Origin of the sequence: Chryseobacterium sp. AG363 (assembly GCF_003610675.1) — a bacterium.
Lineage (GTDB): Bacteria > Bacteroidota > Bacteroidia > Flavobacteriales > Weeksellaceae > Chryseobacterium > Chryseobacterium cucumeris.
This window is the reverse complement of the sequence record NZ_RAQF01000006.1, coordinates 173,015-225,692: the sequence shown is the minus strand read 5'-3', so window position 1 is coordinate 225,692 and position 52,678 is coordinate 173,015. Positions and strand designations below refer to the sequence as shown.

45 protein-coding genes, 2 tRNA genes and 1 riboswitch (1 of these 48 only partly in view) are annotated in these 52,678 nt (G+C 36.7%); of the genes, 32 read left to right on the top strand and 15 right to left on the bottom strand.

The features are described from left to right. Window positions 1–4 precede the first annotated feature (4 nt). Both DEU39_RS21345 and DEU39_RS21340 read right to left on the bottom strand, forming a co-directional pair. A tRNA-Asn gene (locus DEU39_RS21345) sits at window positions 5–78 on the bottom strand. 147 nt (window positions 79–225) lie between these two features. Then, window positions 226–1,068, bottom strand: a complete 843-nt coding sequence (locus tag DEU39_RS21340) for an AraC family transcriptional regulator (RefSeq protein WP_120233306.1) — start codon at window positions 1,066–1,068, stop codon at window positions 226–228. A gap of 183 nt (window positions 1,069–1,251) precedes the next feature. Between DEU39_RS21340 and DEU39_RS21335 the strand changes: the two genes are divergently transcribed. Both DEU39_RS21335 and DEU39_RS21330 read left to right on the top strand, forming a co-directional pair. Beyond that, window positions 1,252–2,658 (top strand): L-dopachrome tautomerase-related protein, encoded by a 1,407-nt coding sequence (locus tag DEU39_RS21335; protein WP_120233305.1) that lies wholly within the window; start codon window positions 1,252–1,254, stop codon window positions 2,656–2,658. 40 nt (window positions 2,659–2,698) lie between these two features. Then, the gene (locus tag DEU39_RS21330) at window positions 2,699–3,001 is read left to right on the top strand and encodes a putative quinol monooxygenase (protein ID WP_120233332.1); all 303 of its coding nucleotides are present in this window, start codon (window positions 2,699–2,701) and stop codon (window positions 2,999–3,001) included. 87 nt (window positions 3,002–3,088) lie between these two features. Here the strand turns inward: DEU39_RS21330 and DEU39_RS21325 are convergent, their stop codons facing one another. From DEU39_RS21325 to DEU39_RS21310, 4 genes are all read right to left on the bottom strand, one after another. Beyond that, window positions 3,089–6,259 (bottom strand): S41 family peptidase, encoded by a 3,171-nt coding sequence (locus DEU39_RS21325; RefSeq protein ID WP_120233304.1) that lies wholly within the window; start codon window positions 6,257–6,259, stop codon window positions 3,089–3,091. Window positions 6,260–6,775: 516 nt separating this feature from the next. Then, window positions 6,776–6,849 (bottom strand) — tRNA-Asn (locus tag DEU39_RS21320). A gap of 80 nt (window positions 6,850–6,929) precedes the next feature. Next, window positions 6,930–8,420, bottom strand: coding sequence for an RIP metalloprotease RseP (rseP, locus tag DEU39_RS21315; RefSeq protein ID WP_120233303.1), 1,491 nt, complete (start codon window positions 8,418–8,420; stop codon window positions 6,930–6,932). 115 nt (window positions 8,421–8,535) lie between these two features. Then, window positions 8,536–8,976, bottom strand: coding sequence for a DUF6646 family protein (locus tag DEU39_RS21310; protein ID WP_047428734.1), 441 nt, complete (start codon window positions 8,974–8,976; stop codon window positions 8,536–8,538). A gap of 217 nt (window positions 8,977–9,193) precedes the next feature. On the opposite strand from DEU39_RS21310, the gene DEU39_RS21305 reads away from it, so the two are divergent. Continuing rightward, the gene (locus DEU39_RS21305) at window positions 9,194–9,946 is read left to right on the top strand and encodes a nitrilase-related carbon-nitrogen hydrolase (protein WP_120233302.1); all 753 of its coding nucleotides are present in this window, start codon (window positions 9,194–9,196) and stop codon (window positions 9,944–9,946) included. A 60-nt stretch (window positions 9,947–10,006) separates the two neighbouring features. Here the strand turns inward: DEU39_RS21305 and DEU39_RS21300 are convergent, their stop codons facing one another. The 3 genes from DEU39_RS21300 to DEU39_RS21290 are packed head-to-tail and all read right to left on the bottom strand — an operon-like array spanning window position 10,007 to window position 12,110. Beyond that, on the bottom strand, window positions 10,007–10,306 hold the full coding sequence (locus DEU39_RS21300) for a thioredoxin family protein (protein WP_047424552.1): 300 nt from the start codon (window positions 10,304–10,306) through the stop codon (window positions 10,007–10,009). Between the two features lie 13 nt (window positions 10,307–10,319). Beyond that, window positions 10,320–10,697 (bottom strand): rhodanese-like domain-containing protein, encoded by a 378-nt coding sequence (locus DEU39_RS21295; RefSeq protein ID WP_120233301.1) that lies wholly within the window; start codon window positions 10,695–10,697, stop codon window positions 10,320–10,322. Window positions 10,698–10,700: 3 nt separating this feature from the next. Next, complete coding sequence (locus DEU39_RS21290; RefSeq protein WP_120233300.1) at window positions 10,701–12,110, bottom strand: MBL fold metallo-hydrolase; 1,410 nt, start codon at window positions 12,108–12,110, stop codon at window positions 10,701–10,703. Window positions 12,111–12,456: 346 nt separating this feature from the next. Between DEU39_RS21290 and DEU39_RS21285 the strand changes: the two genes are divergently transcribed. The 12 genes from DEU39_RS21285 (at window position 12,457) to DEU39_RS21230 (ending at window position 27,507) form a co-directional block, all read left to right on the top strand. Continuing rightward, window positions 12,457–13,983, top strand: a complete 1,527-nt coding sequence (locus DEU39_RS21285) for a helicase HerA-like domain-containing protein (protein ID WP_062676086.1) — start codon at window positions 12,457–12,459, stop codon at window positions 13,981–13,983. Window positions 13,984–14,132: 149 nt separating this feature from the next. Next, complete coding sequence (locus tag DEU39_RS21280) at window positions 14,133–15,356, top strand: PolC-type DNA polymerase III (protein WP_120233299.1); 1,224 nt, start codon at window positions 14,133–14,135, stop codon at window positions 15,354–15,356. A gap of 260 nt (window positions 15,357–15,616) precedes the next feature. Further along, entirely contained in the window at window positions 15,617–16,819 is a 1,203-nt protein-coding gene (gene lysA / locus DEU39_RS21275) for a diaminopimelate decarboxylase (RefSeq protein ID WP_174525211.1), read from the top strand. Window positions 16,820–17,062: 243 nt separating this feature from the next. Then, window positions 17,063–18,796: a thiamine pyrophosphate-dependent enzyme gene (locus DEU39_RS21270; protein ID WP_120233298.1), complete on the top strand. Its 1,734-nt coding sequence runs from the start codon at window positions 17,063–17,065 to the stop codon at window positions 18,794–18,796. Window positions 18,797–18,934: 138 nt separating this feature from the next. Beyond that, window positions 18,935–19,417 carry a hypothetical protein gene (locus DEU39_RS21265; RefSeq protein ID WP_228432148.1) on the top strand — a complete coding sequence of 161 codons (483 nt, stop codon included), beginning with the start codon at window positions 18,935–18,937 and terminating at the stop codon, window positions 19,415–19,417. 95 nt (window positions 19,418–19,512) lie between these two features. After that, window positions 19,513–20,292 carry a hypothetical protein gene (locus tag DEU39_RS21260; protein ID WP_147367632.1) on the top strand — a complete coding sequence of 260 codons (780 nt, stop codon included), beginning with the start codon at window positions 19,513–19,515 and terminating at the stop codon, window positions 20,290–20,292. An 85-nt stretch (window positions 20,293–20,377) separates the two neighbouring features. Further along, entirely contained in the window at window positions 20,378–21,814 is a 1,437-nt protein-coding gene (gene miaB / locus DEU39_RS21255; RefSeq protein ID WP_120233296.1) for a tRNA (N6-isopentenyl adenosine(37)-C2)-methylthiotransferase MiaB, read from the top strand. A gap of 203 nt (window positions 21,815–22,017) precedes the next feature. After that, entirely contained in the window at window positions 22,018–22,815 is a 798-nt protein-coding gene (locus DEU39_RS21250) for a tetratricopeptide repeat protein (protein ID WP_120233295.1), read from the top strand. Window positions 22,816–22,851: 36 nt separating this feature from the next. After that, a complete protein-coding gene (locus tag DEU39_RS21245; RefSeq protein ID WP_120233294.1) occupies window positions 22,852–24,141 on the top strand; it encodes a sigma-54 interaction domain-containing protein in 1,290 nt (429 codons plus the stop codon). A gap of 13 nt (window positions 24,142–24,154) precedes the next feature. Beyond that, on the top strand, window positions 24,155–24,859 hold the full coding sequence (locus tag DEU39_RS21240; RefSeq protein ID WP_120233293.1) for a hypothetical protein: 705 nt from the start codon (window positions 24,155–24,157) through the stop codon (window positions 24,857–24,859). Further along, entirely contained in the window at window positions 24,849–25,400 is a 552-nt protein-coding gene (locus DEU39_RS21235; RefSeq protein WP_120233331.1) for an LptE family protein, read from the top strand. Before DEU39_RS21240 ends, DEU39_RS21235 begins: the two co-directional genes overlap by 11 nt. 1 nt (window position 25,401) lies before the next feature. Further along, entirely contained in the window at window positions 25,402–27,507 is a 2,106-nt protein-coding gene (locus tag DEU39_RS21230) for a hypothetical protein (RefSeq protein WP_120233292.1), read from the top strand. Window positions 27,508–27,546: 39 nt separating this feature from the next. Here DEU39_RS21230 and DEU39_RS21225 read toward each other — a convergent pair whose 3' ends face one another. The 4 genes from DEU39_RS21225 to DEU39_RS21210 all read right to left on the bottom strand — a co-directional run bounded on the left by DEU39_RS21225 (window position 27,547) and on the right by DEU39_RS21210 (window position 30,157). After that, the gene (locus tag DEU39_RS21225; RefSeq protein ID WP_120233291.1) at window positions 27,547–28,155 is read right to left on the bottom strand and encodes a DUF4126 domain-containing protein; all 609 of its coding nucleotides are present in this window, start codon (window positions 28,153–28,155) and stop codon (window positions 27,547–27,549) included. A gap of 241 nt (window positions 28,156–28,396) precedes the next feature. Then, on the bottom strand, window positions 28,397–28,768 hold the full coding sequence (gene rnpA / locus DEU39_RS21220) for a ribonuclease P protein component (RefSeq protein ID WP_062676074.1): 372 nt from the start codon (window positions 28,766–28,768) through the stop codon (window positions 28,397–28,399). A gap of 101 nt (window positions 28,769–28,869) precedes the next feature. Continuing rightward, window positions 28,870–29,595 (bottom strand): ThiF family adenylyltransferase, encoded by a 726-nt coding sequence (locus DEU39_RS21215; protein ID WP_062676073.1) that lies wholly within the window; start codon window positions 29,593–29,595, stop codon window positions 28,870–28,872. Beyond that, window positions 29,588–30,157 (bottom strand): TatD family hydrolase, encoded by a 570-nt coding sequence (locus DEU39_RS21210; protein WP_228436868.1) that lies wholly within the window; start codon window positions 30,155–30,157, stop codon window positions 29,588–29,590. Before DEU39_RS21210 ends, DEU39_RS21215 begins: the two co-directional genes overlap by 8 nt. 153 nt (window positions 30,158–30,310) lie before the next feature. On the opposite strand from DEU39_RS21210, the gene DEU39_RS21205 reads away from it, so the two are divergent. The 12 genes from DEU39_RS21205 to DEU39_RS21150 all read left to right on the top strand — a co-directional run bounded on the left by DEU39_RS21205 (window position 30,311) and on the right by DEU39_RS21150 (window position 42,026). Then, window positions 30,311–30,940, top strand: a complete 630-nt coding sequence (locus tag DEU39_RS21205; protein WP_047428771.1) for a TetR/AcrR family transcriptional regulator — start codon at window positions 30,311–30,313, stop codon at window positions 30,938–30,940. Between the two features lie 103 nt (window positions 30,941–31,043). After that, window positions 31,044–32,039, top strand: coding sequence for an outer membrane protein assembly factor BamD (locus DEU39_RS21200; protein ID WP_062676071.1), 996 nt, complete (start codon window positions 31,044–31,046; stop codon window positions 32,037–32,039). A gap of 42 nt (window positions 32,040–32,081) precedes the next feature. Continuing rightward, complete coding sequence (locus DEU39_RS21195; protein WP_002983982.1) at window positions 32,082–32,405, top strand: DNA-directed RNA polymerase subunit omega; 324 nt, start codon at window positions 32,082–32,084, stop codon at window positions 32,403–32,405. Between the two features lie 123 nt (window positions 32,406–32,528). Continuing rightward, a complete protein-coding gene (coaBC, locus tag DEU39_RS21190) occupies window positions 32,529–33,734 on the top strand; it encodes a bifunctional phosphopantothenoylcysteine decarboxylase/phosphopantothenate--cysteine ligase CoaBC (RefSeq protein WP_120233289.1) in 1,206 nt (401 codons plus the stop codon). Window positions 33,735–33,770: 36 nt separating this feature from the next. Continuing rightward, window positions 33,771–34,676 carry a DUF4835 family protein gene (locus DEU39_RS21185; protein ID WP_120233288.1) on the top strand — a complete coding sequence of 302 codons (906 nt, stop codon included), beginning with the start codon at window positions 33,771–33,773 and terminating at the stop codon, window positions 34,674–34,676. Between the two features lie 129 nt (window positions 34,677–34,805). Continuing rightward, window positions 34,806–36,455 carry a DNA repair protein RecN gene (locus DEU39_RS21180; protein ID WP_120233287.1) on the top strand — a complete coding sequence of 550 codons (1,650 nt, stop codon included), beginning with the start codon at window positions 34,806–34,808 and terminating at the stop codon, window positions 36,453–36,455. Between the two features lie 76 nt (window positions 36,456–36,531). Continuing rightward, window positions 36,532–37,998: a DUF5687 family protein gene (locus DEU39_RS21175; RefSeq protein ID WP_120233286.1), complete on the top strand. Its 1,467-nt coding sequence runs from the start codon at window positions 36,532–36,534 to the stop codon at window positions 37,996–37,998. Between the two features lie 3 nt (window positions 37,999–38,001). Continuing rightward, entirely contained in the window at window positions 38,002–38,718 is a 717-nt protein-coding gene (locus tag DEU39_RS21170) for an ABC transporter ATP-binding protein (protein ID WP_062676066.1), read from the top strand. Window positions 38,719–38,736: 18 nt separating this feature from the next. Continuing rightward, complete coding sequence (locus tag DEU39_RS21165) at window positions 38,737–39,675, top strand: Dyp-type peroxidase (RefSeq protein ID WP_120233285.1); 939 nt, start codon at window positions 38,737–38,739, stop codon at window positions 39,673–39,675. A 124-nt stretch (window positions 39,676–39,799) separates the two neighbouring features. Beyond that, window positions 39,800–40,360, top strand: a complete 561-nt coding sequence (locus DEU39_RS21160; RefSeq protein WP_120233284.1) for an RNA polymerase sigma factor — start codon at window positions 39,800–39,802, stop codon at window positions 40,358–40,360. Continuing rightward, on the top strand, window positions 40,347–40,955 hold the full coding sequence (locus DEU39_RS21155) for a hypothetical protein (protein WP_120233283.1): 609 nt from the start codon (window positions 40,347–40,349) through the stop codon (window positions 40,953–40,955). The genes DEU39_RS21160 and DEU39_RS21155 overlap by 14 nt, the downstream gene beginning before the upstream one ends. Window positions 40,956–40,985: 30 nt before the next feature. After that, window positions 40,986–42,026, top strand: coding sequence for an outer membrane beta-barrel protein (locus tag DEU39_RS21150; RefSeq protein WP_120233282.1), 1,041 nt, complete (start codon window positions 40,986–40,988; stop codon window positions 42,024–42,026). 74 nt (window positions 42,027–42,100) lie between these two features. Here DEU39_RS21150 and fumC read toward each other — a convergent pair whose 3' ends face one another. Further along, window positions 42,101–43,495 (bottom strand): class II fumarate hydratase, encoded by a 1,395-nt coding sequence (fumC, locus tag DEU39_RS21145; protein WP_120233281.1) that lies wholly within the window; start codon window positions 43,493–43,495, stop codon window positions 42,101–42,103. A 225-nt stretch (window positions 43,496–43,720) separates the two neighbouring features. Between fumC and DEU39_RS21140 the strand changes: the two genes are divergently transcribed. Further along, entirely contained in the window at window positions 43,721–45,328 is a 1,608-nt protein-coding gene (locus DEU39_RS21140) for a fumarate hydratase (RefSeq protein ID WP_062676059.1), read from the top strand. A 93-nt stretch (window positions 45,329–45,421) separates the two neighbouring features. After that, on the top strand, window positions 45,422–45,706 hold the full coding sequence (locus DEU39_RS21135) for a hypothetical protein (RefSeq protein ID WP_183037454.1): 285 nt from the start codon (window positions 45,422–45,424) through the stop codon (window positions 45,704–45,706). Window positions 45,707–45,798: 92 nt separating this feature from the next. Here the strand turns inward: DEU39_RS21135 and DEU39_RS21130 are convergent, their stop codons facing one another. Continuing rightward, window positions 45,799–46,671, bottom strand: coding sequence for a helix-turn-helix transcriptional regulator (locus tag DEU39_RS21130; protein WP_183037453.1), 873 nt, complete (start codon window positions 46,669–46,671; stop codon window positions 45,799–45,801). A gap of 153 nt (window positions 46,672–46,824) precedes the next feature. On the opposite strand from DEU39_RS21130, the gene DEU39_RS21125 reads away from it, so the two are divergent. The 3 genes from DEU39_RS21125 to DEU39_RS21115 all read left to right on the top strand — a co-directional run. Further along, complete coding sequence (locus DEU39_RS21125; protein WP_120233279.1) at window positions 46,825–48,903, top strand: T9SS type A sorting domain-containing protein; 2,079 nt, start codon at window positions 46,825–46,827, stop codon at window positions 48,901–48,903. A 190-nt stretch (window positions 48,904–49,093) separates the two neighbouring features. Next, the gene (locus DEU39_RS21120; protein WP_120233278.1) at window positions 49,094–51,931 is read left to right on the top strand and encodes an alpha-amylase family glycosyl hydrolase; all 2,838 of its coding nucleotides are present in this window, start codon (window positions 49,094–49,096) and stop codon (window positions 51,929–51,931) included. 89 nt (window positions 51,932–52,020) lie between these two features. Continuing rightward, window positions 52,021–52,126, top strand: a riboswitch (SAM riboswitch). Window positions 52,127–52,219: 93 nt separating this feature from the next. Continuing rightward, window positions 52,220–52,678, top strand: the start of a protein-coding gene (locus DEU39_RS21115; protein ID WP_120233277.1) for a TonB-dependent receptor plug domain-containing protein. Its footprint extends 1,974 nt past the window's final position; only the first 459 of its 2,433 coding nucleotides appear in the window; it begins with the start codon at window positions 52,220–52,222; its stop codon lies beyond the right edge, outside the window.

The window sequence follows — 52,678 nt, the reverse complement described above, 5'->3', positions numbered from 1 at the left end:
TTTGCTCCTCCTGCTGGGCTCGAACCAGCGACCCTCTGATTAACAGTCAGATGCTCTAACCAACTGAGCTAAGGAGGAATGTCCTTTGTTTTAAGTGGTGCAAATATAATAGGAATATCCGTACCAAGCAAGTTTTTGTTCCTGAATATTGAATGAAAAAAGCTATTGGTTTATTTTTCAATAAATTAAATTTTAAATATTTTTCTGGGATGAGCAGGAGGTTATTCATGATTTTATAAATTCCAGCCGATAAGCTTTGGGACTTTTGCCCCGCTGCGTTTTAAAAAATTTATTAAGATGGCTCTCATCAGTGAATCCCAATTCGTCGGCAATCTCTGAAATTCTGTTGTTGCTGTGTTTTAAACGGTGCTCTATTAAGGTGGTTTTATAATTATTCAGATAAGACTGAAGGGTTTCACCGCTATGTTTTTTAAAGTATTTACCGAGATAATTTTCAGAAAACCCGAACTCTTTGCAGATGGTTTCAGTTCGTATTTTTTCAGGTTCATAGATATTTGCCTGTATATAATTCAGAATACTAATAATTCTTGATTCTGAGGTTTCATCGATCTTCTGAGGAAGATATTTGGCAATATTGCGGGCAACAATAACAATGAGTGTATTAATGAGTTGTGCGGTTATATCGCTGTGATACAGGTCTTTATTGACGGCTTCTCTTATCAAAGCTTCTACGATTGGTCTTACAAGTGTTTTATCTGTCTGATTTTTTAGGATACATCCGGGCTTGTGGTTGGCATTTTCAAGAATAAATTCCAAACGTTTGATATTCTCTTTCGAAATTTTATCATTTTTTAAATAAATATTACTGAACCTCAGAAAGAAAAAACGGGTTTTAGTATCAATCCAAAACTGGCTGCAATCCTGTGGGGTCAGGAGAAACATGTGATTATCCGAATAGGAAAAGCTGTGCTTATTAATGCAATGCTGCCCTGTGCCTGATAAAATAAAGACAAGTTCAAAGAAGTTTTTTCTGCTCTCTTTATCCGGGAATGTTTCTAATGTTTCAAAATGAATACTGTATGGCTCATATAATACGTCTCTGTTCATGAGGGTTGCTTTATATTGGCAAAATTATACAAAAATAGAGAAGTTTTGTACCGGTAATTTGCTAATTATCAGTATAATTTTGCCTTGTTCATATATTGGAATTGTCTACCAGCATAAAAAAGTTACCCGCTAAAAGATCAAATTTTATTATTAGAAATTATAACATACTAATCATATATACAGATGAAAACCAATAGATTTTTTTTGATTTCTTCAATTTCAGCACTATTTTTCTTCAACTCAGCTAAGGCTCAGCAGAAGGTCATTCAAACAGACTTTAGTAAAGGAATTTGGGAACAGGTGGGAAAAGGATTACAGCGTAAATGGATATCCGGCTCAGAAAGTACTTTTGCCTTTTGGAAAATGGATAAAGATGCTCATGTAGCTCCCCATAGTCATCCGAACGAGCAGGTGACTTATATCAATAAGGGAAGTGTAAAAGTACTCATGAATGGGAAAGAACATATTATAAAGGCTGGTGGCGTGCTGGTGATTCCTGCAGGTATTACGCATGAGTTCTTCTGCCTTGAAGATGGAACCGAAGATCTGGACTTTTTTAGTCCTGTGCGTAAAGACTGGATAGATGGATCTGCATCTTATCTTTCAGCACATGGGAAAAACCTTGAAGTCGTAGCGCAGTTTACTGATTCCAGACCAGGAAATGTAGCCGTGAGTCATAACGGAAGGGTATTTGCGACGATGCACCCTTTATCCGATCCCAAACAGCAATTGGTGGAAATCCGCAATGGGAAAGCAGTACCTTTTCCGTCTACGGATTTACAGAAAAACGGACAGCCGGCTGATAGTCATAAATTTGATACTCCGCTGGGAGTCACTATAGATAAAGGAAATCGGCTTTGGATGATTGATATGGGGCTTGAGCTTGGGAAAACCCGTCTTTGGTGCTTCGACCTGAAAAAAAATAAAGTCGCTGAAAAGATAGAATTACCAGCTGATATTGCACCGAAAGGCAGTTTTATTCAGGATGTTGCCATTGATGAAAAAAATGGCTGGGCTTACCTTGCTGATATTACCAATCCGGGAATTATTGCATTGAATCTCAAAACAAAAAAAGCAAGGAGGTTTGGTGGTCATCAGGCTTTACAGTCGGAAGATGTTGATATGATTATTGATGGAAGGGTCATTGATTTTGGAGGCAAACCGTCCCGTGTAGGCATTAATCCTATTACCCTGTCAGATGACAGGGAAACGTTATTCTTTGGTTCTATGAATGGAACATCATGGTATGAAGTTCCTGCCCAACTTTTTAGAGAAAATAAAGATGACCATGCAATAGGAAAATCCATTAAGAAACTGGGAGAAAAACCTGTGAGTGATGGTGTGGCTACAGATCAACAAGGGAATCATTACATTACTGATCTTGGAGGTCATGGTATCAGTAAGCTGGATAAAAATGGAAATCTTACGGAATTCATTAAAGATTCAAAATTACAGTGGCCTGATAATATTGCAGTTTCTGATGATGGCTACCTGTATATTTCAGTCAACCAACTTCATACAACAACAGCGTTTTCTGGTCAACCGGATGCCGGAAAACCTCCGTATTTTATATACAGGGTTAAATTATAAGCCAAAATTTTTAAATATAAATCACATAAAATATAAAACAATGAACAAAACGTTTAAATCTGTGGCGGTACTGAAGTCTAAACCGGAGAAAATAGATCATTTGAGAAATGCTTTACTACAACTGATAGAACCAAGCCGTAAGGAAATCGGCTGTATGTATTATATTCTTTTTGAGGATAAAAAATCTGCCGGAACTTTCTATATGTGGGAAGCGTTTGAAGACGAAAAGGCTTTTGAATTTCATACCCAAACTGAACATTTCAAGAACTTTGCAGGCCAGATGGATGAATTGATGAGTGAGCCTATACAGCTTGTTGAGCTGGAAAGAATTTCAGAGGAATAAAACTCTTGTTATCATAAAAGTTAAGATCATACCAACTAAAAAGACCTGCAAAAGTGCAGGTCTTTTTTATTTTATAGTTCCGGAGTTTTATTTTTTTAAATCTTTAAGGATTTCCTGAACAGCTCTTTCCAGTTGTGGGTCATTGTTCTGAAGACGGTCCATAAAGGTGTTTTTTACATAAATATCAGGTTTTACACCTGTTTTTTCCAGGTTCTGTCCGTCTAATGTGTAAGTTCCCCATGAAGGAAGTCTGTAAGAAGATCCGTCTACCAATCCTTTTGCTGAAGTGAAAATAATCCATCGATAAGTATCCTGACCGATAATTTTACCCAGCTTTAGAGCTTTGAACCCGGCTGCAGTCATTTCGGCATCACTTAATGAAGCTTCATTAATCAAAAGAACAATAGGCTTTCCGGAAGGAGCGAAGTTCGGTTGTGTTGTTATTTTTCCTTCACGGTATTTCCATTGCAGATACGGTCTTTGAGAAAGGAAATTCAATACTTTGTCATGAACATTTCCGCCAGTGTTGTAGCGTAAATCGAGAATAACCGCGTCCTTTCTGTTCTCCTGTTCTACCATATCCAGAAGGAATCGGTCCAGCTCATCCGTAGACATGTTTTTCATGCAAGAGTAGGCAATACGGTTGTTACTAAGCTTGTCTACACGCTGATGATTGTTATAGATCCAATCATCGTAAAGTAATCCTTTTAATTCCCCGTTAGAAATCGGATGTACTTTGGTGGTTACCGTTTTACCATCACGATTAAAGGTAAGATCAAGTTCATCCTGTTTTTTAGGGCTTGTGAAATACGTTTCGATATTTTCGTTTACATCAATCTTTTTTCCATTTACAGAAGTCAGTTGGTCTCCAGGTTTGATATCAACCCCTGAACGGTAAGCGGGAGATTTTCTCACAATGCTTTCTACCGTGTAAGGCTGATCTTTTTTGAAGATAATTCCGGTTTCGTTGGTGAAATAATTCAGGAATACGGTTTCCTCTTTTCCGGTAGAAGAAAATCCGGTGTGTGAAGAATTAAGCTCTCCCAGAAGATCATTCAGTAAAATTCGCAGATCATTTCTGTTATTTATATACGGCAGGTATTTTGCATATTGCTCCTTTTTGGCTTTCCAGTCGATACCATGGAATTTTTCGTCATAGAAGTTTTCTTCCACACCTGTCCAGGCTTCAGCATACATCTGCATAAATTCTGAGGCCAGATCTTTATCGAAACTATACTGGATATTGATTTTTTCAGGTTTTAATGCGGCAACAGTTGTTTTGTAAATATTACCTTCAATCAGAGCAAATAGGTTTTTCTCATTTTTGGTTAAATAATAAGCTGCTTTATCAAACACTTTTTCAGATTTGGCAGGCTCAAAATCGGTAAACACCTTTTTGTACAGTTGTCTTTTTCCGTTATCCTGATTAGAATTAAATAATAGAATTTCTTTTTTATCATCAGCGAAAACGGCCGGATCATCCTGATATCCATATCGGTCGGTTACCAGCTCAATTCTGTCAAGAGTGTCATCAGGATTAACCTTCAATTCCTTGATTACCGGCTCTTTTTCTTCCTTTTTATCCTTGTCTTCCTCTTTCTTATCCTTCTTGTCTTTTTCTTTATCTGAAGATTTTTCCTCCTTCTTTTCTTCAGTGAAGAGATTGTCGAATTTTTCAGACTTAAAAGGCTCGTCAAACCAATCTAAAGCCATACGGTAAATGTTGGATTTCTGCATGCCTAAAGGATAAGACGGATTGGTCCTGTCGCTGGCGAAATAAATATATTTTCCGTTCGGAGACCACACGGGATCTTCTTCAGAAACGCCTGTATTGGTAAGGTTTAAAGTCTGTCCTTTTTTGATGTGATAGATGAAAATATCGAGCTCGAAGTTTCTTTTTGCCGAGAATAATACATATTCGTTATTAGGTGAGAAAGAAGGCCTTGAGTTTTGGAATGCCCAAATCTCGTCTTTTACAATAGTTGTAGATGTAAAACTTTTTAAATCCAATAATCTTACTTCATCTCTCCCGCTTAAGTAAACGGCTTTTGAAAGGTCGTTATTAAGGGTGATACTTCTGTTATTGCGTAAATCTTCCGTTAATTGCTTTGGCTGTCCTTTTCCGTCTGCCTGAATCGTAAACCAGTTTTGATATCCGTTATAAGTCTGATTGTAAAGTAAAGTACGGTTGTCTTTCAGCCATTTTACTTCCATAGAACGTTCTTTACCATCAGAAACCTGCTGGGCAAATTTCCCTTCAATATCAGAAACGAATATAATACCCCGGCTTATGAACGCCATTTTTTTACCGTCCGGAGATACATCATAATAGGAAATATTATTTTCCACATTGAAATTCTGAGCTTTTTCCAGGGTTTTATTAGTATTCAGGCTAATGTTGAGGGGAGTTGTTTTTTTTGAAGCTACCTCATAAGTATAAAGCTGATACTCCTTTTCAAAAATAACTTTAGATCCGTCTGCTGAGACAAACGGTTTTTTTATAGAAGTATCAAATTGCGTTAAAGCAGTTTTTTTACCATTTTCGATTTTATAAAGATTATATTCTCCATTATTCTCATCAGAAATAAAATAGATAATACCTTTTTTATCTACACTTGGGTTGAAATCTTTTCCTTCATAGTTCGTGTACTGTTTGAAAGAATTGCTTTTTGGATTGTATCCAAGAATATCAGGATTATTTTCTCCCTTATAACGTTTTCTCTGTACCTGATGGGCACTTTCAGATGAGCTTGTGAAAAGATATTCTCCTGCAGGGGTTTCCACTAGTCCATTGGTGTAGTTAAAGTAATTATTGAAAAGTTTTTCCGGAGTTTTTCCTTCAATTGTAGTTTTAAAACTTCCGAAATTATTATTTCTGTTGGAAGTAAAATAAATCGTTTTGCTGTCCCACGCCCAGCTTTCCATTTCATCCCTTCCGGTATGGAAGGTTAACTGCTTGATGGTTCCTCCTCCTGCGGGCATTACATACACATCATAATTTCCATATTGATTAGAACTGAATGCAAGCCATTTTCCATCCGGAGAAAGGCGGGGATTGATCTCTTCTCCATCCAGGGCGGTAATTCTTGAAGCATTTCCTCCATTGGAATCTGCTTTCCAGATGTCACCGTCATAAGCGAAGTAAGCTGTTTTTCCATCAGGACTCAATGAAGGACTTGATAAAAAATAAGACTTTTCCTGCGCCGAAATCCCTATAATAGAAAATGCTGTTAATAACGAAATAATAGTTTTCTTCATGGTACAATTGGGTATTTATGCAATACTATCTGTTGGTTTTGTTAATTTTTTTGCCTTTTTATAGAAATGTTTATTTGTAAAAAATTTTCTCAATCCGGATTACTCTAAAAAAGAATAGTCGAATTATTGACGAAATAGTTACAGGTAAAATGCTTTAAAGGCTTATAAAATCCAATAAAACAGATGTTTCTGGGAAAGTGAAGGAAAATTGTAAATATTTGTTTTTTTATGTCGGACTCATTGGTTCTACAAAACGCAAAGAGGATATTCTCTTATTGTTGAGGGAGATAAGAAGGCAACGGAGTCGCTGATGAAGCTGAGTGGATATTCGAATGCTTAGAAAGAATCAACAAAGTTGACTCCCGCCTTTGCTTCCTGAAAAATGAAGTACCAGCTATTAATCCTTTGCGTTATATTTAAACTACAAGTGTGTTATTTCTCAGATTTGGTGTCCTTGCCATGAAATAGTTCATAGTAAGACACAAAAAAAGACTTACATTTCTGTAAGTCTTCTTGCTCCTCCTGCTGGGCTCGAACCAGCGACCCTCTGATTAACAGTCAGATGCTCTAACCAACTGAGCTAAGGAGGAATGTCCTTTGTTTTAAGTGGTGCAAATATAGGACGAATATTTATACCCTACAAATATTTTTAAGAAAAATTTTAAAAAAATTATAATTTACCCATAAATACTTTGAAGATGTCACTTCCAAAGATCAGTAACATCAATCCTAACAGGAAGATAACTCCAATCATCTGTGCGTTTTCCAAAACTTTCTGCGGAACAGGTTTTCCTACAATAATTTCATATAAAGTAAATAAAACGTGTCCACCATCAAGTCCCGGAATCGGAATAAGGTTCAGAAATGCCAGCCATACGGAGAACATTGCTGTAAAGCTCCAGAAAGCAACCCAGTTGATCTTAACGCTTCCGTCCGCATCTTTATCCACAGGCATGTTTTTTACGATCGCAATAGGACCTCCAACATTTTTATACCCCTGAACTTTAGAGTTGAACATAATTTTGAACTGCTTTACCTGTGTGGTTAATGCTTCAATAGTTCTTGTAAATCCTCTTGGAATAGCTTCTCCGAAAGAATATTTTTTATTCGTTACAATATCTTTTGCAATGCTTTTGGTATCAATTGCGATCCCCAGTTTTCCGTTTTTATCTACGGAAACTGCAGGTAATGTCTGTAAAGCACCGTTTCTTTCAACATCTACAGAAATTGTTTTACCTTTATTTTCACTTAAAAGAGCACTTACTTCATCAAAGAATGCTGCTTTCTTACCATTGATTCCTACAATTTTGTCGCCTTTTGCAAGACCTGATGCCTGGGAAGAAGGAGTAGCCAATGAGTCAACAACCATAGAAACTCTTGGTGTGATGTATAGTTTTGCTTCTCTCTGCTTAAGAACGTCTGCTACACCGTCTGCATTGACAGGGAAAGTAACTTCCTGTCCGTTTCTGTTTACGGTAACATGATCTCCCAAAAGGATATTGATGGAAGTATTTTCAAGTCTTTCTGCCGGTTTTCCGTCTACACTAATGATTTTGTCACCATTCTGGAAACCCATTTTCTTTCCTGCAGAAGTGGCTTCAATACCATTTTTAAATTTTGTAATATCTGTATAAGTTTCTCCGTTGAAGAATGATAAACAGCTGTAGATTAACCACGCAAGAAAAAAGTTAACGGTAACTCCCCCCAGCATAATGATAAGTCTCTGCCAGGCTGGTTTTGATCTGAATTCCCAAGGTTCTGCCGGTTTTTTCATCTGGGCAGTATCCATACTTTCGTCCACCATTCCTGCAATCTTCACGTATCCTCCAAAAGGAAGCCAGCCGATTCCGTATTTTGTTTGTTCAGGGTGTTTTCTCCAGTCGTTGTCCGGAAGTTTTGATATATCGATAGGAACTTCTTCCTTCTTTCCGTTCACTTCTATTACTTCAGAATCCGGTAAGTTTTTTGATAAAAATTTATACTGCCATTTTCCGTTGATTTTCTTCATGGAGAATATGGAGAAGTAAGGATCAAAAAACAGGAAAAACTTCTCTGCTCTGGTCTTGAACCATATTGCCGGTAAGAAATGCCCAAGCTCATGAAGAAGCACAAGTATAGAGATGCTCAGAATGAACTGAAAAAGTTTAATTGCTATTTCCATTAATAAATTTTAGATTTTAATTTGCAAAGGTAACAATTATCAAAACTATGCCAAATAAAAAAGCTCCCCGAAACAAGAAGCTTTGTCATATTTAAAGATTGATTTAATAATAGGATTATAAATTGAAAGAAACACCAAGGCTGCCATTATTACCAACCTCTGCAAAGACTCCAATTTTTTCTGTGAAGAAATAACGGGCACCGATGTGAGCTCCCACTCCAAAGTCTCTTCCAAGAACTCCAAGGTCTACTCCAGGATAGATGTCCCATTTAGAAGGCAAATTTAGAGCTTCCTGTAAATGAAAGTTCAGTCTTCCAAACACAAAAACACGATTATCTTTATCGTTGTTTTTATAATTATCAAAATAGCCATTGATCCCGGCTCCTACTGAAATCAGTTTGTTGAGGCCATAGTCATAAGTTCCTGTAATTCCGGTTCCATATCCCCAGGCACTCAGCCCCAGTTGTATTTTCTGATCCCCCTTTCCTGTCCACGCCTGAGCATTAGCCATAGCGCCAAAAAAGAAGATCGCCACCATAAAAAACAATTTCTTCATAAATTTTTAATTTTAAGGATAATAATAAAAAATATTTCTATCAAAAATGAAACCGAAAGAATGGCAATATTGTAAAAATGCTTGACTTTAATAAATTATTAAGAAATAAATTCTATTTTAAATACTAAAGCATTCTTCAACCATTTAATTCTACTTTCGTAAAGTTAAAAGATGTATTTTTATACTTCATATATGAAATAATTTAAAAGAATAAAAGATGAAAGTTGTAGGACTTAATTTAGATATCATATGGAAAAAAAAAACTGAGAATTTTGCGCGTATAGAAAGCGAATTGCTCAATGTGGAGGCAGATCTGTTTCTGCTTCCTGAAATGTTTTCAACAGGTTTCTGTATGGATGCTTCTGAAGTTTCGGACAGAAATAATGAATCACTGGAGTTTTTAAAAAAAATCTCAAAAGAGAAAAATGCTGCATTTTGCGGAAGTGCTTCGGTAGAACAGGACGGCAATTTTTACAATAGAATGTTCTTTGTAAAGCCGGATGGCGAAATCTCTTATTATAATAAGAGGCATTTGTTTTCTTTTTCCGGAGAAGATAAAGTATACACGCCAGGAAAGGAAAGAGTAATTGTTGAATATAAAGGAATACGTTTCCTGCTTCAGGTGTGTTACGATCTACGTTTTCCTGTCTTTGCAAGGAATAACGATGATTATGATGCCATATTATATGTTGCCAACTGGCCCGAGAAAAGGGTAGGAGCATGGGAACACCTGTTGAAAGCCAGAGCTATTGAAAACTTATCTTTTGTATTTGGTTTAAACAGAATCGGGACCGATGGAAATGATCTGTTGTATCAGGAAAGCTCTCACTGCTTCTTTGGAGATGGAAAAGAAATTTCTCAGAAACAGGGAAATCTTGTATCTGCAGAATTATATATGGAAGAATTGAACGATTTTAGAAAGCATTTCCAGTTTTTAAATGACCGGGATAGTTTCTCCATTCAACTATAAAAAATAATAAAGGCTGAAATTCATGTGAACTTCAGCCTTTATTATTTTTTTGTTTTTTATTTAAACATATTGTTGCAGAAGGTTCGTTAATGTGTTCACATCATGAACACCGCTTTCCTTCCATAGCATTTCTCCTTTTTTGAAAATGGCCAGTGTAGGGACTCCACGTACGCCATACTGAGCTGCAAGTGCAGGATATTGATCTACATCTACTTTTATAATTCTTGCTCCTTCACCAATATTTTCTTTTACTGTATTTAATACCGAAGACTGTACTTTACAAGGCTGACACCATGTTGCGAAAAAATCGATAAGTACGGGTCTTTCGGAATCTATGATTTCCTGAAATTTTTGTGACATAGTTTTGGTTTTATTAGTTTGCATTTTTGTTTGTTTCATCCTGGATCGCTTTTACATTTTTCCAGGTTGTACCATCATAAGCTTCCACACCATTTTTCTTAAGAATTTCCATCGCCTGATCAGCCTGGATTCCTTTATTGCAAAATACAACAACTTTTTTACCTTTTAGAGTTTCTATATTGTTTTGAATCTCTGCCAAAGGAATGTTGATGGCATTCTTTGCTGTTCCTGCGGCATATTGCTCCGGAATTCTGACATCCACCAATGTTACATCAGAGCTGGTAACCACTTCTTTGATGTTGGCTGTAGAAACGGTTGCTGTAGAGTTTGTCTTGCAAGCATTTAGCGTAAATGTTAATGCTAAAAATAATCCGAAAAACTGAATTTTCATGTCTTACAGGGTCTTAGATTGGCATACAAAATCTGTGGTTGGAAGTTTTTCCGTTTTTTTGATTCCGTTAAAACCACCTTCAATTTCGGTAAAGTTTCTGATTCCGTGTGAGTTAAGGATGCTTGCGGCAATCATGCTTCTGTACCCACCTGCGCAGTGCAGGAAGAAATGTTCAGAATCATCAATGGTACGAGCCCAGTCACTGATAGTGTCTAGTGGCTTGTTATAAGCATTGTCAATGTGTTCTGCGGAATACTCCGTAAGTTTTCTTACATCAATTACTGTAGCGTCTGCTGTAAATTGTTCTGCAAATTCAGCCGGAGTAATTCTTTTGATCTCATCCGTTTCCTTACCTGCATTTTTCCATGCTTCAAAACTGCCTTTCAGGTAACCAATTACATTGTCAAAACCTACTCGGCTCAGTCTTGTGATTACTTCCTCTTCAGTTCCTTCATCAGTAATTAATAGTAAAGGGTGTTTTACATCTACAATAAGCGTTCCTACCCATGGGGCAAAATCACCTTTCAGTCCTATATTGATAGAGTTGGGAACAAATCCTTTATGGAAATCCGCAGCTCCTCTTGTATCTAAAATTAATGCTCCTGTTTCTTCTGCCAGAGCTTCGAAATCTTCAGGTGTTACAGGCTGCAATCCTTTGTTCATCACAACGTCCAGACTTTCATAGCCACCTTTATTTAAAGCGACATTCATCCCGAAATATTTTGGAGGAGCTGTTAAGCCATCCAGAACTTCTCTGATGAAAGACTCTTTGTCCGGTTGATTAAGAGCGTAATTGGTTTTCTTTTGGTTTCCTAAGATATCAACTGTCTCTTTCTGCATATTCTTTCCACAAGCAGATCCGGCTCCGTGAGCTGGATATACAGTGATGCTGTCATCCAATGGCATGATTTTGCTTTGAAGACTGTCGTAAAGAATTCCTGCAAGATCCTCCTGAGTAAGATTAGTTGCCTTCTGGGCAAGATCTGGTCTTCCAACATCTCCTAAAAACAGCGTATCACCAGTAAAGATTGCAGTTTCAACACCATTTTCATCGATTAAAAGGTAAGTACTGCTTTCCATCGTATGCCCAGGAGTGTGCATGACCTTTATTTTCACTTTTCCGATCTCAAAAATCTGATTGTCTTCAGCAATAATAGCGTCAAATTCCGGAGCAGCAGTAGGTCCATATACAATAGGAGCACCTGTTTTGTTGCTTAAATCCAAATGTCCTGATACAAAATCTGCATGGAAGTGAGTTTCAAAAATATATTTTAAAGTGACATTGTCTTTTTCCAGACGATCCAGATAAGGTTTTACTTCTCTTAGCGGATCAATAATGGCAGCTTCATTCTCTGATACAATATAATAGGCACCCTGAGCCAGACAGCCCGTATATATTTGTTCAATTTTCATTGGGGTCTTTTTTTAATGAGTTAAAGATACGAAGTATTAGATCAATTCTAAATGAAATGTTAAATCCCATTGATAGTTTCTTTCAATACTTTGTTAAACGTACGTTTAGTATATGTTGTTTTTTTCAGCAAAAAGAATGCCTTACATAAAGATAATGGTAAATGCTGTTTTATATCATGTTTAGTCCCTATATCCTTCCTGGCAGAAAAAAAATAATGATCGTGGTTTAAAATTTGATTATTGAAGGACAAATTTATTTTCGAAAGAAGCGGAGAGAAGTTCTTCAGAAAATATCTTTACATATTTTACAAAAAATTTTATATTTATAAGTTAAAAAAGCGATCAAATGGCAGACAAAACACAATTTATTGAAGAACTTAACGCTAGATATACTCCAAAAGGAGAGCATATAATATTAGGAAAAGGAATGTTGGATGGCGAAGTGGTGACAGAAGTCAATGTAACCATTCCTCTGAAAACCATAAATCGTCACGGTCTTATTGCCGGTGCTACCGGAACCGGTAAGACAAAAACGTTACAGGTGTTTGCAGAACAGCTTTCTCACGCAGGAATTCCGTCTTTGGTTCTGGATATTAAGGGAGACTTTTCCGGGATTGCAGAAGCAGGTCAGATGAATCCTATCATTGAAGAAAGGTATGGCAAAACACAGCTTCCTTATAATCCACAAGGTTTTCCGGTAGAACTCATGAGTATTTCCGGAGGAAAAGGTGTAAAATTGAGAGCTACGGTTACAGAATTTGGGCCTGTTTTATTAAGCAAAATTCTTGAATTGAATGATACCCAGCAAAGTATCATGTCTATAGTTTTCAAATACTGTGATGATAAAGGACTTCCATTGATTGATCTTAACGATTTGAAGAAAGTACTGCAGTACGTGACGGATAATGCACAGGGAAAAGCTGAACTTGCAGCCAATTATGGATCTATTGCATCAGCATCTTTGGGAGCTATTTTAAGATCTATTGTAGCTCTGGAACAACAAGGAGCGGCAGGATTCTTTGGTGAGCTAAGCTTTGATGTTCATGACTTGCTGGAAACAAGAGACGGAAAAGGAGTGGTTAATATCTTAAGAGTAGCAGATATCCAGAACAAACCACAGCTTTTCTCCACTTTTATGCTTTCTCTTTTTGCAGAAATTTATATGACATTTCCGGAAGAAGGAGATAGCGGGAAACCAAAATTGGTATTATTCATTGATGAAGCCCACCTGATTTTTGATGAAGCTTCCAAGGCCCTTCTTTCACAAATTGAAACGATGGTAAAACTGATCCGTTCCAAAGGAGTGGGGATCTATTTTATTACCCAGATTCCTGGTGATGTCCCTGAAAATGTACTTTCCCAACTAGGATTAAAAATACAACATGCTCTAAGAGGTTTTACGGCAAAGGATAAAAAAGAAATTACCAAAGCCGTTGAAAACTATCCTACCACAGAATATTACAATGCTTCCAGCCTGATCCAGAATTTGGGAATCGGAGAAGCATTTGTTACAGCACTTGATGAAAAAGGAATTCCTACCCCATTAGTACATACTTATCTGATCTCTCCGGAATCAAGGATGGATGTTTTGAATGACGCGGAAATCTCTGATCTGACTTCAAGATCAGCACTTGTAGCAAAATATGAGCAGGCAATTGACAGAGAATCTGCTTATGAAATGCTTACCAATAGGATGGAACAGGCTGCACAAAACCCGTCACCTAACCAAAAGGCAAAGCCGGTAAAAGAAGAACCTGGAATGTTTGAACAGGTATTGCAAAGTAAAGCTGGCCGTACTTTTACCTCTACATTAATGAGAGAAGGAGCAAAAGCTATTCTCGGAATGTTCGGTCTGGGAGGCAGAAGAAGATAATTTTGAAAGACAATCTGCTGTATTTTGATATATTTTTTGTTATTTTAGCAGGTTATCTTTACTTAATAAAGAAAAATAAGACCGTATTTTATTGGGGAATAAAGCGCGGTTTTAAGTATTAAACCAGAAAAACAGCAGTTAAAACATTCATGTATTCAATTATAGATATAGAAAGTAATGGTGCAGGTTATAGAAATGAATGCATTATAGATATCGCCATTTACAGATATGACGGTCAGAAAATTATAGACCAGTTTATATCTCTGGTAAACCCTGAAGGTGATATCACTCCTTTTGTACAAAAACTGACCAGTATTACCCCGAAAATGGTCAAAACTGCTCCAAAATTTCATGAAATTGCCAAAAGAGTGATAGAAATTACTCAAAATACAACTTTGGTGGGGCATAATATTGATTTTGATTATAGGATGCTTCGCCAGTCATTCAAAAGGCTTGGTTATGATTTTAAAATCAATACTTTAGATACAATTCCTTTAGCAAAAAAACTGATTCCTGATGAGGTAAGTTATTCCTTGGGAAAACTGGTGAAATCATTAGGTATTCCATTGACTAACCATCACAGGGCGGAAGGTGATGCAAGAGCTACCTTAGAACTTTTCAAGCTTCTGATTTCAAAGGATACCGAAAATGAGATCATTCAGAAGCAGCATGATGAGTCTAACGCCAAAACGTATATCAATAAAATCAAAGAGCTGACTCAAGATCTTCCTAATGATAAAGGTTTTGTCTATTTTCAGGATGAAGGTGGACGTATTATGTTTTCTGATTATGTTCAGGATATCAACAAATTTTCCAAAAAGGTTTTCAATTCCAAATCAAAAAAATGGGAACAGATTCAGAAAGATGTTGAGCAGATTAATTTTGAACTTACCGGAACAGATATTATTGCCAAACTGATACTGAATTCCAAGAATATTAAAAAGAAAGAAGTTTTACCTTTCGGACTATATTTCAGGAATAATAAATATGTGGTTGAGAAAAATAAGCTCAATAAAACCGAGAAGCCAGTCTTGAAATTCAGGTCATTTACTCAGGGAACAAAAGCTGTTCAGTTTATTGGTTCTCAGGAAGAATTTAAAGATTTTTCTGTCTTGAAACAAAAAATTGAATTCAGAAAAAGAAATGAACTTTGGCTTGGACCAGGAAGAAAATTAGGAGAAAAGTTATTTTTAATCATAGAAAACGGGAAATTGGTTTCCTTTGGATTCTATGAGCTGTTTACGCAGATTCAGACACTGAGTAAGCTGGCTAAGTTGAAAATTGATCTTCCGTTATCTTCTACAGATCTGAATAATGAACTGCAGTTGGCTCTTCTTCGTGGGGATTTTGAGACATTACCGTTACCGAAGTAAAAGAGTGTCTATACGTTACAAGTTGTCTTCTGAAGACAATGGTTGTACAATCAATTTTCAAAAAGTAAAAAATAAATAGTATTTTTGCAAAAAATAAATAAAAGCAATGCAAAATTTTAAACAAAATAAAACTGGAAAAAAGGGAGCTGTAAAGTTTTCTAAGGTTTGGAATATTTAAAAGAGTTGTCTTGCATAAAAAATAATCAATGTGGCAGGCTCTTTTCTGAAGAATCTGCCTTTTTTTATGTTAAAATGAAATTATGAATTCAAAAGAATTATTAAAGATTGCCAATGAGTTTGGCACACCAGTGTACGTTTATGATGCGGAGTCCATCAAAATTCAATATGAAAAACTTACCTCTTCATTTTTAAAACATACGAAGTTCTTCTACGCAGCGAAGGCTTTAACGAATATCAATATTCTTAAATATGTCAAGAACCTGGGTGCATCTTTGGATTGTGTATCTATTAACGAGGTTAAACTAGGGTTGAAGGCAGGATTTTCGAAAGAAAAGATATTGTTTACTCCCAATTGTGTTGACCTGGCCGAAATAGAAGAAGCAATGACTTTTGGAGTTCATATTAACATTGATAACATTTCTATTCTTGAGCAATTCGGGAATAAATACGGGAACACTTATCCTATTTTAGTAAGAATCAACCCACATATTTTTGCTGGGGGTAATTATAAAATCTCAACGGGGCATATCGATAGTAAATTCGGGATTTCCATTCACCAGGTTCGTCACATTGAAAGAGTGATGAAAAGTACCAACCTGAATGTTGAAGGACTTCACATGCATACGGGAAGCGAAATTAAAGATCCGGACGTATTTCTTCAGGCATTGGAGATTATGCTGGAGCTTTCTGAGCATTTCCCGAATCTGAAATATCTGGATATGGGAAGTGGTTTCAAGATCCCTTATCAGGACAGTGAAGAAGAAACTGATGTGAGAACATTAGGTAAAAAAGTAGAGAAAGTAATTTCTGAATTTTCAAAATCTACAGGAAAAAAATTCGAATTATGGTTTGAGCCTGGGAAATTCTTAGTTGGGAAAAGCGGATATTTATTGGTGAAAGCTAATGTAATTAAACAGACAACGGCAACTGTTTTTGTTGGAGTGAACTCCGGATTTAATCATTTGATCCGTCCGATGTTCTACGATTCTTATCACATGATTGAGAACCTTTCTAACCCAAAAGGAGCAGAGAGAATTTATACTGTTGTAGGAAATATTTGCGAAACCGATACTTTTGCATGGGACAGAAAACTGAATGAAGTAAGAGAAGGAGATATTCTTGCTTTCCATAATGCGGGAGCTTACGGTTTTGAAATGAGTTCAAACTTCAACTCAAGATTAAAACCGGCTGAAGTATTGTTCTTAGACGGAAAAGCTCATTTGATCCGTAAAAGAGATGAGTTTGAAGATCTGTTGAGAAATCAGATTGAAATAGTGATGTAAAATCCACATATAATATAAACAGCTGCCTTTTTGGTGGCTGTTTTGTTTTACATGGAAATGAAACCTCACGGGTTTTCAAAACCCGTGAGGTTCAATAAAAAAACCAAAATTAAATTACAAGTTTTTAACATCGAGTTAGGGATGGAGTCTCAACTTTATTCGTTAAATTTGATATAGATAGGAAGATTTTATTCTTCTCAAATACTATTTTCATCTAAAAACAATCACCAAAACAGAGTAATTATGGCAAAAAACATCGCAGAGCAGATTGTTGAAATGCTCGAAAATGCCAATGTGAAAAGAATTTATGCTGTAACAGGCGACAGTCTTAATCATCTGAATATTGCAGTCAAAAAAAGCAGTATTCAATGGATTCATGTAAGACATGAAGAAGTAGGAGCTTATGCTGCCGCTGCAGAGGCGGAGCTTGATGGGTTAGCTGTATGTGCCGGAAGCTGTGGTCCCGGACACGTTCATCTGATCAATGGAGTTTATGAAGCTCATCGCTCTCATGTTCCAATGCTGGTCATTGCTTCCACCATTCCCAGTGATGAAATGGGCATGGATTACTTTCAGGAAACCAATACGATAAAACTGTTTGACGACTGTAGTTACTATAATCAAATGATTACCCGGCCAGAGCAGGTACAGAGAACTGTACAGACTGCTATCCAACATGCAATTTCCAAAAAAGGAGTTGCGGTGATAGGTCTTCCCGGAGATGTTTCTGAATTAGATGCCGAAGAAGGCTCTACTTCCACTCAAATCTTTAAAACAAATCCTGTCATAAGACCTTCGGATGACGAGTTGAAAAGCTTGTCAACACTAATAAATAATAGTAAAAAAGTAACAATCTATTGCGGAATAGGCGCTGCTGAAGCCCGTGATGAAGTGATTGCTTTGTCCAATCTGTTAAAAGCGCCCGTAGGATATTCATTTAGGGGGAAAATGGCTATTCAGCCCAATAATCCAAATGAAGTGGGACTTACAGGTCTGTTAGGATTTCCTTCAGCCTATCACGCCATGCATGAAGCTGATCTTGTCATTCTTCTGGGGACGGATTTTCCTTATCAGAAATTCATGCCTGTAAAAAATAAAATCGTCCAGATTGATGAAAGTCCTGAAAGATTAGGAAGAAGAGCAAAACTCGAGCTAGGACTTGCCGGAGATGTCAAAGAAACCATCAAAGCATTATTGCCGTTACTTGACGAAAAAACTGATGTTCATTTCCTGAACGAGCAGCTGGCATTTTATGATAAAGTGAAAGAAAGCCAGTTGGAGTATGTGAAAGATTCTGGAAAAGAGAATGCTATTCAGCCGGAATATGTGGCCCATACTTTAGACAAACTTGCTAAGGATGATGCTATTTTTACGGTAGACACCGGAATGTGCTGTGTATGGGGAGCAAGATTTATTACAGGAACAGGCGAAAGGAAAATGCTGGGTTCATTCAATCATGGATCAATGGCTAACGCAATGCCAATGGCTATCGGAGCAGCTTTAGCTCATCCTGAGAAACAGGTAATTGCTCTATGTGGAGACGGAGGATTGTCTATGCTTTTAGGGGATATGGCTACTATTTTTCAGTATAAACTCCCTGTGAAACTAATTGTTTTCAACAACAGAACGTTGGGAATGGTAAAACTGGAAATGGAAGTTGGCGGGATGCCAGATAATGAAACCGATATGATTAACCCGGATTTTGCCATGGTAGCACATGCGATGGGCTATCCGGGAAAAAATGTTCATCTTCCCGAAGAAGTAGAAAGTGCCATCAAAGAATGTCTGGATCACAACGGACCTTATCTTCTGAATATTTTCACCAATCCTAATGCACTGGCCCTTCCTCCTAAGATTGAATTTGATCAGATTATGGGAATGACAAAGTCTATGGCCCAGCTGATGCTTGGAGGTAAAATGGATGAGGTTTTTGAAACCGTAAAAAGTAATTATAAACACATTAAAGGGTTACTGTAAGATTAAAAAATAATGAATTCAAAACTTGTATTGAATTCGCAATATTTAAATTCTGAAACTTCATGCTTTGCGTGAAGTTTTTATTGTTTATAAATAAGCTAAATATTTACCTTTGTTTATTATTTAGTATACAAAAGTATGAGAACGATATTTTTATTTTTAGCCTTATGTGTAATGAATTTTTCATTGGCGCAGGATCAGGAAGACCGTGATGATTCTTTTATCAGGGAAAGCAATAAAAATGTTCTGAAAATAGATATTAAAGAACCTTTTATGCAGGTGGCTGTAAAATGTAATGATTTTAAACCTGCTGCTTTCGAAGGAGGTGTCGTGGCCTATAAAGAAATCCTCAACAAATATATGTATGCATACCTGAATTCTGATTTCTATGCTTTGACTGGAGATTTTACCTTTACCCTAGTGCTTGATGCTAAAGGAAAAGTAGTAGATGTGAAAGGAATGCCTAAAGTACAGAACAGTGAAGTTTTTTTTGACGATATGCAATATGTAGTAAGAAGAATCAAGAAAAACTGGACTCCGGCCTCTTGTGGCGGGCAGCCTGTAGCTTCACAGATCAAGGTTAAAATGAACTTCTCTTCAATGTCTGTGGATATTGATTAGATGCAAAGGTTTTCTTTTCAAAATTTAAACACAGGGAGATATTTAGTGAAGAGATCAATTAAGATCTGAAAAAAGAAATAAAATGAAACATGACCATGATTAAAAAAAATTTGTTGTTTATTACTTTCTTTGCAACAAAATTAATTTTTGCTCAAAATGAAGTTTTAGATAAATATCCTTATGGCCAAGATTTTTACGTTGGAGGTGTAAATCAATTAACTAAGGAGATGGTAATGGTTGTTAAAGAGAAAAAGTTGTTGCCTTGCGAAAAAAGCGAAGAACGGTATAATGTACAGATTCTTGTGCATGAAAACTCAACCATCAATTATGTTAAAGATTTTGATACTTTAGAAATTCAAAAAAATAAATGCGCATTTGATTTCAGCCGTAAAATTATTCCCCATCTCAAAAAATGGATGCCGGCAAAAGTAAACGGAAAGTTTATTGGAGCCATTGCCAAAATTGAAATAAATCCTTTTTATTTAGTTAATTCCAAAGATGATCCAAGTAAAAACGAAAAGAAAGGCCCAACTTTTAAAAAAGGAATAAAAACTTTTGGATTTGAGGTTAAGTCTATTTTTGAAAGATTCGTAAAGAAAAACGAGGACAAAAGAGCTTTGTTGACATTTGTTGTGAATGAGAATGGCGAAATGGAGGATTTCAAGATTGAAGGTGATTTTTTTGACTATGAAAAGAAAGATATCATCAATAGTCTGTCTAGAATAAAAGGAAAATGGAATCCTGCTACATTTAATAATATTCCAATTAGAGCTAAAATTACTCAACCAATTTTTCAACAATTTGATCTTCAGAGAGAGTTGGAAGATCAGGATAAAATAATGGATCAAAATTTCCATGATAACAGATACAGATAATCTCCTGACATTCTGTCACAATATTTTGTATCTTTGCAAACTTATTCGTTCGTAATTTTAAATTACGGACCTTAAATTGATTATCGTGCAGGAAAAATATATAGACGAAACAAAACAGGGCGAAGCTTTTGCTATTGCAGAAAAACCGGAGAACTCTAAAAAACTGTTTTTAGAAAGCTATGGTTGTCAGATGAACTTCTCTGACTCTGAGATTGTTGCATCCATTCTTAATGAACAGGGCTATAATACAACGATGAAAGTTGAAGAAGCAGACCTGATTCTTTTAAATACATGTTCCATCCGTGAAAAAGCAGAACAGACTGTAAGAATGCGTCTTTCTCAGTTTAAAAATCTGAAAAAAGAAAGACCGAATATGACGGTTGGTGTACTAGGATGTATGGCAGAAAGATTGAAAACCAAGTTCTTGGAAGAGGAGCAGTTGGTTGACCTTGTTGTAGGTCCGGATGCGTACAGAGACTTACCGAACCTTTTAAAAGAAACTGATGATGGAAGAGATGCCATCAACGTTATTCTTTCCAAAGAAGAGACTTATGCAGATATCAATCCTGTTCGTTTAGGTGGAAACGGTGTTACCGCATTTGTTACCATTACCAGAGGTTGTGATAATATGTGTACATTCTGTGTGGTTCCTTTTACCAGAGGAAGAGAAAGAAGCCGTGATCCGCACTCTATTATTGAAGAATGTAAAGATCTTGCCAATAACGGATATAAAGAAATCACCCTTTTAGGCCAAAACGTAGACTCTTACCTTTGGTATGGAGGCGGTCCTAAAAAAGACTTTGCCAAAGCTTCTGAAATGCAGAAAGCAACAGCCGTTAATTTTGCTCAGCTTCTTGATTTAGTGGCTAAAGCTGTTCCGGAGCTGAGAATCAGATTCTCTACTTCCAACCCTCAGGATATGAGTCTGGATGTATTCAGAATGATGGCAAAACATGACAACATCTGTAAATATGTACATCTTCCTGTACAAAGCGGAAGCAATAATATGCTGGAAGCGATGAACAGACAACATACCCGTGAAGAATATCTTGATCTGATCAGAAAAGCAAAAGAAATTGTTCCGGAAGTCGCATTCTCTCAGGATATGATCGTTGGATTCTGTAATGAAACAGAAGAGGATCACCAGGATACTTTAAGTCTTATGAGAGAAGTAGAATATGACTACGGTTATATGTTTGCCTACTCAGAAAGACCGGGAACACCGGCGCACAAGAAAATGGAAGATAATATTCCGGCTGATGTAAAACAAAGACGTCTTGCTGAGGTTATTGCCCTTCAGGGTGAGCTTTCAAAACAAAGAATGAAATCTTATGTAGGAAGAGAGCACCAGATCCTGATCGAAGGAATTTCCAAGAAGAACAAAAATCAGTGGAAAGGAAGAAACTCTCAGAATGCGGTATGTGTTTTTGATAAGCTTGAAGGACAGAAAATTGGTGACATTGTGAACGTTTTTGTGTATGATAATACGCAAGGCACGCTTTTAGGGAGGACAGTAGAATAAAATTAAGTTACCATCACTGAAAAACTTAAAAAAAGAAAATATATATTCTTAAAAAAAGATCAACGGGTATATTAACGTAAGATTTTTAGTAAATTGTGAAGGAAAGACAGTACTGTTCAGATTATGGTATATGAGCCCAGGTCTGAAAGAGATAGAAGGTTTAAAAGTAGTTTACTATCAGTATTCAACCTATAAAATTAAAAATGGAAAAGTTTCAGAGGTATTACCTTAGCTTTTTGTTACTTATCGTTTACACCAATACTATTGCACAGGTCAACTGTAATGCAGTAGAGGGTGAGAACTGTAAAAAGGCGTGTGAGTTATACAACTGGGCTTCAGATTTACAAGGTCTAGCAGAATCTCAGGAAGTTTTCGATAAAGACATTGAATTGTGTCCCGATTTTTCCTATGCTTATATGGAAAAAGCAGTTCCATATCTTAAAAACGGGGACTTCATAACCTGGAAGATTCTAATAGATAGAGCAGTTGCTTTAGACGCTAAAATGCACCTTGGTTACAGAGGCTGGACAAAGTTTCAGTTTTTGAGAGACTATAAAGGGGCAATTCAGGATTTAGAAGGGTTAAAAAAATATGAGCCCGGAGATTTAAGAAGATCTCAGAATGGGGACTATAACCTGGACGTAGTAACAGCTTTGTCCTACAGTGCTTTAGGACAGAAAGAAAAAGCAGCAGGGATTATAGAAAGGCTTCTGGCTACCAGAGGTTATGTGAAGGGAATGTTCGATCATTATCAGCTGGGAGTTACCTATTTCGAGCTGGGAAGATACGACAGAGCCCTGGAAAATTTTGAAAAACAAAGCAAAGAGTACGACTTTGCTGAGAATATATACTTTAAAAGTAAAGTTTCTAAGATCAGAAACAAAGATTATTTGGATTTAAAAATGTTAGCCTTACAAACGTATGATGAAGGGAAGACCATGAAAGATGTCTACACTCATCACTTTAACAAAGTCTACAGACAACAGATTGAAGAGCTGTAGAAGATTAACATTCAGTCAATAATCAAAAATTTACTTATGAGCAACGAGCTACAAAACATAAAAAACCGTTTCGGAATTATCGGAAACTTTCCTGCACTTAACCGTGCCCTCGAAAAATCTATCCAGGTTGCACCTACAGATATCTCTGTACTTGTGATTGGAGAAAGTGGGGTAGGGAAAGAATTTATTCCGAAAATCATTCATTCAGAATCCAGAAGAAAACATCAGCCTTATATCGTTGTAAACTGTGGAGCCATTCCGGAAGGAACCATAGATTCAGAATTATTCGGACACGAAAAAGGAGCTTTTACAGGAGCTACAGCTACAAGAAAAGGATATTTTGAAGTAGCAGACGGCGGAACCATCTTTTTGGATGAGGTAGGAGAACTTCCTCTACAAACTCAGGTTCGTCTTTTAAGAGTGCTGGAAAGTGGTGAATTTATGAAAGTAGGTTCTTCACAAGTGCAGAAAACCAATGTGAGAATTGTCGCAGCTACCAACGTTAATATGATGAAAGCGATCCATGATGGAAGATTCCGTGAGGATTTGTATTATCGTTTGAATACTGTTCAGATTGATATGCCACCTTTGAGAGAAAGAAAAGGAGACATTCATTTGCTGTTCAGGAAATTTGCAATTGACTTTGCAGAAAAATACAGAATGCCGGAACTGGAGCTGGAGCAGAGTGCTGTTCATTATATAGAAAGTTATTCTTTCCCGGGAAATGTCCGCCAGCTAAGAAATTTAGTAGAGCAGATGACCGTTGTGGAAAGAAACAGAAATATCACTGCTGAGAAGCTTGCCGAGTATATTCCTATGGAAACCCATCTTCCAATGGTGGTCAATACGCAAAGCACTCCAAAACAAAATGATTTCGGAAGTGAAAGAGAGATCATGTATAAAATTCTGTTCGATATGAGGAATGATATTAATGATTTAAAATCCTTAACTTCGGAACTGATCAAGAACAGAGGAGCAGCAGATCTGAGCAACCATGAGAAAAACCTGATCAACAGGATTTATACCCCTGAAAGTCAGCCGCAGGTGAATTCCGGATCTTTGTTATATTTTGATAATAATAACGATACTCCGGCAGTTCAGACTCCAACAATTATTTCTAGTCCTGATGATAGTTATGAAGATATTGAAGATATCGAAATTGAGGAAAACAGACCAGAATCTCTTTCTCTTCAGAACAATGAAAAAGATTTGATTATCAAGGCCTTGGAGAAGCATAAAGGACGTAGGAACAGAGCTGCAGATGAGTTGGGAATCTCCCAAAGAACTTTATACAGAAAAATAAAACAATATAACCTGGAAGATTAGCAAAACATAAATAATGAAAGTCAATTTAACACCCAAGCCGATCAATTTTAAACTCGGAGAATATATAAACAAAGGTTTCGAACTTTTAAAGAAAGATTTCGGGAATATTTTGATAGCATTTTTAGTATGCTTTATCATGTCTATTATTCCATTCTGTGGATTATTAGCAATGGGTAATTTATACAAATACCTTCAGAGGCTGAACAGAAACCAGCCGGCAAGTCCCGGAGATATCTTTGATTTTAAAGATTTTATGCCTTATTTTATGCTGCAGTTAATTGTTTTCGGAGGTGTTTTACTGCTTTACATTCCTTTATTTGCTGTGCTGGGTATATCAGGTGCATTATCTGAGGGTAATGAACCCAATCCAATGGTAGCATTTTTTGTGTTTCCCTATATGTTTTTATTGATTGGAGCGATATATTATTTTGTATTAAAGGGTTTTTATATCATACCATTAATCAGTCTTAAAGGCATCAGGGAAGTAAAAGAAGCCTGGGTTATTTCAAAAATAATGACCAAAGGAAATCTATTGTCAATCTTCCTTTTCTCTGTAGTAGTAAGTATTTTGGCTCAGATTGGGATTATTGCCTGCGGGATAGGAATTTTTCTTACCTTACCATTCTTATACACAGCAAATTATTTTGCTTATGAAGATGCTATTCAACAAATTGAGTATGATGAAATTATTGAAATTGGATCTAAAAATGAACTTTAAAATTAACAATATCAGCTTGAAACAATCACTGTTAACGGGAGTGCTTTTTGCATTGCTTGGAGTTTTAAATTCATGCTACAGCTTTACAGGATCGTCTCTTACAGACGAGAAAACAGTTCAGATTAATGAATTTCCCAATAATGCTCCTCTTGTAAACCCTGCATTATCACAACAGTTTTCTACAGCGATTCAAAACAGATTCCTTCAGAGAACCACTTTGAAAGGAACAAAAGAAAATCCGGATATCCTGATTGAAGGAGAAATTACAGACTATTCCATTACCCCTACCACCATCAGCTCCAATACCCAGACCAACCCTTCTGGAGGAGTGATTCAGCAGGCACAGAATAAACTTACGATTACAGTAAAGGTACATTATGAAAATAAAATTCATCCGGATGTAAGTTTTGACAGAACATATTCTGATGAAGCCGCTTTCAACAGTGATGTATCCCTAAGTCAGATCGAAGACCAGCAGGTAAAGCTGGTAACAGATAGAATTATTAATAAAATATTTAACGACATTGTAGCGAATTGGTAAGATGAATCCGAGAGTTTTAGAATTAATAAAAAATCCGAAAAATATTCAGTTAGAAGACCTTGGTCTTTTGAAAGAAGAGATTCACACTTTTCCTTATATTCAGAATATCAGGGCGCTTCATCTGTATGGAGTGCATCTGTATGAAAAAGAAAACTATCAGAAGGAGCTTTCTGTAACGGCTGCATATACTACTGATAAAAAGATTTTATATCAGCTGATCAACGGAAAGATCAGACAGGAGGTGAAACCCGAAATTGTGGAAGAAAAGAAACCTTCTAAAACAATTGAAAAACCTGCCCAATTTACTCCAAAGATCCAATCCTTCCCCATCAGAAGAGAAGAAGAAGTTTCTTTGGAAAAACCTTTGGAAGAGGAGAAAAGTACTTGTGTCTTACCAACCGCACAGGAAGTTAAACACATTTATGTAAACGGTGAACGAAACAGAATTTTATTTGAAGGAGAAGAAAACTTCCTGAATGACCAAAATTCTGAAACCATAGATATTGAATCTACCCTTGAATCTGGAACTCTGGTAACCCAGAAGACTGAGTCTACAGTTGAAGAACCGGTTGGGGAGAAAGTAGAATCCGGACAAGTTGAAACTAAGGAGAATGATGGAGAGGCGTTTACGGCAGAAACTATCATTCGCGAAGATCAGATTTCTTCAGAAAAAGAGGAAGACAATATTGAAGAAGAAGGAAATACCAGTTTTCATGAAGTAGCGCCTTTAGTATCAGAAGTAAATAGTGAGGCAGCAGCAGAAGAAGAGCCTGTAAAAGAGGAATCCGGCCATAAAACTGAATTGGTTTCTGAGGAAGAATCTGCTCACCAGGAAAAAATACAAGCTGAAGCAGAAGCCGGAGAAGACTTTACACCAGAAACCATCATCGATGAAGATCCGATTTCTGGTGTAAAAGAAGAAAATGGTAATGAAGGATTGCCTTCAGTGGAAATATCTGATGCGGAAGTAAGTTTCCATGGAACAGATTCATTTATGCCAGACGTTAAAATCCAGGCTAACAGCGAAGAAGTAATGGAGACTGTTGAAATTTCCCAACCGAACATCAATAAACATGAGGAGGAAATGAGACGCCTGATTGAAGAGGTTGAGAAAAAAATGAAGGAAACTAAACTTGCTCAGCAAGAGGAAGAAATAGAGCCTGAAACAGTTGAGGATCATGAAATTAGCTTCGCTGATACTCAAAGCTTTCATTTCTGGTCAACCAGTGACAATAAGCCTGAAGAAATAAAAGAAGAACCTGTACAGGAAGGAGTTATTGAAAATCAATTACCTGTAGAAGAGACTAATTCTGAGTTGGCTGAAGAAAAGATAGAAGAAACCTCTGAAGTACAGTCTGCATGGAAACCGATGAGTGTGGAATCCAATATGCCAGATTCTTTAATCAGTAAACCTGAACAAGCATCAGCTCCCAAAATACAATCTCTGGTAGTGGAAGCAGCTCCTGTTACTGAGTCTGAAGGTATTACTGAAGAGACACAATCTACAGAAGCTGTTAAGGAAGAAGTTTTGCCAGTAGTGGAGACTTCAGAAACTGAAGATGATAATGCTGCCCCAAGTGAATCAACTGAAGAAGAAAAAACGGTAACAGAAACTTTAAAAGAAGATGTTCCCGTAATGAATGTTTCATTCTTCGGAACCGATATTTCTACCCTTAAGGTTGAAGAAAAGAAAGAAGAACCTGTAGTAGAAAAAGTACAGGAGGTTACTATGAAAAATACTACTCCATCATCAATAGACAGCAATGTTCCAGGTTTTATCAATACGTGGCAGAGCTGGCTTAAGATTGGCAGAACAGAAGAAATTGTAAAGGAAAAGTCAGAAATTAAAGAAAAGGCTATTGAAACCTTTATTGAAAACAACCCTAGAATCAGTCAGTTAAAAGAAGAAAGTACCTATGTTGTAAAAGAAAAGAATGACGATATCTCACATTTGATGACAGAGACATTGGCGAATCTTTATTTTGAACAGAAACTCTATACAAAGGCCATAAAAGCATTTGAAATATTGATCAAAAAGAGTCCTGAGAAGAAAGACTATTTTGAATCCAAGATTAAAGATATTAAAGACTTCAGAAGTAAAAATTAAAATGAAAAAGGTACTGTTCTCATCAGTACCTTTTTCATTTTATAACTTCTGAGAATTGCTTTTAGTGCTTTTTAATTTTTTCCAGGCCTTCCGCCCAAATACAATAACAACAATTAATGTGATTAGAGCAAATATGGCCGCTATTACCGGAGCTGCCATTGCGAGAACAGACATGATACCTGCACCAGCTGTCTCTGTTGTTCCTACCATAGAGTTTCCTAAACCTCCGGTAGTCGCAGTAGAAGCAGCCCTTATTCCTGCAAATCCAGAGCTGATGGTAGCTGCTGTACCTCCACCGGCAATTAATGCCAAAGCCCATTGTGGGAAAGTTCCAAGATCAGCAAACTGACTCGCAAATAATATGGAACCAGCTACTGTTGCCATGGGAATAGAAACAGTATCCAGTAAATGGTCAACAAAAGGGATGTAATAAGCAAGTATTTCAATGATAGTGGCTATTCCTGTTGTAATAAGTGTAGGGAGACCAGCAAGCCATTCAAAATGCTCATTCATGGGAATCCAGTTGAAATAGGAGGCAAGGCTTACAATAAACATAGGAAGAAATACCCGGAAGCCTGTAGCAGCTGCTAATCCAATCCCAATAAATGCACTGATGATATAAGAAAAATAGGGAACGTTATCTAACATATTAATTTTCAGATTTATTGTTTTCTCTAAAAATACAAAAACTATATGATATTTGGAGTATTGCTAATGTCTGAGTTTGGGGTCGAGTGATACGTGATACGAGTCTCGAGCTTTGCAATTCGTGGTTTATTGTAGCGTAAAAATATTTTATACATACTTATCTGAAAATTTGTGTGATCTGTGGGAAATAAAAAAATCTGCAAGAAAATGTCTCACAGATCTTTTTATTTTAAAGAAAAGATTATTTTTTCTGCGCTTCACAGAGTTTGATAAACTGTGCTTCCACATCCTGAAATTTAGGAGGCATCTCAGAAGAAACCCAAAACAGCATTGCCATAGTTTTTTCTCCAAAGGCTTGCCTGAAAAGATCTTTATTCAGACGATAGCATTCTCTCAGTAACCTTTTGATACGATTCCTGTGTACTGCTCTTTTAAAATATCTCTTAGAAACAGAAACTCCAAATCTTGCAGTTTCTACAGAAAGGTTGGGCTTATCCTTTAGAATAATAATTCTAAGGTTTCCGCTTGTTCTCCATTTACCTTTCTCAAAAAGCAAACTGATCTCTGTGTTTTTTTTGAGCTTTTCCGCTCTGGGATATTTGGAATTTGTCATTTACGAAATGTAAATATATTTTTTTATTTTTCTCCCGCATATTTCACACATTAAGACATGAAAATCGTTTTAAAAATCTGTGAAATACATGAGAAAATATTTTAATCCTGATTTAATAAATGATTAATCACTTCTGAAGCGGTATACAACCCGAAAATGGCAGGCATATAACTTATTGTTCCGTAAAAAGATCTTTTATAATTGGTCCCGTCAGTCATTTTCAGACTTTCCTCATCCTGGATGTCATTGGCAAAAACACAACGGACTCCTTTGTCAATTTTTACTTTTTTCAGCCTTTTTCTTACCTGTCTTGCGAGGTGGCAGTGTTCAGTTTTGCTGATATCCCTTACCATTACCTTGCTTGGATCGGTTTTTCCACCGGCACCCATTGAACTTACAATTTTTATCCTTCTTCTTTTGGCAGCGATAATCAGACAAAGTTTTGGCGTTACACTGTCAATACAGTCTAAAACATAATCAAATTTTGCAGAATCCAGAACTTCATCCATTCTTTCAGGATTTAGAAACTCATTGATTTTGGTTAAATTAAGATCGGGATTAATATCTAAAAGTCTTTCAGCTACCACTTCTACTTTATGCTTTCCAATGGTAGAATGTAAAGCCGGCAGCTGTCTGTTGATATTGGTAATGTCTACGGTATCACCATCCACAATCGTCATATTGCCAACTCCGGCTCTTGCAAGAAATTCAGCTGCAAAAGAACCTACGCCGCCTAAACCAACAACCAAAACAGTAGCTTTGTTCAATTTTTCCAAGCCTTCTTCTTTTACCAGAAGCTCCGTTCTTTCCAACCAGTACTTATCCATTTTTTATTGAGTGTAAATTTTCTAAAATTCGTTCATTGAGCTGTTCCAAAGAAATACCTTTTATTTCCGAAACTTTATCATACAATTCTTCGATGCTAAAATCTTCATTGTCAGTTTCTAAAAAGAGTTTGTCTAATGGAGTGTTTTTCAAAATATCCTGCAAAGATAAATTATACAAAACAGCTTTTCCAAAACTCAGGTAAAAATTATTGGCAAGAAGGTCTTCGGCAATTTGATGTTTTTTATTAAAACCATGAATGATCATGGGCTGTTCGGCTTTCTTTTTAAAAGAAATGACCTCATAAAATTTTCTTACACAATGAATAATCATGGGTTTTTTGACTTCATTAGCGATCCTGATCTGTCTTAAAAAAACGTCTTCCTGAATTTTCTGATCTATAGAAACTAAAGAATCTAAACCACATTCACCAATGGCAAAACAATTTTGAAACATCATACTTTTCATCCATGAAAACTGCTGTTCGAGATTGTTAACATCAATATCTTGGGGATGAATTCCAATAGAATAAGGGAAATCAGGCGGAATTTGCTCAATGTTCATGTTGTAAATTCCGTTTTTGACATATTTCTTATGATGATGAAAATCAAAAAAATCCATATTCAAAAGTAAGTATTTTCAGAATTAATTTAAAATTATTAAACGATCGTTTATAAATGTGTTAAAAATTTCTTAACTTTACTCAAAGTACACTTCATGAAAAAAAAATTTACAGAAAAACAGATTCACATATTGGATATTGCAGAAGAGCTCATCGCCAAGAAAGGATATGAGGGAACTTCTGTAAGAGATATTTGTTCCAAAGCAAATATCAACGTCGCCATGATCTCTTATTACTTCGGTTCTAAAGAGAAAATGATGTCCTATCTCTATCAGTACAGAGTACTGAAAACAAGAGAGAATTTTTCAGAATTTGCAGATACGATCAAGGATGGTAAGCCTGAAATGCAATTACGGGAAATGATTAAATATATTGTTTCTCAGCTTTTCAAGTATAATTATTTTCATGGTTTCGTGACCCAGGAGCTTCGTCATACAGAGAATCTGAAAGATGAACTGCTGGATTTCTATCAGCTATTTGTGAAAAAACTGGATGAAGTCATTAAAAAAGGTGTCGCATCAGGAGTTTTTACTTTTACGCCCAAACCTGAAGACATTCTTACCATGATCATCGGATCCACTTTATTTGTCATCAGGAATAAAAATTTCTATGAGCTTTATGTTCCGAGCAAAAATGAGGAAACCTATGCAAAAGAAGCAGAGAAAAAGGTGAGAATGAATCTTTTATTAAGTGTTTTTGCGATTTTGGGATACGCTGCAGACTAAAATTACGTTAAATATTCATAAAAAAAAATCTATTGGCAAAAAAGTTATATTTTTGCAAATTAGTAAATCGGCTGTATAATCCGAAAACTGTTGAATTTTATATATGAAAAAATATATTTTAGGTCTTTTTGCTGTAGCGGTGATTACATCTTGTGTAAGTCAGCAGGAGAGAGCAATGAGAAGTGCTGATAAAGAATTTATCTTAAAGGCAGCTAATGAAAATTTTGCCAAGAAAAAATGGAAAAATGCATTGGCTCTTTACGACAGACTTGCCAATCTTGTGGCGGGAACAGATGATTTTCCTAACGTAGGTTTCAATACAGCTTATGCCAATTATTACGACAAAAGTTATAAGCTGGCAGGACACCAGTTTAAGAATTTTGCAGTAAGTTTTCCAAAAGACCCGCGAGCAGAAGAAGCAGCCTATATGTCTGCATTATGCTACTATGAAGGTTCTATGGATTACAACCTGGATCAGTCGAGTACAGAATTGGCCATTAATGAACTTCAGGAATTCCTGAACAATTATCCCAACTCTGAAAGATCTAAGAATATCAGCCAGTTAATTGATGAATTGTCTTATAAGCTGGAATTTAAAGCTTATGAAAATGCAAGACAATACTACAAAATGGGTGAGTATAAAGCAGCCAATGTAGCATTTGAAAATGTTTTGGAAGATTTTCCAAGTACAAAACTTCGTTCAAAGATTTATGACTATATCATGAAGTCACGTTATGAATTGGCAATGAAATCTGTATATGGTCTCAAAGATGAACGTATTGAAAGTGCTCTTACTTATACAAAGCTGGTAGAGAAAGAACTTCCCAACACAGAATATTCTAAAACAGCAGTAGATCTTAGAGAAAAACTGGAAAAAGAAAAACAGAACTTCGTAGTTGTTAAAAAACAAACTGAGGCCAGAATTGCGGCTTTAACAGCAAAACAGAAAAAAGAAGCTGAAAAACTGGCAGATAAAGATAAAACAGAACAGCAAATCAAGGATCAAATCAGCAATGAAAAGAAAGCAATGCAGTTACAGAGGGACAGTGCAGCACTTAAGACACCTCCTCCTGCAGCGACTTTCAAAATTCAAAGATAATTCGTAAATTTGCCATCTTAAAATAAAAATAATTTTCTCAAAATGAGTGTAAAAGATACAAAAGCAGAAGTAAATACTATTACTTACGACAAAGATAAGATTGAAGATAAAGTAGGTTCAATCTATGAAGCTATTGTTATCATGGGAAAGAGAGCAGAGCAGATCAATGCGGAGATCCGTACGGAACTTCACAACAAATTGGATGAATTTGCCGTTCACAATTCTACATTAGAAGAGGTTTTCGAAAACAGAGAGCAAATTGAGATCTCTAAACATTACGAAAAGCTTCCAAAGCCAACTTCAATTGCTATTGAAGAATGGTTAAATGATGATGTTTATTTCAGAAAAACAGAAGAAAGAAAATAATCTTCTGTATTTTAATAAATCAAGGTCATAAAGGAATTTACTTCTTTTATGACCTTTGTTGTTTTAAAGCCTCATTGTGTGGGAAAAAATAAGTACTTTAGTATTTCAAAAAATTAGAACTAAATGAGTGTTTCCGGTAAAAAGATACTTATCGCTGTCTCTGGAGGAATTGCGGCTTACAAAATTCACTTTCTGATCAGAGATTTTGTGAAGAAAGGTGCCGAAGTACAGGTTATTATGACTCCTGATGCAGAAAACTTTGTAACGAAACTAAGCCTGTCTACATTATCCAAAAAATCCGTGTATTCGGATTTTTATAGTGATAACGGAACATGGAACAGTCATGTGGAAATGGCCCTGTGGGCGGATGTTATGATCGTTGCTCCATGTACGGCCAATACACTGTCAAAAATGGTTCACGGAATGTGTGATAATCTTGTTATTGCCACCTATATGTCTGCAAAATGTCCTGTATTCATAGCTCCTGCAATGGACCTTGATATGTATGCACACCCTTCTACAAAAAAGAATCTGGAGCTGGCAGAAAGCTTTGGACATATTATCATTCCTGCGGAAAATGGAGAGTTGGCCAGTGGACTGATCGGGCAGGGAAGAATGGCAGAACCGGCAACTATCTTTAATACGGTAGAACAATATTTAAGTTCGGATATCCAATCCCGAAGCCTTGAAGGAAAAACGGTTTTAATTACCGCAGGACCTACCTATGAAGCAATAGATCCGGTAAGATTTATCGGGAATCATTCATCAGGAAAAATGGGATTCTCTCTCGCAGAAGAAGCTTCAAAAAGAGGAGCTAAAGTAATTCTGATTTCAGGACCGAGTTTTCAAACCATCAATGATCCGAACGTTGAACTTCATAAAGTGACTTCAGCCAAAGAAATGCTTACAAAAGTATTTGAATTTTACGACAGCATAGACATAGGAATTGCCAGTGCTGCAGTAGCAGACTATGCTCCCAAAGAAGTGGCGAAGGAAAAAATCAAAAAGAATGTTGAAAATCTTACGATAGAATTGGTTAAGAATCCCGATATCCTTAAAACAATGGGAGAAAAGAAAACCCATCAGTTTTTGGTAGGATTTGCACTGGAAACGCAAAATGAAGAAGAAAATGCCAAAGGAAAACTGGAAAAGAAAAATCTGGATATGATCGTTCTCAATTCCTTGCGCGATGAAGGAGCCGGTTTTAAAAATGATACCAACAAAATCAAGATATTTACTAAAACAGAAAAGAAGGAATTCAATCTGAAATCCAAGGATGAAGTAGCAAAAGATATTCTCAATTTTGTTGAGGCTCAACTTTTAAAATAATTTTAATAAATTTCCGTTCTCAATTTTTAATAGGCAATGAAAAAAATTATAAGTTTATTTTTTCTGTTATTTCTATATACCCAAAGTTTTTCTCAGGAGCTGTTGGCAACAGTGCAAGTAAACTCCCAACAGCTGGGTGGAAGTAACCAGCAGGCGTACAAAGCGTTGGAGAAAAGTCTCCGGGACTTTATCAATAATACCAGCTGGACAGGTAAAAGACTTCAGAATTTTGAAAAAATAAAATGTGCTTTTTCTATTGTTATTGCAGAAAGAGATGTTAACAAATTCAAAGGATCTATTGTGATTCAGGCAGTAAGACCTGTGTACAATACGACTTATGAATCTCCTTTAATTAATCTTCAGGATCAGAGATTTGCTTTTGAATATATTGAAAATGAGAGTCTTATTTTTAATGAAAGACAATTCTCCGGGAAAAATCTTACCGATGTAATCAGTTTCTATATTTATGTTATTTTAGGTCTTGATGCGGATAGTTTCCAGTCTATGGGAGGATCACAATGGTACGCAAAAGCACAGCAGATTGCACAGAATTCCCAAAACAGAAACTATGAGGGCTGGAATACCATCAACGAGCCAAGAAGCCGTTCTATTTTGATTAACGAAATTATGAACCCCAACTGGAATCAGTTACGTTCTACCATTTATACTTACCATAGAGCTGGATTAGATAATCTTTTCAACCAGGATCAGACTGCCGGGAAAAAAGTCATTTTTGATGCCCTGATGCAACTAAAAATGTACGAAAATAATTTCCAGCAGGCGTTTTTCTTTAACCAGTTCATGGATACCAAAAGCGATGAAATTTTCAATATTTTCAATTCCGGAAATAATGGAGGGTTGATTCTTAATGATCTTAAACAGACAATGATCATCCTTTCACCAAAGAATATAGAGAATAAGTGGAATAAATGGAAAGTCTAGGATTTGTGAGCAGGTTTAAAAACAGTTAGCATTATGGATGAGTGAACAGTCAAAAAACGATTTCTTAACTCATTAAAAAAACTTATTTTTACAGTTCAAACTCAAATTGGATTATAACCCGGATTATCAATGCTTTCGAGAATTTACATTAAAAACTTTGCCCTGATTGATACCCTTGAAGTATCATTGAAAAATGGTTTACAGGTTATTACCGGTGAAACGGGGGCGGGGAAATCTATTATTCTAGGTGCTCTTCGACTTATTTTAGGTGAAAGAGCAGATGTAAAATCAATCGCCAAAGCTGAAGAGAAAAGTGTGGTGGAAACCGAGTTTTCTCTCAATAATCAGTTTAAGAAATTCTTTATAGAGAATGATCTGGACTACGAACTTCAGACTATTATCCGAAGAGAAATACTTCCCTCAGGGAAATCCCGTGCATTTATCAACGATGTGCCGGTAACGTTAGATATTCTTAGAGAGCTTTCCTCACAACTGATTGATATCCATTCTCAATTTGAAACATCCAATCTTTTTACCTCAGAATATCAGTTTAAAATTATCGACGGGCTTTCTGAGAATAAAAAAATCATTGAAGAGTATCAACAGGAGTTTTCTGAATTTCAAACGCTGAAGTTGTTATTGAAAAAACTGAAAACCCAACTTTCGGAATTCAATAAAGAAAGCGATTATAAAGAATTTTTACTCAACGAATTGGAAGAGCTCAAGCTTGACGATGTTGATTATGAGGATATTCAAAACCAGCTTTCTATCCAGGAAAATGCAGGAATGATCTCTGAAAATGTAGGCCAGATTCTGTCAAGGTTTCATCAGGAGGAAATAGGGATTCTGTCATTCTTTAATGAAGCGACCAGTAAACTTTCAAAAATTTCCGAAATTTCTACCAGTTTTGCTGAACTTGATTCAAGATTGGAAACCTCTTTTGTAGAGCTTAAAGACATTATCTCTGAGTTGGAGCATGAAGCGGAAAGAGTTGAAATCAATCCTGAAAACCTGATATATCTTACCGATCTTAACAATAAAATCAATGCGTTATTTCTTAAACATAATGTTTCAGAGCTTAATGAACTGATTGAGATCAGAAATCAGCTGGCTGGAGATCAGAAAGGAGCCTCAGATTTAGAATTACAGATTGAAGAAACTGAAGAAACGATCTCTCAAAAAGAAAAAACACTTCTGAGCCTTGCTTCAAAACTTTCAAAGAACAGACATAAGAATGTTCCTGTTTTCATCAAAAAAGCAGAAAGTCTTCTCAAGAAATTAGGACTGGAAAAAGCAAAGGTGGATATAGAATTGCAGGATGCTGACGAATTTAATCAGTTTGGAAAGGAAAGTATTCAATTATTGTTTCAGGCCAACTCCGGCTTCCCTTTAAAACCAATTCAAACGGCTATTTCCGGAGGAGAAAGATCAAGAGTAATGCTTGCTGTAAAGAAAATTATTGCAGAAAGTGATGAGTTGCCAACCCTTATTCTGGACGAAATTGACACTGGTGTTTCAGGAAAAGTAGCTGAAGAAATCGGTAACCTGATGAGAGAAATGTCTGAAGACATGCAATTGATTGTTATTTCCCACCTTGCACAGGTTGCTGCTAAAGGAAACGATAATTATAAAGTAGTAAAACAAGATATTTCCGGCAGAACACAATCTACTATTATTCCATTAAGCAGTGAAGAAAAACTGAACGAAATTGCCCAGTTACTTTCTGGAAGTAAAATTACGGAAGCAGCCTTGGCACAGGCAAAAGAGCTTATAGGATAATTAAATAAATCCACTTTTTTCTTAAAAATTTGTAACATATTTTACATTATATTTACTAATGTATAAAAACTAAAATATGTTTCTAAAGTTCCTTAGGCTTGAAATCAAAAGCTTTTTTCGTGGTACATCTTTAGGGATCAATCTGACCATGAAAATTCTCCGTTTTATAGGAATTCTTTACTTTATCGGATGTCTTGTGGGTGGAGCATTTATTGCCTTTTTCTACATTCAGGAGGAAATGCACCAGGATCCTTTAAAGGTAGTTTCAAAATTCATGATCATTGCCTGGATTATTGATCTTGTTCTTAAATATCTCTGGCAGGAAATCCCTACACAGAATATTAAGCCGTTTCTTACCATGAATATCAGGAAGAATACATTGGTCAATTATATGCTGGCTAAGACGTTTCTTTCAGCATTCAGTTGGCTGAGTTCCTTATTCTTTATTACATTTTCACTGATTGCATTATTCAATGGATACAGCATTCCAGGAGTCTTATTATGGCTTATAGGGGCGGTTTCATTACTTTACATGAATAATTTTATCAATATCTTTTTCAATGGGAAAGAAACGCTGGCAGTTATCACAGGAGTATGCTTTCTGGGTATAGGAGCGTTGGGGTATTATAATATTGTTCCAGTTTTATATTATTCTGAATCGGTTTTCTTCAGCTTGTATGAAAAACCTTACTTTGCACTGATTCCTGTTCTATTGTTTGTAATACTCTGGTGGGTATGTTTCCGCTACCTTCGCAATGAATTTTATCTTGATCAGGGGCTTGAAGCCAAGAAAACAGTCGGGAAAACAGAAAATATTGCCTTCCTGAATAAATATGGTGTTATCGGAGCATTTATCAATAATGATATCAGAATGCTGAGACGCAATAAAGTAACCAAAGGAATTTTGTTTGGAAGCTTTATGTTCTTGTTCTATGGATTGCTGATGTTTAGTTCTTCACTCTACAAAACTCCGGCAATGATGATGGTTATGGGACTTTTTGTAACAGGTGGTTTTCAGTTTCTGTTCGGGCAGCGCGTACCTGCTTTTGACAGTTCCTATTTTCCATTGATGATGACTCTGAATGTTCCTTACAAAGAATATCTGAAAGCGAAATGGTGGCTGATGAATATTATAACAGCTGCTTCTGTAGTCATTGCTCTCTGTTATGCGTACTTTGGCTGGGAGATCTATGTTACATTCTTTGCGGCAGGATTATATAATATAGGTGTTAACTCTCAATTTACCTTGTGGTCCGGAGCTTTCAATAAAAATCAGATCGACCTGAATTCAAAAGAGAAAAGAATGGGGCAAAAAGGAAGTTTCAGTTTAGTGACAATGCTTCTGCTGATTCCTAAAATGCTTCTCCCAATGGGAGTATTTGCCCTGACAAAATATCTATGGGGAATTACTGGCGGAGTGATAAGTATTGCAATTATAGGAATTATCGGCTTTTTTCTGAGAGAGAAAATCTTCGATATCATTGTAAAACAATATAAAAGAGAGAAATACAGCACATTGGATGCATTTAAAAATATAAATTAAGCCATGATCAATATACATAATCTATCAAAAACATACGGAAAAGCAACGGTTCTTAATATCGAAAATCTTGAAATTCCTAAAGGGGAAACATTTGGCCTTGTAGGAAATAACGGAGCAGGAAAAACAACTCTTTTCAGCCTGATGCTGGATCTGATTCAGGCTACGACAGGATTTGTAAGCATTGATGGTATTAAAGTCAATGAATCCGAAGCCTGGAAAAATAAAGTATCAGCATTTGTAGATGATACGTTTCTCATTGGATATCTTACTCCGGAGGAATATTTTTATTTTCTCGGGGAGCTGAGAGGTCAGAATAAAGCATCTGTAGATGAATTCCTGAAACCCTTTCATGATTTTTTCAATGGTGAAATCCTGAAATCCGGGAAATATGTCCGTGATCTTTCAAAGGGAAATCAGAAAAAAGTGGGAATCGTAGGAGCAATTATCGGGAATCCTGAAATAATTATTCTTGATGAGCCTTTTGCTAACCTTGATCCGTCTACCCAGATTAAGCTTAAAAACCTGATCAAGGAATTATCAAAACAGGATGGCGTTACTTTCCTTATTTCCAGCCATGATCTTTCCCATACCACAGAAGTCTGCAACAGAATTGTAGTGGTGAACAAAGGTCTTTTGGTAAAAGATATTCAGACTAATCCGGAAACATTGAAAGATCTGGAACAATATTTTGCAGATCAGGTTTCAGTTTCGGATATTTAATACCACAAAAATAGAGGTATGAATACAATAGAATCACAGAATGTAACAGATTATCCCAACAGCAATACTATTTTCATGGTCTGGAAACTTAATGACAGCCCTGAGCTGAAAGAAGTTTTTCAGGAACTATGTGCTTTGGTTTTAAATCTTAATAATTCAGTGTTTAACCGTTTCCCGGACAGCAGAGCAAGCTGTGTCATGGGAATTGGTGCAGATGCATGGAGAAAACTGGAACTTCAGACACCAATGCCCAAAGAATTAGTCAATTTTGAAGAAATAAAAGGAACGAAACATACCGCAGTTTCTACTCCCGGAGATCTTCATTTTCATCTGAGAGCAGACAATAAAAGCCTTATTTTTGATATGGCTGTCGAAATTTCCAGGTTATTGAGCTCAGTGGCCGAAAGTATTCTGGAGGTTCATGGATTCAAATACTGGGATGCACGTTCCATTCTTGGTTTTGTAGACGGAACGGAAAATCCGCATGGAGACGACCGTGATTATTTTGGAAAAATAGGAGATGAAGACCTTCAGTATAAAGGAGGAAGCTATCTTTTTGTTCAAAAATATCTTCATAACATGGATGCCTGGAAAGGCTTATCCACGGAAGAGCAGGAAAAAGTGATCGGAAGATCAAAAGAGAATGATATTGAAATGTCTGATGATGTAAAACCATCAAATTCACACATTGCCTTAGCTAATATCGAGGGCGAAAACGGTGAAGAATTGAAAATAGTCAGAGATAATATGCCTTTCGGAAATCCCTCTACCAATGAGTTCGGAACTTATTTTATTGCCTATTCAAGTACATTTGCAACAACAAAAAAAATGTTGACCCAAATGTTTATAGGTGATCCTCCGGGAAATTATGACAGAATTTTAGATTTCAGCACGGCAGTTACAGGAACGCTTTTCTTTGTTCCTACCAGAAATTTGCTTGATGAATTTTCAGGATAAAATGCAAGGCTGCCTCATTTCAGGGTGGCTTTTTCTTTAATTAAATAATACAAATAAATTTTTTTTTTCAAAAATTGTAACCTTTTTTTGTTTTGATTGTCTTTAGTATAGAAACAGCATAAGCATGAAACTTTTGTTCAGAAATAAAAAGAATGATTTGTTAAGCCTCCTGAAGAAACAGGATCCGGCTGCACAGAAGATTTTCTATGAACAGAATGTAAAGAGATTCCTGAGTGTAAGCAAAAGCTATGTGAGCGATTTGTATCAGGCCGAAGATTGTCTCATTAAAGCATTCTGTAAAATTTTTAAGCACATAGAAAGCTTCAGAGGAGAGTCGAACCTGGAAAGCTGGGCAAGAAGAATTGTTGTAAATGAATGCCTGAATTTTATCAAAAGTCATAAAACTATTTTCTATCTGGACGAGATTAATCAATCTTTTCATGAAGATATCCATGAAGCAGAGATTGATTGTGATTTTAATGCACAAGAGCTTTTGGATCAGCTTCCCGATGCCTACAGAATGGTTTTTAACCTGTATGTACTGGAAGAATATTCTCATCAGGAAATTGCTGATACTTTGCAGATTTCAGTGGCTGTCAGCAAAACACAGCTGTTCAGAGCAAAAGAAAAATTAAGAAAGATCTACTTTCAACAACAAAAAAAAGTGAAAAATGAAAACATCTAAAGATACTATTGAATTTCAGATCAAAAAACAGATTGAGGAGAGAGAAATCACTCCATCACGCAATCTGTGGTCCGAAATTGAGCTTCAGAATAACAATAGTCACCGTTTCAAATCAAAAATGAACTGGTTTTTAGTAGCGGCATGTTTGATTTTGACATTCAGCTTGGGAAGCGTTCTTTTTTTTCTTAATCAACCTTCCGAAACTCAGCAGGAAATTGTGAAACAAACCGGAAAAAATACTACAGAAGAAATTGTAAAAGATCCGGTTCAGAATCATGTTCCGCTGGCAGTTGAAAATAATGATAAAAAGGAGGTGAAAAAAACTCTTTCTCAGGATAAGGAAGAAGCTATTTCTCCTATGGCAATGGACCAGAATAAGCTTATTCCTAAAGAAACTCTTCCTTTGAAGAAACTGGATATCACTCAGATTTCTAATCCTAAGATGATGGCAAAAGCCGATTCTATAAAAACTCCGGTTAAAAAGAAAAAATATGTAGACCCATCCACACTTCTTTTCTCAGTAGAGCATAAAGATGTTATCGAAAAAACAAAGGATGGAAGTAATGTGGCTACTATTGATTTGAATGCCAGATAACATATCCGTAAAAATTTAAAAATTAATAATATGATCAAGAAATTAATCGTAATGGGATTGCTGTGCTCTTTTTCAGCATCATTCTATGCACAAAAGACATTCAATATTAACCTGTCTTCTAAAAAAGATACAGAGGTAAGCCCTATTGTAAAAGAAAAAGTAGAGGAATATGCTGCAAAGATCAATACCATCATTCAGGAAGAAAAAAAGCTGATGGAAGAAGAACTGTTGGTTCTGCAGGCAAAAAACCTGGATAAGGCAGATTTTGACAGAGAAAAAGCTCAGATTGCAGACCGTTATTCTGAGAAAATGGATAAAAGAATTGAGGAACTTGGCTTTGATCTGGATGACGTTATTCAAAAGCAGGTAAGATATTCCCTTCTGAATACCGATGTTACCTCTAAAGAAGAGCTTAAAGAAAAATTATTGAAAAAATTCCGTCCCAGCAGAAGCTTTACAGGATATTTCTCTTATGGAATCATGACACTTACAAACAGTGCTCAGGATAATGTCCTGGATAAAAACATAGGATATGCCAATAACCTGGAGTTTGGTCTGAAACTGAACTATCAGCTTAGCAGAACAAGCCCGTGGGCGGTAATTTCCGGGTTAGGATTTTCCTGGAGAACAGTAAGAGCAGATAATAATATGCTGTTTACAAGAAGTGCAGATCAGGGAGTCGCTTTGGCGCAATACAACGGAAACCTTGATAAAAGCAAATTGAGAACCGGATATATCATGGTTCCCCTTGGAATGCAGTATAATTTCTCAAAACTTAAAAATGCCGGAATGGATATCCAGTACAGAAGTTATTACACAGGATTTAAAATTGGAGCCAATGTATATGGTGGCGTAAAAATGTCTACCAACAATATTGTAAAAGGAAATGACGGTGAAACCAGAGACCGCGGAAACTATCAGGTGAATCCTTTTGTATATGGAGCACAGATTACATTTTCGTACAACAGTTTCAGCGTGTTTGTTAAAAAAGATTTCAGTAACTTCTTTAAAGACAGTTATTTCAAAAATGATAAAGCATTGATATTTGGCTTGGCCATTGGATTAGATTAAATATATTTTGACAGTAAAATGAAAACTCCGGGAACAGTTCCCGGAGTTTTTACATTGTATCAGTTATAGAATCATTATTTTAAACTTCCTACCATATCTTCAGGTTTTACCCACTCGTCAAACTGTTCAGCAGTTAGCAAACCAAGATTAATGGCTTCTTCTTTCAACGTTGTCCCGTTTTTATGGGCCGTCTTAGCAATTTTAGCAGCATTTTCATATCCGATATGAGTATTTAAAGCCGTAACAAGCATTAAAGATTTGTCTACCAGTTCTTTAATTCTCTCATGATTCGGCTCAATACCTACCGCACAATGATCGTTGAAGGAAATACATGCATCAGCAATCAGTTGGGCAGACTGTAAAAAATTGTAAGCCATTACCGGTTTGAAAACATTCAGCTCATAATTCCCCTGAGTTCCTGCAAATGAAATTGTAGTGTCATTTCCTAAGACCTGAGCGCAAACCATCGTCATTGCTTCATTCTGAGTAGGATTTACTTTCCCCGGCATAATAGACGATCCCGGTTCATTTTCAGGAATATGAATTTCCCCGATTCCGGAACGTGGTCCTGATGCCAGTAATCTTACATCCTGAGCAATTTTATATAAAGAAACTGCCAGTTGCTTTAAAGCTCCGTGAGATTCTACAATCGCATCATGAGCAGCAAGGGCCTCAAATTTATTTTCTGCAGTAACGAAAGGATGATTAGTGAACTGGGCAATATATTCCGCCACTTTTACGTCATAACCGTTGGGTGTATTCAAACCTGTCCCTACGGCTGTTCCTCCCAATGCCAGTTCAGAAAGATGAGGTAGGGTATTTTTTAAAGCTCTCAATCCGAATTCCAGCTGGGCTGCATAACCTGAAAATTCCTGTCCAAGAGTAAGTGGAGTGGCATCCATGAGATGGGTTCTCCCGATCTTTACCACATCTTTAAAGGCTTTTGATTTCTCATACAACGTATTTTTTAGTTTCTCAACAGCCGGAATGGTTACTTCCACCACTTTGGTATACGCAGCAATGTGCATAGCAGTGGGATAGGTATCATTCGAAGACTGGGATTTATTCACATCATCATTCGGGTGGATTTCAGATTTTTCACCCAATGTTCCGCCGTTATTGACGTGTGCTCTGTTTGAAATTACTTCATTGACATTCATGTTCGACTGGGTTCCGGAACCCGTCTGCCAGATCACCAGAGGAAACTGGTCATTCAATTTTCCCTCCAGAATTTCATCACATACTTTCGCGATCATATCTCTTTTTTCCACAGGAAGTACTCCCAGATCAGTATTGGCATAAGCGGCAGCCTTCTTCAGATAAGCAAAAGCTTCAATGATTTCATGCGGCATTGAACCCTCAGGTCCTATTTTGAAATTATTTCTGGAACGTTCCGTCTGTGCACCCCAAAGTTTATCTGCAGGTACCTGCACTTCTCCCATGGTGTCTTTTTCTATTCTGTAATTCATAGTGTTGAAATTTGTATGATCTTTTATTTTTTACGCCAAAAAAATTGTTGGTAGTATCATGTTTAATGAAATAAATAATATTTTGGCTTTGTTTATTTAGCTTCTATAAAGTTACTTATAAACTCAGAAACCTCCAATTTATAATCATTATAAATATCAATTTAAATGACTGATTTTACTCATATTTTTTTAAAGGAGGCGTATTTTTGTAGAAACAAAAATTGAATGGATTTTAGATATCAGGATCCGTATCCTATTCAGAAAGATGATACGGTGTACAAAAAACTTACATCAGACTATGTAAAGGTTGAAAAACTGGGTGACAGAGAAATTTTAACAGTAGATCCTAAAGGATTGGAACTGTTAGCTGAAGAAGCGATGGCAGATGTTTCTTTCATGCTTCGTTCTTCACACTTAGAAAGCCTTAGAAGAATCATTGATGATCCTGAAGCTACAGATAATGACAGATTCGTTGCTTATAACCTTTTACAAAACGCTGCAGTAGCTGTGGAGGGAGCTCTTCCTTCGTGCCAGGATACAGGAACGGCTATCGTAATGGGGAAAAAAGGAGAAAATGTGTACACGGGAGTAGATGATGGTGAATATCTAAGTAAGGGAATCTTCAATACCTATCAGAAAAGAAACTTAAGATATTCTCAGGTCGTTCCTTTAACGATGTTTGATGAGAAGAATTCCGGGTCTAACCTTCCTGCACAGATTGATATCTATGCTAAAAAAGGAGATTATTACGAATTCCTGTTCTTAACAAAAGGAGGGGGTTCTGCCAACAAAACATTCTTATATCAAAAGACGAAATCCTTATTGAACGAAAAATCTCTTGAAGAATTCATTAAAGAAAAGATTTCGGATCTTGGAACGGCTGCCTGCCCGCCTTACCACTTAGCATTGGTAATCGGAGGAACTTCAGCAGAAGCCAACCTTGCAGCAGTGAAAAAAGCATCTGCAAAATATTACGACAATCTTCCGACAGAAGGAAATGAGGCCGGACAGGCATTCAGAGACCTTGAATGGGAAGCTAAAGTTCAGAAAATCTGCCAGGAAAGTGCCATCGGAGCTCAGTTTGGAGGAAAATACCTTACTCACGATGTAAGAGTGATCAGACTTCCGAGACACGCGGCATCTTGTCCGGTAGGAATGGGAGTTTCCTGTTCTGCAGACAGAAATATCAAAGGGAAAATTACAAAAGAAGGGATCTTCCTGGAGCAATTAGAGCAGAATCCGAAAAGATTCTTACCTGATACTCCACCACATTTGGAAGAAGCTGTTGAGATTAACCTTAACAAACCAATGCCGGAAATTCTTGCAGAGCTTTCCAAATACCCGATCAAAACCCGATTAAAACTGAACGGTACTCTTATTGTAGCAAGAGATATCGCTCACGCAAAAATCAAAGAAATTATTGACAGTGGAAAACCAATGCCTGAATATTTCAAAAACCACCCAATCTATTACGCGGGACCAGCGAAAACTCCGGAAGGAATGGCTTCAGGAAGTTTCGGACCTACCACTGCCGGAAGAATGGACGTTTATGTAGACGAGTTCCAGAGCCACGGTGGAAGCATGATCATGCTGGCAAAAGGAAATAGAAGTAAAGATGTTACCAATGCATGTCATAAATACGGAGGTTTCTATCTTGGATCTATCGGAGGACCGGCTGCTATCCTTGCAAAAGATAATATTGTGTCTGTAGATGTAGTAGACTTCCCGGAATTAGGAATGGAAGCCGTAAGAAAAATTGAGGTAAAAGACTTCCCGGCATTCATCATTTCCGATGATAAAGGCAATGATTTCTTCGCAAATCTTGCTCACTAATTAGTTTAAAATTAAAATAAATAACAAAATAGAACGCTGATCTTTTGTGTAAAAGGGAAAAAAGTTCTATTTTTGCCTAAAATCTTTAAGAGAATGATAACGATATTATCAGCATTTTGGCCGTTCTACCAGTTCCTTTGGACTATATTCTTCATTACTATGTTCTTAGTAGGATTCTGGTGTATTTTTATGTTCTTCGGATTAGTAATCCCAATGTGGCTAACTGAAGGTTTGAAAGAGTATTTCGGAAAAGTAAAGTCTTTCGACCCTGAAGATATCAGAAGAAAGCTTATTACTGAGCAGGAAGGTGTAGAAGTTATCTATAACGAGCCGAAAGGAAACGGACCTTTCCTTCACGATCACGGACATCATCATTAATTGATTGTCATTGCTTTTTCACCTGAATTCTGAAAAAGTAATATCAAAGCAAAACAACATATATAGACCGCTTAAGCAATTAAGCGGTTTTTCTATTTATTAGTCCTCAGACTTTCAGGAGATACCCCAAATTTCTTTTTGAAAGCACGGGTAAAGTTCTGGAGGTACTCATAGCCGCATTCAATAGCAATCTCTTTAATCATAATCTCTTTATTTGTGATCAGTTTCCTGGCTTTCAACATTCTGAGCTCCGAAATATAATGAGCAATCGTTGTATGATATCGGGCTTTGAATTCTTTCCTGATGACATTTTGATTAATTCCTATATATTTTCCAATCTCTTCTGCTTTTATATTTCTATGATAATTTTCATCAATGAATTTCCTGATCATTTCAGGAGTTTTTGGAGTATCCTCGAGAATATTTTTCTCATTAAATTGCTCAAAGATCAGGATAAGAAGTTTAATAATCTTTGCTTCTATGAATAACTTCTGCATAATTCCCCGTTTGCTATAACCAAGAATTTCTTTAACAATCATATGCATCTCAACCGTCATGTCCGGTGGCGTTTCTTTATGAAGGAAAATGAAATTATTATGAATCATATTTTCCAAAATTTCAGCATTTTCACAATTAAGCTCGGGATTGATGAGGTTAAAGATATATTGGTAATTAATCTGAATGTGGAGATACCTCAGAATTTCCTGATTTTCTGTCCATAGTTCAGCAATACCTTCTTTGGAAGAATAATGAAGTATATATTGATTTTTCTTGAATAAAAACTGAGTGCCGCAATCATGACCTTCTAAATTAATGCCGTCACTCAACATGAAAATCAAATTAAAACTTGACTTTCCCTCCAGCATATAACACTTGAAGGATTGATCAGGACAAAGGTCTTCCTGCATGATGATTTTGATGTCCTCGGATATGAACAAATGTTCACTTTTTGATTGACTCCTCATACAACACATTTTTACAGCCATGGTACAACTTCTTAAGATAAAAGTCCTTCGCAGGATAACCAAAAGTTCGAAAATGATAACTCGGGGTTAATTGTCTGAGGTACTTTTGCGCAAAATTAAATTAAATTTAGAATAATTAAAAATAATATTCATATGTTTAAAGATTTATATTTTGCAATACGGAAAATCAGAACAGGATTAGCATTGCTAGCCGTTGCTGGAAGCTATATGTGTGCCCAGCAATGGGAAAATGTTGGAGGCATTCAGGATGTATCTGCAGGAGGAAGTGGTTTCAATAATCTTGTTATTGACAATTCAGGAAATTATTATCTGTCCTATTATGATGTTTCTGTAGCTAAAGGTTCTGTTCAGAAATTTAGCGGAAGCTCATGGTCTTACTTAGGCGGTGTTCCAGGCGTAACTACAGGAACAGCCACTTATAACTCATTGTCTATAAGTCCAAACGGAAACAGTATTTATTATACCAATCAGCTTGGTTATCCAGGCTCCGGGATGGAAGTACGTTTATTTACAGGCTCTTTATGGTCTCAGCTTCCTAATGCTACAGACAGCTCGGTAAATTATCAGGCTTCTGCGGTATCTTCTGATAATATTATATTCACTTATGGATCTTACGGTTCCGGAACAGTAAAAAAATATTCCGGAGGTGCATGGGAACAGGTAGGAAATGCAGGTTTTTCAGGAGGTGCTGAATTTGCTGAGATGGTAATAGGAACCAATAATATGGTGTATACCTGCAATGTTTCCGGAGGGATAAAAGTATATCAGAACAGTACAGATGCCAGCTCAGCACAAAACTGGACACTGGTAGGCGGAACAGCAGCAGATGATTCTTCATCAGGAGAGCAGTATAATGCTGATATTGCTTTAGATGGAGCAAACAGAATCTATGTTGCTTATGTTTCTAACTCTGGAGGAGGAAGGAAGTTGAATGTCAGAAAGTTTGACGGAAGCTCCTGGGTACAGGTTGGAAATGCCAACTTCTCAGAGGGAAGAGTACAGCATGTTGCCTTAGCAGTAACAGAATCAGGAAAGCCATATGTGGTAGCCAGCCGTTTTGAAAATGATAATTTCCTGAGAAATACCGTTTATCAATTAGACGATTCGCAAAACTGGGTTCCTTTTGGAGGAGATTTTGTTTCAGATGGTGAAGCAAAATACAATGATTTAGCAATAGATAAGGCACAAAATTATCTTGTTTTGGCTTATTCCGACAATACAACAAAGGTGAAAAGAGTTTCTCTGAACTTTAATCCACAAACATGCAGCAATACAGATCCTGGAACCAATGTTGGTGATATTGGTTGTGTAAGTTTTATGTATCGCGGACAACAGGTTGCTTATACTACGGTAAGAGGAGCAGACGGAAAAATCTGGCTTCAGCAGAACCTTGGAAGCTTACAGGTGGCTACATCATCAGCGGATGCGAATTCTTATGGAGACCTTTTCCAATGGGGAAGATGGGATGATGGACACCAGCTTAGAAATTCCCAGATGGTACCAGCACCATCTCCTAATACTCCGGAAGGAGCAAGTACCACTGCTGGAGCTTATGTTGCAGGATCTCCGGCATGGTGGGCAAATTTTGCAAGTGGAGATACATGGAATGGGGCATCACTTGCAGATGTCAATGCTTCTGTAGGTATAGATCCTTGTAAAGCAATAGGACCAGACTGGAAAATGCCTTCTCAGGCAGACTGGACAACTTTAATAGGAGCAGAAAGTATTGGTAATCCGGCAACAGCTTACAGCAGCAATCTCAAATTACCGGCAGGAGGATACAGAAGCTCCAGTGACGGGAACTTTACTTTTGTAGGGCAAAGAGGGTATTTCTGGAGTTCAGATACATCAAGTTTAGGAGCGAAATATCTGTATATCGGATCGACAATTGCCAATCCGTCGGCCGGAGCTATGAGAGGACAGGGATCATCAGTAAGATGCATCAAGCCTACCTCTTCTTTGAGTACTTCAGAAACCAAACTGAATCAATCTGTAATTGGAGTGTATCCTAACCCTACAAAAGGAATTCTTATGGTTAAAGCTGATTCAGGAATTGAAAAAGTAAACGTTGTGAACGCTGTAGGACAAAGAATGAATGTACAGTTCTCGGATCATCAGATCAACATGACTGAACTTCCTTCAGGGTTGTATATTGTAGAATTAAAATTAAAGAATGGACAATCCATTTCTAAAAAGATTATAAAAAATTAAGCGAAATTCAATACCAAAGATTTCGCCAAAAGAAATTAGTTCATTACAATTACTTTTATTGGAAGGCTCATGAAATTTTTATGAGTCTTTTTATTTGATTTTTTCCAAAAAAATGAAATATTTCCCGAAAACTGATTCAAAATGATGGTTATGAATAAAAAATAACACTATATTCGATAAAAAATAAGATATGAGAAAATTTTATTCCGTTGTTTTTCTGCTGATTACAATAGGTGTTTTTGGTCAGATCAATTATACAATTTCTCCCAATCCATTCAATGAAACAGATGCCATTACGCTTACAGTTCCAGGTGATCAGATTGACGAGTCTGCCTGGGGAGTTTCCAATAATGCCATTTATATGTGGACCTGGTCGTTTGATACCAATTATCAGAACAGTCAGGATTGCCCTACCAATGGTAGCTGGAATAATTCCAATGATCTGAATAAACTGAATTACAATGCCACAACAGACAGCTATTCAATAACATTTACCCCAGCTTCATTTTTCGGAAGAACAGGAATCGGAAGATTTGGGTTTTTATTAAAGGATAAGACGGGATCGCATCAGACTTCACCCGATATTTTTGTAAACGTAGGTACTTTAAACTTGACGCTTACAAATCCATTAGCGAACAGCCTCACTTCAGTTCCTACGGGAAATTCCATTACTATTACGGCGACGGCAAGTACCAATGTTACATTTCAGTTAAAAGCTAACGGAACTGTTGTCAATTCAACAACAACGCCTTCACAATCTTATTCTTACAGTTATACGGTTACTCAGGATGCAAATATGGAACTTGTGGCGACACAGGGAACCAATTCCAAAACGGCAGCATTCATTGTACAGGTTCCGAGAAATGTTGTTTCCCAGGCAATACCCAACTGGATCAAGCAGGGAATCAATTATCATCCGACAGATCCAACCAAGGTGGGATTGGCTTTATATGCTCCGGGAAAAAATTTTGTACACGTCATAGGAAGTTTCAATAACTGGACGGTGAATGATACCTATTTAATGAAAAAAGACACCACAAATCCCGATCTGTACTGGATTGAACTCAATGGAATCACTCCTCAGCAACTTTATACCTTCCAATACAGAACAAATGATTTGAGAAAAGTAGCAGACCCTTATTCCCCACAAATTTTATCTTCTTACGATGACCCGTGGATTTCGGCTTCTACCTACCCGAACTTACCAGCATTTCCTGCCGGACAGGGTTTTGAAGTGTCAACATTTAAAACAGGCCAGACCGCTTATAACTGGCAGGTTACCAATTTTCAGAGACCTGAAAAACAAGATCTGGTAGTCTATGAATTGTTATTGAGAGATTTCACACAAGAAAAGAACTGGCAGTCACTGATTAATAAAATTTCCTATTTAAAGAATTTGAAAATCAATGCTATAGAACTGCTTCCCATCATGGAATTTGACGGAAATCTTTCCTGGGGATACAATACTTCTTTCCATTATGCATTAGACAAAGCCTATGGAACTCCGGAAAAATTCAAAGAATTTGTAGATTTATGTCATCAGAACGGAATTGCAGTCATTCTGGATGTAGCGTTTAATCATGCTACAGGACGCTCTCCTTTAGTTAGACTTTGGAATATTGATCCTGATGGTGACGGCTATGGTGATGTTGCACCGAACAATCCTTACTTTAACCAGGTACCGAAACATTCATACAATGTCTTCAATGATTTTAACCATACAAGTCTTTCAACGCAATATTACGTTGAAAGATGTCTTCAGCAATGGCTTACGGAATATCACATAGACGGATTCCGTTGGGATTTAACCAAAGGATTTACGCAAAGCTGTTCTGAAAATGATGAGGCCTGTACCAATGCCTACCAGCAGGACAGAGTGGATATCATGAAAAATTATGCTGATAAACAATGGGCCATTGATCCCAATTCTTATATGATCTTCGAACACCTGGGAACTGATGCAGAAGAACAGCAATGGGCAAATTACAGAATAGCAGAAGGAAAAGGCGTTATGCTTTGGAATAAACAGACAGATCCTTACAATCAGAATACGATGGGCTATCAGGAAAACAGCAACTACGACCGTATGAATCACAGTCTTCACGGTTTTACCAATATGAGTGCCGTAGGTTATGGAGAAAGCCATGATGAAGAGAGGCTGATGTTTAAAAACCTTACCTATGGTGCTATAAACGGAGGTTACAATGTGAAAGACCTGAATACCGCTCTTGAAAGAATGAAAACTTTCGGGGCAACCTTCTTTACCATTCCAGGTCCGAAAATGATCTGGCAGTTTGGAGAATTAGGTTATGAATTCAGCATCAACAGATGTGCGAATGGTACCATCGACAGCGGATGTAGAACCGATGAAAAACCTGTAGCATTCACTTTAGGATATGATACCAATGCGAACCGAAAAGCAGTCTATGATACATGGGCTAAAATCATCAACATCAGAAACAGTCATCAGGTTTTTAAATCTAAAACTTACAGTATAGAATCCAATAACCTTACGAATGATCCTACTGGTCTTATCACAAGAATTTATGTGTATGATGCAGCTATTACAACAGGAATAAAGAATGTTGTCGTATTGGCCAATTACACGACTTCCGCACAGAATGTAGTGCCTTATTTCCCTTACACTGGTCAATGGCGGAATTTAATGGATAACAGTATTTCGAATATAGTTTCCACAACGGCTCCGATCACTTTACAGCCCGGAGAATTCAGAATCTTTGGAAATTATGCAGGTGCGTTGTCTACTGTAGATACCAATGCGGTCAACAAATTATCTCTTCAGATTGCGGATAATCCGGTTCGCAACGGAATCGCTCACCTCGTTTTCAATAAAGCAAAAAAAGGTGAAATTTCAATTTTTGATATGACCGGTAAAAAACTGGATACTTTCAAACTGGATAAAGAGAGCGGAACTTACGATGCGAAGGTTGATTATCCAGCAGGCACGTATCTTGTGCAGTTGAAATCAGATACAGGAATAGCCATTCAAAAGATGATTATTGAATAAAATAAATTATAAAATAATAAAGGCAAATTTGCGGATCAGCAGATTTGCCTTTTTTTGTAAGTTCAAAAAAATAGTCTACTTTTGCAGTAGATTTATCAAGAAAGGTGGAGGGATTTGGCCCGGTGAAACCTTAGCAACCTACACGGTTCCAGAAGTGTAAAGGTGCTAATTCCAACCCTTTGGGGGAGATAAGTGAAGTCAATATTCTATATAAATTCCATTTCTTGAAGTCTTGTGTATCTGCGGAAAGATCCGTCAGATTGGTAGTATTAATTGGCAAGAACAAAAATGAAAAAATTAAGCACAGCTGTACTATTGCTTGGAGCAATTCTGGTAGCTGCTCAGGAAAGTGAGGAAAAAGGAAAACAGATCGAAGATATCATCATCGTCGGAAACCGTAATGTTAAAAGAACAAAACTGGAGACGCCGGTTCCTGTAGATGTTATCAATATCGATAAAATCCAGAGAAGCGCTCCGCAAATGACCGCTCAGGATCTCCTGAATTACGTGATTCCGTCGTTTAATGCGGTGAGGCAGTCTGCTTCTGATGGCACAGAGCATATTGATCCCGTAACATTAAGAGGAATGGGCCCTGATCAGGTTCTCGTATTGCTTAACGGAAAAAGAAGACATACAACCTCATTGGTCAATTATCAGAATACTGTAGGAAATGGTTCTGTAGGAACAGATTTGAGTACCATTCCCGTAATTGCTATTGATAGAATAGAAGTGTTAAGAGACGGAGCT

Coding starts and splice junctions, on each gene's coding strand:
- DEU39_RS21240 (WP_120233293.1), top strand. CDS start 24,155: ATGAAAGTCAATTTAACACCCAAGCCGATCAATTTTAAACTCGGAGAA.
- DEU39_RS21200 (WP_062676071.1), top strand. CDS start 31,044: ATGAAAAAATATATTTTAGGTCTTTTTGCTGTAGCGGTGATTACATCT.
- DEU39_RS21335 (WP_120233305.1), top strand. CDS start 1,252: ATGAAAACCAATAGATTTTTTTTGATTTCTTCAATTTCAGCACTATTT.
- DEU39_RS21205 (WP_047428771.1), top strand. CDS start 30,311: ATGAAAAAAAAATTTACAGAAAAACAGATTCACATATTGGATATTGCA.
- rseP (WP_120233303.1), bottom strand. CDS start 8,420: ATGGAAATAGCAATTAAACTTTTTCAGTTCATTCTGAGCATCTCTATA.
- DEU39_RS21325 (WP_120233304.1), bottom strand. CDS start 6,259: ATGAAGAAAACTATTATTTCGTTATTAACAGCATTTTCTATTATAGGG.
- DEU39_RS21260 (WP_147367632.1), top strand. CDS start 19,513: ATGATTAAAAAAAATTTGTTGTTTATTACTTTCTTTGCAACAAAATTA.
- DEU39_RS21270 (WP_120233298.1), top strand. CDS start 17,063: ATGGCAAAAAACATCGCAGAGCAGATTGTTGAAATGCTCGAAAATGCC.
- DEU39_RS21280 (WP_120233299.1), top strand. CDS start 14,133: ATGTATTCAATTATAGATATAGAAAGTAATGGTGCAGGTTATAGAAAT.
- DEU39_RS21195 (WP_002983982.1), top strand. CDS start 32,082: ATGAGTGTAAAAGATACAAAAGCAGAAGTAAATACTATTACTTACGAC.
- DEU39_RS21285 (WP_062676086.1), top strand. CDS start 12,457: ATGGCAGACAAAACACAATTTATTGAAGAACTTAACGCTAGATATACT.
- DEU39_RS21340 (WP_120233306.1), bottom strand. CDS start 1,068: ATGAACAGAGACGTATTATATGAGCCATACAGTATTCATTTTGAAACA.
- DEU39_RS21130 (WP_183037453.1), bottom strand. CDS start 46,671: ATGAGGAGTCAATCAAAAAGTGAACATTTGTTCATATCCGAGGACATC.
- rnpA (WP_062676074.1), bottom strand. CDS start 28,768: ATGACAAATTCCAAATATCCCAGAGCGGAAAAGCTCAAAAAAAACACA.
- DEU39_RS21295 (WP_120233301.1), bottom strand. CDS start 10,697: ATGAAAATTCAGTTTTTCGGATTATTTTTAGCATTAACATTTACGCTA.
- DEU39_RS21135 (WP_183037454.1), top strand. CDS start 45,422: ATGATAACGATATTATCAGCATTTTGGCCGTTCTACCAGTTCCTTTGG.
- DEU39_RS21330 (WP_120233332.1), top strand. CDS start 2,699: ATGAACAAAACGTTTAAATCTGTGGCGGTACTGAAGTCTAAACCGGAG.
- DEU39_RS21120 (WP_120233278.1), top strand. CDS start 49,094: ATGAGAAAATTTTATTCCGTTGTTTTTCTGCTGATTACAATAGGTGTT.
- DEU39_RS21125 (WP_120233279.1), top strand. CDS start 46,825: ATGTTTAAAGATTTATATTTTGCAATACGGAAAATCAGAACAGGATTA.
- DEU39_RS21185 (WP_120233288.1), top strand. CDS start 33,771: ATGAAAAAAATTATAAGTTTATTTTTTCTGTTATTTCTATATACCCAA.
- DEU39_RS21225 (WP_120233291.1), bottom strand. CDS start 28,155: ATGTTAGATAACGTTCCCTATTTTTCTTATATCATCAGTGCATTTATT.
- DEU39_RS21165 (WP_120233285.1), top strand. CDS start 38,737: ATGAATACAATAGAATCACAGAATGTAACAGATTATCCCAACAGCAAT.
- DEU39_RS21230 (WP_120233292.1), top strand. CDS start 25,402: ATGAATCCGAGAGTTTTAGAATTAATAAAAAATCCGAAAAATATTCAG.
- coaBC (WP_120233289.1), top strand. CDS start 32,529: ATGAGTGTTTCCGGTAAAAAGATACTTATCGCTGTCTCTGGAGGAATT.
- DEU39_RS21245 (WP_120233294.1), top strand. CDS start 22,852: ATGAGCAACGAGCTACAAAACATAAAAAACCGTTTCGGAATTATCGGA.
- DEU39_RS21250 (WP_120233295.1), top strand. CDS start 22,018: ATGGAAAAGTTTCAGAGGTATTACCTTAGCTTTTTGTTACTTATCGTT.
- DEU39_RS21155 (WP_120233283.1), top strand. CDS start 40,347: ATGAAAACATCTAAAGATACTATTGAATTTCAGATCAAAAAACAGATT.
- DEU39_RS21290 (WP_120233300.1), bottom strand. CDS start 12,110: ATGAAAATTGAACAAATATATACGGGCTGTCTGGCTCAGGGTGCCTAT.
- DEU39_RS21140 (WP_062676059.1), top strand. CDS start 43,721: ATGGATTTTAGATATCAGGATCCGTATCCTATTCAGAAAGATGATACG.
- DEU39_RS21305 (WP_120233302.1), top strand. CDS start 9,194: ATGAAAGTTGTAGGACTTAATTTAGATATCATATGGAAAAAAAAAACT.
- fumC (WP_120233281.1), bottom strand. CDS start 43,495: ATGAATTACAGAATAGAAAAAGACACCATGGGAGAAGTGCAGGTACCT.
- DEU39_RS21235 (WP_120233331.1), top strand. CDS start 24,849: ATGAACTTTAAAATTAACAATATCAGCTTGAAACAATCACTGTTAACG.
- DEU39_RS21310 (WP_047428734.1), bottom strand. CDS start 8,976: ATGAAGAAATTGTTTTTTATGGTGGCGATCTTCTTTTTTGGCGCTATG.
- DEU39_RS21215 (WP_062676073.1), bottom strand. CDS start 29,595: ATGGATAAGTACTGGTTGGAAAGAACGGAGCTTCTGGTAAAAGAAGAA.
- DEU39_RS21160 (WP_120233284.1), top strand. CDS start 39,800: ATGAAACTTTTGTTCAGAAATAAAAAGAATGATTTGTTAAGCCTCCTG.
- DEU39_RS21210 (WP_228436868.1), bottom strand. CDS start 30,157: ATGAACATTGAGCAAATTCCGCCTGATTTCCCTTATTCTATTGGAATT.
- DEU39_RS21300 (WP_047424552.1), bottom strand. CDS start 10,306: ATGTCACAAAAATTTCAGGAAATCATAGATTCCGAAAGACCCGTACTT.
- DEU39_RS21150 (WP_120233282.1), top strand. CDS start 40,986: ATGATCAAGAAATTAATCGTAATGGGATTGCTGTGCTCTTTTTCAGCA.
- DEU39_RS21175 (WP_120233286.1), top strand. CDS start 36,532: ATGTTTCTAAAGTTCCTTAGGCTTGAAATCAAAAGCTTTTTTCGTGGT.
- DEU39_RS21265 (WP_228432148.1), top strand. CDS start 18,935: ATGAGAACGATATTTTTATTTTTAGCCTTATGTGTAATGAATTTTTCA.
- lysA (WP_174525211.1), top strand. CDS start 15,617: ATGAATTCAAAAGAATTATTAAAGATTGCCAATGAGTTTGGCACACCA.
- DEU39_RS21170 (WP_062676066.1), top strand. CDS start 38,002: ATGATCAATATACATAATCTATCAAAAACATACGGAAAAGCAACGGTT.
- DEU39_RS21180 (WP_120233287.1), top strand. CDS start 34,806: ATGCTTTCGAGAATTTACATTAAAAACTTTGCCCTGATTGATACCCTT.